Here is a 53768-nt window from a genome sequence, read left to right on the forward strand (position 1 = left end):
CGTATCGCACGCGATCTGGAGGAAGCTAGACCCTGGCGCCAACGGCGGCCAAGTATTCAGGCAGGAGCGGCCTGAAATTGTCGATTGCGGTATCCAGTGTTTCCTGTCGATGCCGCGTCGGCATGCGACTTGCCGTTCATCCACGCCGGCGAGATGGGCTTGTGCTCGGTAACTGTCTTGCCGGCCGATCGCTCAGATCCTATCGAACCTGAGGCATCCTCCTCATTGACACTTATCAGATCAATGCGACAGTGGAAGCGCCCGCCCGGCTGTCCCCCCGCCGCTCGAAGGCAGCATCGCGAAAAGCAGGTCGTTCTCGACAGGGTGCCGATATCGTGAGGGAAGTAAGGGCCAAATGACCGTCATCACCATCCAGTCATCGCCAAAAGGCTGCCACGTTTAGCGACCGCGCGATTTCGGGGCGTGCCGCCCATCGGGATGGCGAGGAAAGTTGCCGTCGCATGCAAGGGCCGCTGCCGCTCAGCGACAACTATATTGACTGCGATCCCGAGCCGAATTGTAAGCATTCGTGACGGATGCTTACGCTGAATTGCTACTCAACTTATTCCGGCGATGATCGCACTGCGTGACTCTCACTAGGCGTACCGCCGGCCCGAAAGTGGGCGTCCATCTCGCGAACAAGGCTGATGGTCCCATCAACCGTGATGCCTTCGAGACCTATGTCGAAACGTGCTCGTCCCCGAGCTGCCAGAGCACGCCATCGTCATCATGGACAACCTCTCCAGCCACAGAGGCCAAGCATACACGCGAGATGATCGAGGCTCCCGGCGCTACGCTCCTCTATCTCCCGCTCTACAGCCCCGATCTCAACCCGATCGAGAACGCCTTCGCCAAGCTCAAGGCACACTTGCGAAAGGCCGCCGAACGCACCGTCGGCGGCCTTTGGGACGCCATCGTGCGCATCATGGACACCTACACGCCCACGGAATCTAAAACGACTTCGCCGCCGCCGGCTATTTGCAACCTGATCGGCTAACGCTCTAGGCCGAACGGGCGGTTCGAAAACGCCTGGCACGATTGCGATGCCAAAATCCGGTATCAGAACGACTGAAATCAAATTCTATTCAAGCGAAAAGGCCTCCGGCGGGCATGCCGAAGGCCTTCTTGGAGGTAAACTTTGATCTAAGAGCCGCTTCTTGCTTCTCCTTCCGCTATTTTGACAGAATCTTACCAGTTGCGCTGAGCGCGCAGCAGCAACTGGAGGCTATGCTGGTCCTTCAGTTCGTACACGCCGGCCGGCTTGGCGATACCGGATTGCAGCGGCAAGGTCACCGTGCTTCCGCTCGCGTACTTTTGGTCGAGCATCGTGTAAGCAAGCTCGGTCGAGAAGGTCAGGTTCTTGACGGGGTTCCAGCGCGTGGCCACGCCGACGACCGAATAGTTGAAATCGGGGTTGCAACCAGCCACGCCACTTGAGAGTGCAAGGGTTGTCGCGACTGCACCGCAGATGTAGCCCTTTGCCGTGTTGTTGTATCGGACACCACCGAATCCACCGAAGATGGCGGAGTTCCAGTATGGATTCCAGTTGTGGGTGTAGGCGCCATTGAAACCGAACGTCGTTGTCAGCTGCTGGCCAGCGCCTGCAACGAAGACCGAGTCAGAGACACCAGCAAGGCCGACGCTCTGGTAAGCACCCGCAATGCCCGAACCGCTGTAAATCGCATAGCTGAGCGGAGCATACGACTGGAAGTTATAAACGCTCGCACCATTCGTATACACCCCCTGGACGTTGATCGTATCACCGACACCGGTCGGAATATTTTTGATGGACAATGCAAGCTGACCGGCCCAGCCCCACTTGTCGCTTGGATGTCCCGTTGTTTCATCGGCACCATAATAGGCAGCATGGTTGTCATGCGCGGCGACCGATGCCTGGAAAAGACCCCAAGCCTGGTCGACACGCAGCATGGCGACGAAATCGGGAGACCGCGAACCGCCGATGTCGCCGGCGCCGTAGCTACCGGCGGCAAGACCTGCGGCGGTCGCACCGCTCACGTTCCAGATGTTTGTAGTGTTTCGAGCGACTTGATCCTCGGCCGAGAAGCTAGCCGTGATGCCTTGCCCGAAGTCAGCTGTATATGCGAACTGATTAACAGCCTCCCACCCGCCACCGCCGGGCATGCCGTCGAAGGCGTTCCCTGGATAGTTGGTCCAGGGCGAAGAGAACTGCGACTGCGCTCTGCCGAAGGTGAAACCCGCGAATTGCATAAACGCGTAGTAGATGGAGAGCGAGCCACCAGAGATCGAGCCGGATCCGTTCGTCCCCGCGGGAGCCGCGTTGTAAGCAGTTGAGCCGTTGACAGCCGTTGTGCCAGCACCGGCATAACCGCCTCCGGTCCAGGTAAAGGCCAACTCCGCGTAGGTGCGGACGACGCCATACTCGGTCGCGGTACGCGTATCGATGTTGAGGTCGGCACGGGATTGAGCCGTGTAGTAGTTGCTGAGGCGATTATGCGCGGCAGCAACGCCGCCCGTGGCGGCGCCCCAGACGCCATTGGTGCCCAGGACGGTTGTTGCGCGCACATAGCCACCGAGCTTAATGCAGGTGTCAGTGCCCGGGACGTAGTAAAAGCCGGCACCGTACAGCGAGCAGATCTTCACGTACTCGATCGCTTTTGCCTTAACGGGGAGATCGGCTGCCTGCGCCCCAGCCCCAGCAAACATTGCAGCAGAACCGAGGATTAGACTCTTTGTCAGTTTCATGGATGAACCTCCAAGCTGGAAACGTCGTTTCCGTCCTTCTAAAGATCCGCCGCTATCAGCCTCGCTCGATGACGTGTGCTTGACGGAACGACTTCGAGGCGCCCCCTCGCTGTCCATGACGTTGTAATTTCCGTAATCAATTAATACAATCAACTAATCGTTGCAATAGATATTTGATAAGAGATTGTTGCTAAATTGCAACAGGCTCGCTTTGACGCTTCGCGAAATGAAAAGAAAAAGGCCCCCGAGGGCATCTCAGAGGCTTTTTTTGGAGATTTTAACATGACCGCTGGTCAAAAAATCAGACGTCGGTGACCTCAATAACTCAAAATCGATTGTTATTATTAATTGATTTTAGCATAGCCAGCCTGTTCGCGGCCCGCTAAGCCGGAGGTGGCTGAACGCGATTAGTTACGTTGCTGCCGATCAAGCACTGAGATTTGGCGAGAGACCAAGATGGCAGAAAAGCAATATCCTGAAAGAGCGATGCGGGATTTCATCTGGAACATTTTCGAGATCCACGCCCAGCTCGAGGAAATACATAAGAGCTGGGCTCAATTATTAGGAATATCAGAATCCCAATGGTTGATCCTGATGGCGATCGATGAGCTTGATGAAGGCCGAGGCGTTTCGGGGACAGCGGTCGCGAATAAACTGCGAATCCATCCCGCTTTTGTTACCAACCAAACGAAGAAGCTCGAAAAGATGGAGCTCCTAATCCGCGTAATATCGCCAGATGACGCAAGATTCCTGGAGATTTCGCTCACTCAAAAGGCACGGGCTGAGATCGCCAATCTGTCAGATAAAAGACAAGCTCTCAATTCCACGATTTTTGCCGAGCTCGACGAGGAGTCCCTGCGCTACCTGAACACACGGCTGGCCTCGATTGCCAAGAATAGTCGATTGGCGTCTCAAAAATTAACCATCGGCATATTGTAACCAGTGCGTAGTTTGCCGATGCCGTCCTTCCGAACAACGTGCAAGGTACCGTTCGAGCCGCATTTGCAACACGGAAGGCACCATAACTACGATCAAGCGGCGCCCCGCACACGAAAATAGAACTCGAGCATTGTGCCCTCCGGGGTTGCGACGCAGGGAGAGCCCACGCGCGCCAGAGGCGCCGAAGGAATCGCGGCCGATTACCCACCACCCGACGTGCTCTGGGCAGCGCATTCACCGAGATGACAAGGGCGACAACCGTTAAGGCAGGCTAGAATAATCGACGCGTTGCAAGGGCGATTCGCTTGCATGCTTCCTCAAGCTCGCAAGCGGACGTGGCGTACGAGATCCGGAAATACGGGGCGAGCCCGAAAGCCGAACCGGGAACCACGGCAACGCCAACGCTGCGCAGAAGATATTCCGTAAAATCGCTATCGCTGTTGATGCGCTCGCCATCAGGCGTCTCTCTGCCGATCAGTCCCGCGCATCCGGCAAAGGTGTAGAACGCCCCCTCGGGTACTCGACAGGTGATACCTTCGAGCTTGTTCAGGGACGCAACGACGAAGTCACGCCGCGCCTGGAAAGATCGGCACCGCTCGATGAGAAGATCTGTGGGGCCGTTGAGCGCTGCGATGGCAGCAGCTTGGCTGATTGACGAGGGACAGGAGGTTGATTGGCTCTGAACGACAGCTATGGCGCGGATGAGCGGGCTTGGCCCGCCTGCGTAACCAATTCGCCAGCCCGTCATTGCATAGGCCTTGGAAACCCCATTGATCGTAAGAGTCCGGTCGCGTAGCGAGGGCTCAAGCGCAGCTGGCGTCACTAATCGAAAGCCATCGTACACGATGTGCTCGTAGATATCATCTACCATGAGCCATACATGCGGGTGCGCGAGTAACACGTCGAGGATCGGCCGGTAATCTGCCTCCGAATAGGCAGCGCCCGATGGGTTCGACGGCGAGTTCAACATCACCCAGCGCGTACGCGGCGTGATTGCTCGCGCGAGATCCTCCCCGATCAAGCGAAAGCCGTTGGCTTCCGCGCAAGGTACCAGCACCGGCTTGCCGCCCATGATCAGGACGATGTCGGCATATGTTACCCAATGGGGCGTCGGGATGATGACCTCGTCACCGGCCTCGAGCGTGGCCATCATGGCATTGAAGAGAACCTGCTTGGCTCCGGCCGATACCGTGATTTCGTCCTGTGCGAAATCGAGGCCGTTGTCGCGCTTGAACTTCGCCCGGATGGCGGCCTTTAGTTCAGGCATGCCGTCGAGCGCGGTGTATTTTGTCGCACCGTCGTCCATCGCGCGCTTCGCTGCGTCGTTGACGTGCTCCGGCGTGTCGAAATCAGGCTCGCCCGCTCCTAGCAGGATGACATCCCTGCCCTGACGCTTGAGCTCCGTGGCAAGGCCGGTAATCTTAAGAATCTCCGATACGCCAATCGATCCAACGCGGCTCGCGGGCCGGAATAGAGACGATCGTACTTGAACGGAAAAGTTCACGGCTGATCCTCTTCAGATCGCGTCAAACTTGACGCTCTGAGCGAGCGGCAGCGTGCGACCGTAGTTGATGGTGTTGGTGGCACGGCGCATATAAGCTTTCCATGCGTCCGATCCAGATTCGCGCCGCCGCCTGTCTCTTTTTCTCCGCCGAATGCGCCGCCGATTTCCGCGCCCGACGGACCGATATTGACGTTAGCAATGCCGCAATCTGAGCCGCGTGCCGACAGGAAGGTTTCGGCTTCGCGCATGTCATTGGTGAAAGATCGAGGACGAAAGTCCCTGCGCAACGGCGTTGTGCAGCTCGATCGCGGACTCGAAGTCGCCGTACTTCATTACGTAGAGGATCGGCGCGAAGGTCTCGCGCTCGACTGGTCCAGTCTGCACCGTCAACTCGATCACGGCCAGACGCACATAGTAAGCGTCAGATGCTCCCTCGACTGCCACGCGATCGCCACCATATACGGTACCGCCGGCGGCTCTCGCTGCCTCGATCGCGCCGCGCATGCCGCGATAGGCCGCCGCATCGATTAGGGGGCCGATCAACGTTCCGGTATGAAGCGGGTTGCCTATCACAATAGAAGCATATGCGTGCTTCAGGCGCGGCACGAAGGTGTCATACACGCTGTCCTGCACGAACAGACGGCGGAGCGTCGTGCAGCGCTGACCGGCCGTCCCCACGGCCGCAAAGACGACGCCGCGAAGCGTCAAGTCAAGATCGGCGGTAGGCGCGACAATCGCCGCATTGTTGCCGCCAAGCTCGAGAATCGCGCGTGCGAAGCGCTTTGCAAGCCGCGGTCCGACCGCGCGACCCATCGAAATCGAACCGGTGGCTAAGACCAATGGTACCCTGGCGTGGTCGACGAGGAGTTCGCCGATCTCACGACCGCCAAATAGCACAGCGGAGATCCCCGCCGGCACCATCCCGCCATCCCGCTCAAAACGGTTCACGGCGCGCTCGAGCAGCGCCTGTGCTGCCAGCGCAGTCAATGGCGTCTTCTCCGACGGCTTCCAGACGATGATGTTGCCGCACACCAGCGCGAGCGCCGCGTTCCACGCCCACACGCCGACCGGAACGTTGAAAGCCGAAATGATCCCAGTGACACCGAGGGGATGCCAGCTCTCCATCATCCGATGCTCGGCCCGTTCCGTCGCGATGGTAAGGCCATAGAGCTGCCGGGACAGCCCGACGGCGAAATCACAGATGTCGATCATCTCCTGAACTTCGCCAAGGCCCTCAGAAATAATCTTTGCCAACCTCGATAGAGGTCAGCCGGCCTAAAAGCCTCTTTGTTTGCGCGGAGCTCTTGGCCGAGCCGCCGAACAAGCGCGCCGCGCTTCGGCGCCGGCACCAGTCGCCACGCGCGGAAAGCGGCATGAGCTCCTTCGATTGTGGCAGGAGCTTCGCTTGCGCTTGTTTCCTGGACCTGTCCGATGGTTTCGCCGGTGATTGGCGTGCGCACCTTGAGCGCACCATCTTTGTAGCGAGCCCGGCTCACGCCGAATCCAGCGAGCAACTGGTCGACTTCGCTAAGAAGGTCGAGATTAGGAGCTTGCGGTTGCACTTTCATTGCAGCGGACATGGCGGCTTTCCCGGGTCAGATGTTGACTTCAGATCTGCGCAGGCGCCGCAGTCGACCACACGGCAATACTCATAATCACCTCGAGCGCGCATTAATCACTTTCCGGCGCCGGCAAAGGACTCATTAAGGATACCTAAATGGTCTAGCGCGCGTTCCAGCGAGGCACTTTCCGCCCGGGCATAGAGCTCTAATTCATCGCGAACGACGGCACCAAGCGCTGCTTCGAATTCAGCCTGGTTGGATTTTGCCGTGTAGATCTTCTGCTCGTCAGTGCCTAGATTTGACTGAAAAATACCGGCTGCGCTGACGGGTAGAAAATCCTCATACACAATGGGATCAAACCGCAAGAAGCCACCTGCGATCAGCTCATCTACGCTCGAAGGCAGGGCGCTGCGGCTCGAAGCGAGCCCAGCCGCGGTTGCGGAATAGCGGAAGAAAGCAAGCCCTAGGGAGCGAAGTGCAACCCAATCGTCAGGAAATGACCTGAAGCCCTGCGACAGTTCGGTTTCGTAACCCGACGGGTTTGAATCCGTGGCGCCAGTCTGGACAGCCCGACGGACAGAGGTGAGTAGCTCGTCGTAAAGCCTGCGCCCCTTGGCGGTCAGCGCGATGCCGCGTTGCTCGATCTCGCCGAATCGCGCGGTATGCGTGCCGGCCGCAACCTCACTCGCGCTCTGCGTGAACACGATCGGCTCCTCCAACGCCTTGAAACTAGTCTGTCGCAAGAGGATCGGACAATTGCGGCGCGGTGGCCCTTCGATTACCGCTTTGGGTGCGATCCCGCGCGGCAGCATATGAGCCTGGACGACATCGATGTCCAGGGTTCGCGGAGTGAGATGATTAATGTGCGGGCCCTTGAAGCTGACTATGTCCGCGACGAGGCGGTGGGCGCGGTGTAGCTTTCGATAGGTGGCAAGTTCGACCGTCGCCTCACTGTGCCAGCGGAAGGTTTCCAGTGCCTCGCTCACGAACTCGTCCGCTTCCTGGAACGTCAGCGCTCCTTCGGCTTCAAACACTCCGATGATCTCCAGAACGCGCGGCGTGAAAATCCGGCGGGCGGCCAGGATTGCTGTGGCCTCGGCGCGAAGCGCGCGGTCTTCGATCAGATCGAGCCGAAGCAGGGACGTGAAGACCCGAAATGGATTGCGGCGAAGAGCATCCTCAGCGATCGGACGAAAGGCGGTCGAATGAACCGGTACGCCGGCCACGGAAAGATCATAGTAGCCGACGGGGTGCATACCCATCGCCGCGAAGAGACGACGAATGTCGCGAAGCTCCTGCGCCGTACCGAGTCGGATGGCGCCGTGACGTTCGACACCAAGTCTATCGATTTCGCCACTCTCTTCGAGCCTCGCACGCAACTCGGGCTCCGTGCGTAATGTTTCCGAGTTGACGTCGGCCACAAGCTCCATCAGCGTCCCATATTGCGGGACCTCGGTGCGATACATTTCGGACATTGCGCGTGAGAACAGGTCGCGAATGTCATCAGGATGAGCGTGACGCGCCGTCATCAACCAGCTCCTTTCGAACTCTTCGGCGTCCAGAGCTGGCTCGCCGGAAAACATGCGTTCGGTATATCTGATCAGAGATTATCGTTGCGTTTCCATTGCAATCAAACGATCTTTCCTCCAAACCTCATTCTCAATTGGAATGAATATGCACACATCCCGACGATTTCTGCCATCTACCGCGCTGCTAGCAGCTTTTGAGACCGCCGCCAGAACGGGCAGCATCACCTTGGCGGCCCGAGAACTCAGTCTGACCCAGAGCGCAGTCAGCCGACAGATCAAGCTCCTGGAGAAGCTGCTCGAAGTCGAACTCTTTGCACGTGAACGGCAAACCATCCGATTGACCGCAGCCGGCGAAACCTATGCCTGTGAAATTCGTGAGGCCCTGCGGAAGATCAGCACCGCTTCCTTCAACCTCCGCGCAAATCCCAAAGGAGGTACGCTCAATCTCGCAATCCTACCAACCTTTGGCACCCGTTGGCTTGCACCGCGACTTCCCAAGTTCTTTTTGCGGAACCCGGGTATCACCATTAATCTTGCCACCCGCTTGACCTATTTCGATTTCAGGACGGAAGCACTGGATGCGGCCATCCATTTCGGACCGCGAGATTGGCCCGGAGCTGAGATGGCATTGCTGCGCTCCGAAGAGGTGGTCCCCGCCTGCAGCCCCGAACTGAAGAACCGGTATAGATTTCGCGGGGCGGGTGACCTCACGAAGGTGCCGCTGCTCAGCATCTCGACCCGACCCAACGCTTGGGATCAATGGTTCTCGGCCCAGAACATCACGGGCGGAACCAGGCGGACAATGTATTTTGATCAATTCGCGACTGTCGCACAAGCTGCGATGGTCGGAGTCGGCATTGCGTTGCTGCCGACGTTCCTCATTCTGGACGAGTTTGCGAATGGCAAGCTCGTTCGCGCTATCGACCTGCCAATCGAAAGCGCTGAGCGATATTACCTTGTATGGCCACCTCAGCGGTCGGCCTATCCACCCCTTATCGCGTTCCGGGATTGGCTACTCGCGGAAGTCATTGCAAACCAATGACAGAACCCCGCTTCCGCGATGGCTGGCCTATGAGGCAAAGATATAGACCGTTAAAATGAACTCTCACCCTCCGCGCATACTTCGGTCGTTAAGCAGTCGCCTGCTCAATGACCGAATGGCGACTTGCATCAGCGCTGGGCTAACGCTGGCGAGCTTTCAGGCATGAAGGCGATCACTGGCCGCGGTGGGGCTAGGCCCAAGAACGAGCTGAGACTATCTTCCGCGCTCCGCGACACGCGAGCCCACGTTCTCTGGGATTGTTTAGTGGCGGAGCCTCTATGCCTCCACCCACCAAGTCGCACGCCTAGTAACCTCGTCCCAAATCTACCACATTCTCCAGCGCGCCGCCTAACTCGAACCGCGCTATCTGCGCGGCGACATATTTTGATATCTCCTCCGCATCCGTATCGGCAGCATTGTGCGGCGTCAGCACCACCTTCGGATGGCTCCACAAGGGGCTGTCGACCGGCAGCGGCTCCTGCACGAACACGTCGAGTGAGGCGGCGCCAAGCGTGCCGTCGTCGAGGCAGGCAAGAATGTCGGCCTCGTTCTGCAAGCCGCCGCGGCCGGCATTGATCAACACCGGTGCGCCCAGTGGGCTCGTGCGGCTAAGCTTCGCGAAGACATTCCGATTGAGAATGCCACGCGTCTCCGGCGTCAGCGGCAGCAGGCAAACCAGAATGTTGCTCTCGCCCAGGAATGCATTGACCTGTTCCGTGCCATGAAAGCATTCGACGTCGTCGTTCGCTCGCGCGCCGCGACTCCAACCCACGATGCGAAAGCCAAGCCGCCGCAGCACCTTGGCGGCATCGGCGCCGAGCGTGCCAAGGCCCATGATGCCGACCGTGACGGCATGCGCCGACCATTGATATGTTGGCTCCCAGATCTTCTTGCGCTGCGACTGCCGCAAGTAAAGCTCCTGGCGATGATGCATCAGCACGTGCAGCACTACATACTCGGTCATGCGTCCCGTGAGGGCGGGACCGGCGACGCGGACCAGCGGCACGTCGGGCAACGTCTTGTCGACGATTAGCGCATCGACGCCAGCCCCGAGGTTGAAGATCGCGCGCAGGTTTGGGAAGGCGGCGAGCGCTCCTGGAGCCGGCTCCCACACCGCTGCATAGTGGACATCCGCTGGATCGAGACTGCCATTAGGGAGCAGGATAACTTGGCGCTTGCCGCAGACGGCATCAAAGCGCGTCTTCCAACGCTCCGGCGACCAGTTCTGCGAGTTGCTGTTGATCAAGAGCGCCAGCGCACCTTTCATCATTCCAAATTTCCCAGTCTACCGGCGGTATCCATTACGCGACCGCCGCAGATTCTCGTTTGCTCGGCAAGAGATAGTGGCAAAGCGCTGTCTAGGAGAACTTCTGCGGCCAACGGGTAGAAGCGACGATTTCATTTACGGGCCGAAGCTCGACGGACCAACCCCACCTGCTGATCCGAATCTGCTGAAGATAATTCAGCCGACGACGTCCTCAGCTCGCCTGTCCGATGTAAGCCAACCCGGTCCAGTTACCTTCGCCCGGGTGGCGATTGCAGTTCGTCAGATCGCGTGGGCTGCGCTGTCAAATCCATACCCGCCGACATGAAGGTTCCGCTCCGCTGTAGAACCCGAAAATTCCAGCTGTGCCCTCACGGATCATGCGCGATAAAGCGTGCGGGGCGTCCGGCTGAATATCTCCACCCCGCTCTCCGTTACAACAACGTGCTCGCTACACCCGAATATGTAGCCGCTCTCCCCGAAAAGATGGATTGGCATGTGAAAGGTCATCCCGGCTTCAAGGATGTGGGTCGCACCCGGCTCCAAGCTCACGTTACCGCGGTGACCTGACCACTGGGGGCAAGTTGAGTATCCGGTCCGATGGCGAAGAGCCCGCGGACATCCGGCGCGCTCGACAACCCTTCGGGCGGCCGCGTCCACCGAACCTGCAGTGACGCCCGGTTTGATAGCGGCGATTGCAGCCTCAAGGGCCTCTTCCGCCAAGGCATGCAGAGCTTCTGTCTCGGGATGCCGACCAAGTACGGCGCCTCGGCACACGCCTACGGAATAGCCGCTCTTCGCCCCGCCACATTCGATCAATGCAGGTTGATTGTTTCTGATTGGATGCTGGACCGGGACTGGGTGTGGTAGCTTGGCACGCTCGCCGAAAGCGAGAACTGGCATCACAAGTCTGCCGCCAGCCTTGCTGAGGGTTTCACTGATGGTAGCAGCCATTTCGGTTTCAGTTATTCCGTCCCGAAGAGACCGCTGAAATGTCTTTATGGCCAGATCGGTCAGAGACATGGCACTGCGCATGACTTCAAGTTCCAAGTCCCCTTTTACGGCCTTGGCCAAACGGACCACATCGGTTGCGTCTGTGACCTTCATCTCTGGAAGCTGCTCTTGAAGGGCGCTCACGTCTGCTGGCGCGAGCCCCCAGGCGTCAAGCTCGAGGCCTATCTTCTTTGCCTGCAGTCCGTGCTGTCGAAGAACATCGGCCGTTTGCTTCGCAAAGTCCGGCCGATGAATATAAGTAACGATCTCATCGATACAGCTGTTTGCACGTACGGCAGCCTCGTCATAGGAGCGAACAACAAAGATTGGCGCCCGCCCAGGCACGAGAATTAGGGGAAACGGCGCGAAGTAGGCACCCGTCGAAGGGTCATATCCGGTCAAATATTGCAGGTGGGAATGGCCGGTGACCAACAGCGCGTCAAGCTTGGCGTGCGCCACGGCCTCAAGCACCTTCTTTTGCCGGCGCTCATACTCTGATCTCGGGAATGGCACACCGGTTAGAGGAATCGCAGAGAATGTCATGACTAGAAATCGCCTCTATTTGTCCCGATTGTCTAACCTTATCCGGGGCTCGCGCGAAGGCTTCTGGGAGATCGGGAAGTCTTCAAGAACTCAGGCAAGCATAGCGGCATCGGAAGCAGATTTTCGCCAAAACGGGCGCCAGCGCGGCCGAAATCCTGCACCGGGACTTTAAACCCGAATTGCCACGGCGGCGGAACGACATGCCGCCTCGCGCGAGCGCAGGTGAGCGAGCTCCAACGCCCTCGTTCGGTGCACGGGGCGTGCCTTACCGCCGCGAGCCGATATACAAATCCGGTCAGTTCAGGCGAGAAGGTACCCGATGCGTTGCTTGAATGAAGGCACAGGGCGAGCAGGCCTTAGCAAACCGGTGCGACGTTTTTCCAGTGCGGTTGGCCTAGGAAGAAGAAGCGATTGGCTCGCGCGCGCGTTGAGTTCAAGGCTCCTGAAACCCGGTTAAGAAGCCGTGCTGTTCGTGTCGCAGCCGAGAGCTTTCCTGAGACATGAGTTCGGCAGATCTCAGCACCTGCATGGAGGCCCGCGCTGCGGGCTCTCAAGCGAACCAATCACTGATCACTAAGCGCGACCTTGCGAACCGCTTCGGCGCCATATTGGCCGCTTCTTCGACCTGTCGGCCGACATCGGATATTGTTGTCGCCATCTCGCTTGTCGCGGCGGCGACGCGCTGGACGCCTCCTCCGATGAGCAAGCGACTTGGACCGACAGTTGCCGGCTGTAATCGGCCGTACTCGACCTGCTCTAAGTCTGCGACCTGCCGCGCTCGTTCTCGGGATACTTTTGACTAGAGTTTCAGCGAGCTTCGCAGGAAGTCGTCTGCGAGTTGTCTGCCGTTTGAAGCCCTCTGGACCCGGCTCGCATAAGTCAGGCACCGGCACAGATTGCACCTCGTAAAGAGAACCCCGGAAGTCCCGAGCAGCGCCATTTTTTGACTGCGCAATTCAACGCGAAAACCACAGTGGGTGTTTGATCGTCCGCCACAAGTTTAGCAATCTTGCTCATTGTACCCAGAGTTATGTCCCGGCGCCATTCCGATGCGCGAGTGCGAAGGACATTCTTTATCGAGCCGAACGCACGTTGATCCGATCTGTTCAATCCATAACGAGCGGCCAAATAGATTAATTTCGAATTTATGAACTCCGCGTCTATTGCTGAAGCGCGGCGGCTGCTCTTCTTGTGATTATCAGGTTCGCCTGCATCATGCGATAAAGTAATCATTATTGCACAAAAGAAGCGGAGCATCCGCGATCATAGCCGCAATGCTGCAAAAGAACTCGATTATCTACTTGGTTGTGCTGCGGGACCACTAGTGGATCGCGCCACAGCGGCCCTTCGGGGCGTTTCCTCCCTCACTTGGTCGCGCGGCAATCGTCGCGCGGCCTTTTTTTGATGCCGAATCGGGACTCATGCCGACATAGAAAGACATTTAGTGCCTCGGCGCCTCATCGAAAAGGCACATTGTATTCATATGGCCAGGTAGGACAGCATTTTGGACGAGCCTATCCGGCATCCCGTTCTTACAGATGCAACGCTGTAGGTCGCCTCGATTGGTGACATGTCCCGGAACATCGCGGGCGCCGCGTTTTTGATAAGCCGCTCGACGCGTTTTGCGGTATCGCCCGTCGCTGCAGACGGTCAATGTCGACGTCTCATCCACGGGCTGGGGGTCTATAGACTTCAGTGTTGTCGGCGGCCGGACCGCGCAGCCCTTGGCCTTCAGTTGGGGATGTACACGGGAGGCATGCCCACCGGCGCGCGCATCTTTGGGGTGGCGCGCAGCGCCTCAGCATTTCGACGCGACCCAACGCTTGAAGCCTGTGGTTCTCATGGGTGGATCCGGACAGACAATGTATTCTGACCAATTCGCGACCCCGCCCAGGCCGCGATGGTCGGCGTCGCCGTTGCGCGAGTACCGGCTTTCCCCATTCAGGATGATTACCCAATGAAAGTTTGTTCGCGCGCTCGACCCCATTTCCAGGATTTGGAAGTGATCGGCGACGCGCTCGAATTGCTGTCTAGCCATTTCGAACACAGGACCGCATAAATCGTTCTGTTCATAGTTCACTAAGTCCAGCATGTCGCGAGTGGTGAGAGCTTATTGGAGGGCTCAGATATGGAAAAGTGGCCGCCCCTGAGGGCGGCCAGCGACGGTCCGTCGCGGGAGGGGCCATCGGATGAGATCCCATCATAGGAGGCTGCGTTCGTCAGCAATGTCGGGACGGACACTTGGTCTGGAAAACAGCGTACGGGGCCGGGGAGGCACAAAGGCGACGGCACTCGTAAAGCGTTGGCCAGAATTGGCTGCTGCGGCGATCTACGAGTTCAGCAAATCAAGAAGGTATCTGACCGTAAGCTCAGTCGTTGGAATGATGAGGTCATCGGACGCTCCAAACGTGGGGGTGTGCACATGCGAATCGTTGCCGGGCGCGCGGCTTCCAAACCAGAAATAGATCGACGGCACGCATGCCGAGTAGAAGCCGAAGTCGTCACTGCCTGCTATCTCTTTCCTATCATTGAAGGCATCGCGACCGACGCTTTCATAGACGAGTTGCCGGAAGTGCCTGACCATCTCGGAATCATTTATCACGGGCGGCTCGCCCGTGCTGATGACGCATTCGGCTTGGCCGCGGTGCATCGCGGCGACTCCGTCTGCTACTTCGCGCACCCGTTGTGACAGTAGCACACGACGCTCCGGGCTACGGGTCCGTATAGTGCCCTTCATAACAACCGACGGGCAGATGATGTTGGCGGCGCTTCCACCATGGATAGAGCCCACCGTGACGACCGCGCCGTCGTCTGTCGGCATCTCGCGTGAAACCACCTTCTGTACCTCATTGACAAAGGCGGCCGCGATGGTGACCGCGTCGATGCCCTTGTGTGGCGCCGCGCCATGGGCCATTTTGCCTGAGATCGTAATCGTGAACTGGTCGGCGGATTTGGTTACTGCGCCTTCGCGGGCACCGAATTTGCCGGCCGGAATTTCGGGACTGACGTGAAAGCCGACGGCTGCGTCGAAGCCTCCGAGCAGCCTCTCATCTGCCACCGTTTGACCACCGAGCGGCTCCGCCTCCTCGGCCGGCTGGAAGAAGACGCGTACCTTGCCCGCGAAGTTGTCGCGCATCCGCTGGAACGCGAGGGCTGTGCCGAGCGCGATAGAGCCATGCATATCGTGGCCGCAGGCGTGCATGACCCCATCGATCTGGGATTGATAGGGCAGATCGTCTCGCGCCTCTTTGATTGGCAGTGCATCGATGTCGCCGCGCACGGCGATCGACCGCCTTGGACCCGAGGCGAGGCCTTCGATGTCGACATAGAGGCCCGTATTGTGGAAGACCTTGGCGCCGCTGATGCCGAAGCGCTGCAGCAGGCTTAGTATCCTTTCTTGCGTCTTCCATTCCGCGTTGGAAAGCTCAGGTTCGCGATGCATGGCATGACGCAACTCGATCACCGCGGCGCACTCGGCATCGGACAGAAAGCTGTTGCTGCGGTTGTTCATTCGCCTTGCCTCCTCCACGCCCTTCGATCAGGGCTCCTTTTAGACAAACGATACACCTCTCTGATGAAGAAGATCGGCCAACTGTCTGCCAAGGGCGCATTTGTGAGGCTGTTTTCATACTTCCATCGCAGAAATCGGCCGTTACCGGATCAGCTCAACTTCGTCAAACGGGTTTGTATCCGACAGCTCAACGCAACCTTCAGCGAAGCGCGGAACTGCCGTGAGCGCCCCCCTGGAATCCGTCAGCCCGCTGCGCCGTATCACCGAATCCTGTCTGTGGTGCTCACACTTTGCAACAAACGACAGGACGAGCTCCGACTCGAACCGCCGCTGGCTCCTCAACTGCCCAGAATTGGCTTGGCTGAACCGTCCTCACCGAACTTGCCGGTATATGCTAGTACTGAACCGGCGAAGGTCGGTTCGAACTACAAGTCCTTGGCACCACGCATGTTGACCTTGGAGGAACGTGGGCCGCCTCGCTAGATCGGCTTGGGAGCTGCCATGTCGCGTCCGCTCATCAATAATTTCGCATTGGTAACCGCATCGAACACCGGCAACATCGTCTGTTCACGCACCTGCTGAGCCGCAATTGGAAATCCGGCACACTCGAAGAGGATCGCCTCGATGTCATCATATCGTTTACGCATGGTCGCGATGGTGGACAACACATCTTTTGTCAGCTGCTCAATCGTGTAATTGTTTTCAGGCTCCGACATCACCTTCCATGTCTCGGAGTTTTCGATGCCAGCGACGGCTACACGCTCATTCGTCCTGACGCCCGCGAGTTTGAGCAGATCGGACGTTAGTGGCCTCGAGTCGAACGTCAAGATGCCGATACGTCCCTTGATGGTCGCAATAAGATACGGCAGCAGCAATAGGGATGACATTGACACTGGCACCGACAGAGCCTCGGTCATTGCCCTCTGGAATTTGATCGTAAATCCACAATTGCTCGTAATCGCGACTGCACCCCCACGCACCAAATCCCTCGCTGTGCTTATATACGCTGCTTCCAATTTGTCATCTTCACCACCAAAGACGACATTCCTTGTCCAAGCGCCCAGAACAGGCCGCGAAATGGTTGGAAATGGAAAAGTGGCGGGATGGCTGAGCGATCCGTACATGGTCTGCGGAGTATTCTGTAACTGCAATATACCGAGTGCACCGCCGCTCTGGGTCATGTCCGACCTTTCTCCCATGAAAGCCAAGAGTTCATTACCGTTTGGCGGAATGTATCTCGGCACCGCCACCGAACGATGGCTTCCGATGAGATCTCGTCGTTGCGAGATCACGAATGGCCGCCGCCTTTAAATATACGGCACTTCAAGTAGGAATTTAACTGATGTAGGGCTTGCGGAGCAGGAATCCTGCGCTATTTCGGCAGCGAATGACGTTTTCGCGCCGCTGGCATCTAGTCGACGGTCATGCAATGAGAGATGATTGAGATGATGAATCGGAATATGTTCGATGAGTCCGATGAGCCTGCCTTCAGCGGACTGCACAACGCGCGCGGACGATCGAAATGGAGCTCGAGGTGTGTCTCCGGATTGCAATCGGAACGGGGTGTCGACGCGTTCTTCCCAAAAAGAGATGGTTCGGCGCCCCTTGCCAATGCGAATGGGTGCGGCGATCGGTTGGCCACAAAGTGCAGCACTATGTCAGGGCAACAACAACGAGGCAATAATCTCCGTGCACGGTCTTCGCTTGGTCGAAGCGAGATAGCGGGTCTCTCCGGGCGCGCCTGTAGCTCATCGCGCAGCCTCACAGATAAAGACAGCTTAGCCGCCGGACTAGTTGTCCAAGAGACACGCGTGCCTAGATGAGTTCGAAAAGCTTTCGTGCCACACTCGTCAAAACTTCGACGCCGGACTCCGTTACGCGCACGCACTCGCTGATCACGTAGCCGAAGTCCTCCTCGATAGCCCAGTTACCGAGATGCACATGGAAGGTCATGTTCGGTTTCAGAACGGTCTGGTCACCAACCTTGATGCTGGCGGTCTGCTCCTGCCAGTCGATCCCGATAGGGTAACCAAAGCGGGACTCCTTCTTGACGCCGAACTTCTCGACCGCGCGATCGGCTGCCTCTGCGACGTCACCACAGGTGCGTCCCGCGCGGATCGTAGACAGCGCAGCCTCTAGGCCAGCGGCTTGAGCCTCATGTACGCGGCGTAACCGGTCGGAAGGCTGGCCGATGGAGAAGGTCCGGCTGATCGGGGCAGTGTAGCCATGGCGCACGCCGGCGATTTCGAGGTTGATCTGCGAACCTTGGCGAAAGACATCTTCGCTCCAAGTGATATGGCTCGTTCCCGTTCGTGGCGAGGAACACAAGTAGGGAGTTGCAATCCAAGTCCCGGTTTTGCCATTGGCCCCGCGCGCTAGGGTCGAAACAATCTCCGCGATTGCATCCGCTTCACGCACTCCCGCACGAAATATCTCCGCTGCGCGCGCGACACCGGCGTCGGTAATAGCGGCCGCCTCTTTCAGGACGGATATCTCGAGTTCGGATTTAACCATTCGGATCCAGTTTACGGCGCTGGTACAATCCACGAGCTTCGCTTCGAGCAAGCGTGTGTTGAATTTCTCCACCGCAGGCGCGGACAGTACACCCCTCTCGATCCCCACAGCGCGGTTTGCCAGGCCAGCGTCACGCAAGAAATCTATTATCGCGTCGTAGCCGTCCTTGTCCGGGTTGCCCACAAGTCCTTCTGAATAGCCGATGACTTTGTCGTGCTCCAAGAACGTCTGATGCAGCGCGGCCGGTGCGTCCATTTCACGCATCAAGAACGTCGGCTCCTCCTGGTCCATCGAAACAACGAGTGCCTGCGGGACATAGCCCGACCGAGCAGTATAGCCCGTGAGATAGTTTTGATTCGAGCTGTTGCTGATGACGAGCGCCTCGATTTTGCGCCGCGCCATCTCTGATTTCACTACGGCAAGCCGGCGCATGTACTCTGTGCGAGGGAAGGCCTGCGGCGCTTTGCTGATCGTCATTGTCTTAACTCCATTGACATGCGTTGTGTCGAGATTGGCGAGTGCGATTGAAGAGGACATCGACAGCTCTATTGCAGGGTTCTGCTTCGCAAAGGCCAAAGACCAGACCACTTGTCGAGTTAGGGTCGGCTCGGCAGGCGGCGGCACAGTCTCATAGTAACAATGTTATCGCCCCCGAATGCCTAATTTCGGTGATGTAACGGGATTGATGGACGAAACTCTGCGCCCACTTGGGACGAGGCGAACCATTCGTGCAGAATTCCAGTCGAAGAATTTATCAGACGCTTTTGCAGGCTTCAGAAACGAGCGCGCTCGCACGATGTATCGCTCCACCGAGCATTGCGAGCGACGAACGCCAGCTTTTTCGCGGCAGTCAAATCTAACGACGGCCCGCAGTCGCGTTCCCCGAAAGTGACAAAGCAACTGTGCGGCTCTGCCCGTCCCAACGCAAACGTCTGGTGATTGCTGGAATCTCCAGCGCAGCTCACCGAAGTCATAGCTGCCCGCGCTGTCCCCTGGCGGGCCAGGGAACGGAGCGCCGAGCGCGGCCGGAGATCAGGACACTCGGCGTGATAACGTCCTATTGCGGCTGCACCGTCCTGACTCGCTCCAATCATAGAGGCCGGTGTGCCGCTGGAAGAATGACGTAAACCTTCCTAACCGGCTCAGTGATATTCCACTCTCCATTCGTATTCGGAGGAAAATAGATGGAGTCGCCGGCTTCGAGAGAGATTGTCGTGCCATCATCGGGGGTAAACGTGCAACGCCCCGATACAAACGTGGAGAATTCTGCTTCCGCCACCTGACGGCGCCATCTTCCAGGTGAACACTCCCAAACGCCGGCGCTCGTGGCGTCCGTCGAGGACTTGAACGCGACCTTGCTGCGCATGATCGAGATCGGCTCACCGATCGGGCGAGAAACCGGGCTAATGCTATCGAGCTCGTCTTTGGTCAACTTGACGGAAGCTTTGAGGACGACGGGAGTCATGATCTGTTCCTGTTCTGATGTGGAATATCAGTTTCGCTTTGAGGGCACGTAACCGACGGGAGCAAGATTTGCGATCGCAAGCGTAAGGGGGTCAGGGCGCCGCGCTAGGTCTTCCAAACCTTCTTTGCGCCGCAAGGCCTCGCGCACAAGGATTGAGCCGGCATACCGAAACGGTTCGATTGGGAATCTCTCTACATCGTCGCGCACCAGTCCGCACTTGGACCACTGGTTCGTTTCGTCAAGAGCGAGTGAGGCCAGTATCTTTCCTCCCAGAACGGTCGGCCCGACACCTTGACCGGAAAAGCCGATGCCAAACACTATGCCCGGGTGATTGTCCAAACGGCCGAAGAACGGGAGGCCGTCTACAGACCTGTCGATTGGGCCGGTCCAACACGCTTCGACCTCCATGTCACTGAGCGTCGGGTAGAGCTTGCGGAAGCTTTCTTCAACTTCGGCGGCTCTAGGTGATGGCCCTTCGTAGTGATCGGCGACCCGCCCAGCGAACGCGAAATGCCCAAGCGATTTGCCGAAGACGACACGCCCATCCGGCGTATTACGGTAATAATTCAGGAACATTCGGGAATCACAGATCGCGACGCCTTTTTGAAAACCGATCTCGTTCAGCTTTTCTGGTCTGGCCGTCGTTGCGATCATATCGCTGGATACGATGGCGACCTTGCGTCGTAGATAGGGGAACTCGGCTCCCCAAGCGTTCATGGCCAGAACGACAGCCTTGCTCGCGACCGAACCTTTACGCGTTATCACCCTTGGCGTTCTGGTTCGTTCTAAGCGGATCATGGGCGAGCGCTCGAAGATCGTCACACCCAGCTTTTGGGCGTGGTTTCGCAGGCCGAGCGCAAGAATGGCCGGCTGAACCGTGGCAGCGTCCGGTTCGAACACCCCAGCCAGATTGCGATCGGTCCCCCCCAAGCGCGCAACATCCGCACTGTCGAGAACCTGAAAGGGCCGCACATTGTGCTTGGCCAATTCCGCGATGAGGATGTTCCAGCAACCGATTTGCGGCCCGGAGGTCGCAGTCCATAGCCACCCATCCGCTCGAAACTCCGCTTCTATGCTATTCTCCCGGCAAAAAGCGCCGATTTCCAGCACCGCCTCCGCCGACGCTTTCGCTATTCTGGCAGCTTCATCAGTACCGCATATCTTGTGCAACGAGAGATATTTAGCCCAGTAACTCGTGACGAATCCACCGTTACGGCCGCTCGCCCCCGCCCCGCACACATCTCTCTCAACGACGACGACCTTCAGTGAGGGCAAGCTTTCCTTGATACGGATTGCCGTCCATAAGCCCAAATAACCGCCACCAACGATCGTCACGTCGGCCGTGACGTGCGTCGACAATGACTGCACCTTGGGCCTCCCGAGACGATTGAACGCCTGCTTCAACCAAAAATTGTCCATTTCACGCCTGTAGCTTTTATATTGGCAGCAACCTACCGGAAGCCCTCGGCCGAGTTTCTCCGATCCTGCGCCATCCAACGCAGAAATTCCGCGCCCCTTTGGAGAAGTACTAAGATTTTGATTATTAAGCGCGCGAACGGCACCGAGATTCGCTCTGACCGGCGGAGCGATCGCAAAAGCGATATGTCATGCCCCGATGATCGTCGCTGGTGTTGAGGGCGCTTCTGCGCGCGTATCGATCGGTGTACTTTAGGCCCCAGCAACCGGGCAGCATGCCTTGCAGGGCATGCTCAGCGCAATTCGCAGGTATAGAGCGGGGCCAAGCGGCGATGGCGAGCTGCTCTTGAAGTGGATTGCTCGAACCGCAATACCTTGCGCTTAGCAGCAACTGGGACAAAGCGCGCCGGCTTAATACATCGCAGCAAGCTGAAGCTGGTAAGGGCCAGGAAGCGCCTCGATGCGCCCTTAGAGGATGGCCGCCTTCGCTTATAACCGCATCGGTTTGAAAGCATCGCGGCCTGGATCGGCGGCCGTGTTCGCATTCTAGCGAGCTTGCGCAGTTTGCAGTCTACGAGACGCCCACATTGACGAAAACCTGCTTTGGTAGTGTTATAATCATTGCAGGAAAGACGAAGGCCTTCATGTCCACCGAAAGTCATGCATCGCAGATCTCGCGCTCTCTCGGAGTCCTGCTTCTCGAGCGAGGGCTGCCGCCCGGAGCTCCGCTCCCAGTAGCGGTGCCTGGCTCGATGCGAGATTCGGCGATGCTCAACTTTCCTATCATTTCGGAAATCGTCCCGGGAGCTTGGGTAGAGCACGTAGTCCGCGGCGATCCAGCGTTGGAACCGGCTTACATCGCAGCCGCCCGCCGCTTGGTCGAGCGAGGAGCCGTTGCAATTAGCTCAGATTGTGGCTTCTCTATCCGTCATCAGGAGGCCGTCGCGGCATCGGTCAATGTCCCCGTCGCGATGTCGAGCCTGCTCCTATTACCGACCTTGCTCCGTCAGCTGCCAAAGTCTGCCAAGATCGCCGTGTTGACCTACGATTCGACTCATTGCAGTGAAGATCTACTCGGAGTGAATGCCCCGGCTGAGCGTGCGAGAATTGTGATCGGCGGCATTGAAGGCGGCAAGTACTGGCATGACGGGCTTAAGCGTCCATTGCCACCAGCTGACGTCGCTGCTATTGAGACGGATGTAATCGCTTGCGTCGCGCGACTCCGCATGGCGCATCAGGGGATCGCGGCTTTACTGTTCGAGTGCACCGCCTTCCCGGTGGTCGCCCCTGCAATCCGCCGCATGACCAACTTGCCCGTCTACGATATCACGACCCTGTGTCGGATGACGGTAGCGTCTGTCGGCTAACGGCGCGATCATATTTTGCATGAAGGCGTAGGCCACATCTCAGCATCAGGTGCCCGAATGGCTGCTTCGCTCTTGTTTCGATGACTATTTCGGTCGCCCCCGATGTTTGGTTGGTGTGGAGTTTGCGCCAGGAGGCGCGCCTAACTCCTCGAGTGCCACTTAAATCGAGCACCCGGACACTGTGGGCTCAATTTTGTCGTTTCATAACCTGCATGGACGTACTGACCATGCAGTCGGCTTACCCCATCTTCTTGAATCGGTGTTATACCGCCAGTCTCGAGCAGCCCGCCGATCTAGCTTCTCACTATCTTGTTGATTCGCTCGATCCGAGCGCTCCGCGTGTCGGCGAGCTTTTCCCAATCAATCGTCTTCTTCAACTTATTGCGTTCGGCCGAGTTGAACAGAAGGTCCTTGCTAAGATCTTCCGGCAACTTGACGTCAGTCGTTACTCCATACCGAAGAGCCTGAGGTAGTCCGAGCATGCCTTGGTCCGAGAGCAACTGCTCGGCGAACGCATATGCCGCCTCTGAATACTTCATACCCTTGATAATATTGAAATAGCTGGTCGTCGCGTAAACGCCTTTGGGCGGGACCGCGGTCACGATTGGAACACCCTTGGTGCGCAACTCGTGCGCGCGGCCATCCCAGAAAATCCCCGCATACACCTCTTCGCCTTGGAACATCTGGACTTCGGCCACATTCGACTGAGCGAGCGCGATGATGTTCGGCTTCGCAGCCGCAAGTATCTTGAATGCCGGCTCCATGTCCGAGATCGAGCCACCATTTTCTTCGGCTATGCCCAGTATGTAGAGACTGCTGGCGATCGTATCTGTCGTCGGAATGACGGCACGACCGGCTAGATCAGGCCGGGCGATGTCTGAGTACGACGTAAGTGGCCGTTTGATGTATTTTGAATTGTAGACCGGAACGACGGACGCGACGCTATACGGCACACCGGAATCGCCGAATTCGCGGAATCCAGGAAGAATCCGTTTGATGTTTGCGACGTCGGTCGCCTTGATTTCTTCGATGATGTTGGCTCTAAGAAGCTCGATCATATAGGAGCTATCGGCCTGAAACAGGTCGTACGGCGGATTGGTCTTGTTCGCGATCAGCTTCACGAGATCCGACGCTGTCATGCCGGCGTTGAACTGAACTTTTAGGCCGTATTTCTCTTCCAACGGCGCGACTACGTTCTTCTTCAGGGCGTCATCGTAAAGACCGCCATATCCGTTCACACGCAGTGTAATACCAGCGAATTTCTTGGCTTGAGCGTGCACGTACGGTGAGGCCAGAGCACTGACTGCCGTCGCCGTCGCGGCTTTAAAGAATGTCCGCCTGTTCATTTCCGGTCTCCTCTGGCTTATTCCCCTTAGTGGAACATGCTCACTCGCATCTAAATCACGCCGGACGTGAAAAGTAGGGCTCTTCGTCCATCGCAGAGATAGTACGATGGCAGCAGTTGTTCTCACTGCATCGTTTGGCTTACTGCTTGGCAAACAGCTTCCGTTCGAAATTCGTCAGAGTCTCGCAGCCGTTCTTTGTCACTAGAACAGTTTCGCTAAGCCCGTAGTTTGGGTCACCTTTGTTTGTACCGTCTCCGGTCCACATCCCACATAGGAGGTGGAAGCACATACCTTCCTGGAGCTCATCCTCTCGTCCGGACTCCAAGCTCGCGGTATATTCGCGCCAAGTCGGCGTATAATTGAGGCCAAGAGTGTACCCAATTCGAGAGTGCTTCTTAAAACCACTCGGCGACAAAACGGCTTGCCATGCAGCCCAAACGTCGTGGCACGTCACTCCCGGTTTCATTGCCGCCATCGCAGCCGCATGTCCTTCCTGTACCGTGTTTGCCAGCCGGACTAAGCGGTCGCTCGGTTTACCGAGGCTAACGGTACGGGCCAGCGTGGCATTGTACCGGAGGTAACACCCTGACAATTCCAGGACTGTAATGCTGCCGTCTGGAATGACGTCTGTTGTCCATGGGGCATGGCTTATCCCCGCATGCGCTCCGGTCTGAATGAACGGAATCATACACGGGTAACTAGCACCAAATTCCGCGTCGCCTTCGATCTGCGTTTGGACAATCCGCGCCGCATAGTCGTTTTCGCGAATTCCTGGCCGAAGGGAATCGATCGCGACCCCCATGACTTTGTCGACGACCTTGCCCGCCCGGCGCATGAACTCGATCTCGCTCGGCGTCTTGATCGTTCTCAGCCAATTGATCAGAATACCGACGTCTACCCATTCAGCCTCCGGTACCCCCTTCTGGAGAGTGAAAAATCCGCGCAGGCTAAAAAAGAACGCATCACCCTCATACCCTATCCGCCCGGTGTTCCAGCCGCGACGCTTGATCTCGCCCGCGACGGCTTCCATCGCGTGATTCGGACTATTGTCCGCATAGGACTCGGCATAGCCGACAATATTGTCAGCTGACAGCCAACTTGTGTTGTGCGCAGCTGCGACATCGAGACTACGGCCGATCCAGACGGGCTCCAGATCACTACTCGGCACTAGCAGAGCTTGGGTATTTTGATAGCTCCAAGCGTCATAGCCTGCGAGGTAATTGAGATTCGCTGGATTGACGACCACTAGCAGAGAGAGGCCCTTGTCATTCATCTGCTGGCGCAAGCGCGTCAGACGTTGTTCATACTCAACCTTTGGAAATGCGGACGCCATCCTTTCAACCCCTTTCAGCTTGTTTATGTCGAGCCATTCCCCGAACGAAATGCGCTGCGCGAGCTGCGAAGCACGCAAGACCGTTATTTGAGTGCATGGACGTTCGATCGCACCGATCGCAAACCTCGTCCGCGCGCTGGGACCGCCGCACCCGAGTAGGTCGGCCGCGAAGCGCCTCGTGGCGTGTCGCCGCCGTCGTCATAGCCTTTGCCCACATACCGAAGCGAGACAGGAGCAGAGCAGGCTCGATGCTGCCATAGACATTCCGACGACCACGGGGCGCTGACGTACAAGGGAGAGGCGACACGCTCGACAGATGCCGCCTGCACCTCGCTCGCGTAGCGACGCGAGCTGGGCTGTATGCGTTTTCCAACACCAGCCCCTCATTGACTCTGCTCTCGACCAAGGGATCGAATGCGTGTCGACACGAAACTGCGCAGAGCCCGGCTTTGGCAGCATGCCGCAGTAAGCCTCCCGCTCGGCATGGAGATTCCAGCATCGGGCAAGGATGTTGCCTCATCATGGTAAGAATCATAGCTGAGAATGATGCCGCTTTCTCCGCTTTTGACGCCCGGAACGCCGAAAATAAGCGCCAGGTTGAAGATCTCTGGAGATTTTATTTCGAGATGATCCCGCCTCTGTTTTCTATCCTTGGAGACAGCCCGAACGCGCGGCGTCGTTCAAGGCGGGCCGCTCCTCGAAGCCCAACGACAGAATTCAGACCTGAGGCACAGACCGTTTTGGCTCGTGATCGGCATGGATGCCGTTGCCTTATTTTTTCTGGTTTGGCGGAGGCCATTCACGCGCCGAAGAACATCCTCGAATGTCCCAAAACGCTGCCTTCCTGCGAACTTGCCGCTCGGATCGGTGTATTCGCTATATCATAAAGGCTATCATTGTCGGCCACACTTGGTTGATTGACTCAGATCGGAAGCGCCGCCTCATGAATGTGGATACCGTCCAGAGCGAGCGTTCGGAATTGTCCAGAGTGTTTGAGCATATCGAGGCGAACGAAGATCAGTTCGTCAGCCGTTTGCTTGATTATTTGAGGCACCCTAGCATCAGCGCGCATAACATCGGTATGAGCGAGGTCGCTGAACTGCTTGTGAGCATGCTGAGCCGATTGGGGCTGGACGCACAGATGTTCGCAACGTCAGGCTACCCGATGGTGATGGGGCGCTGGGAGCGCGCACCTGGAGCGCCGACGATCCTTCTGTATGGCCATTACGACGTCCAGCCTCCGGATCCTTTGGAGGCATGGATCAGTCCGCCGTTCGAACCAACGGTCCGCGATGGACGCGTGTATGCGCGCGGCGCCGGAGACAACAAGGGCCAACATTTCGCTCAGCTCTTAGCTCTGGAATCCCATCTTGCGGTCCATGGCCGGTTGCCCTGCAACGTCCTGATCCTGTTGGAAGGAGAAGAGGAGACCGGAAGTCCCCACATCGCGGATTTCGTCCGTGCTCACCGCGACCTGCTTAGAGCAGACTTGGTCGTAACAGCCGACGGCCCTTTGCACGAGTCGGGTCGGCCGATCATTACATACGGCGTTCGAGGCATCGCGGCGTTCGAACTGCGTGCTCGTGCCGCGAACTGCGATGTTCACTCAGGCAACTTCGGCGCGGTCGTTCCAAATCCCATCTGGACGCTAGTGCAGTTGCTGGCAACGATGAAGAATGCAGATGGGGAGATTACGATCAACGGGTTTCATGACGACGTCATGGTCTCAACTGACACAGAGCGCGCTGCTGCAGCTCGGTTGCCTCAAGACGCTGAAGAGATTAAGAGGAGCCTCGGACTTGTGAGGCTCGATTGTCCACCAGACAGGCCGCTCCCCGACAGGCTCATGTTCTACCCCACGTTGACTATCAACGGACTCCACGGAGGCTATGGCGGGCCTGGATCGAAAACGATTATTCCGCACGAGGCGTTCGTCAAATGCGATGCCCGCCTTGTCGAGCGACAAGATCCTGATGATATCCTACGGAAGATAGAGGCTCACGTAAGAAGACATGCTCCGGATGTTGAGTTCGTCCGTGTCGAATCGACGCCGCCATCAAGGACGCCGCTTGATGCGCCGTTTTCACAACTTGTTCAGTCGGCAGTCCAAATTGCGCATGGCGTACAGCCTCTCATCTATTCCTCGCTCGGAGCGACCCTGCCGGATTACGTATTCACGAAGATCCTGGGCGCACCATCTTTTGTGGTGCCTTATGCGAATGCCGACGAAGCCAATCATTCGCCGAACGAGAACATTAAGATCAATTGCTTTGTAAAGGGGATACGTACCGGAGCGGCACTCCTCGATGCGCTTGGTGGACTGGTACATTCAAGCTGAAGGCTCACTCCTGAAATCTGCCCAGCCCGCTACTCGCAGCAACCTGGGATCTTTTTCCGTGGAGCGTAGGGCAGCATACTCAGAGCGCATGGCATCTCCCGAGTCTTGGAGGAGATGACGGGTAAACAATATTGAACCATAGAGACTGGGAGCCGCTTCCACAATCATCGTCGCCGCTGTCGAGGGTGACTGTGAAGTGTGCCGGGGGGAGACCGGAAACGTCGAGGTCCGGATGGCGCATCACAGCAACACCTGGCCAGCCGAGCAAAGCCGCCAACCTCGCCCAACGGACGGTCGGCTAGCCCCCCGATCAGCTCCACTGGTCTCCACCGATGCCCTTTGGCGTACAAAACTCCGAGAGGATCGCACCGCCGCCAGATGAGATTCAGCGACGGGTCGAGAGGAGGAGAACAACACATGATTACATGATGCATTAGCGGGCTCGCTAGGGGATCGATGGCATTGACGGAAGCCCGCCGCACTCGTTGCGACAAAGCGTGCTACTTGGACGGAATGACACGAATATCATCAGCGCAGATCACGATCTTGAGAACATCGCCGACCTTCGGTTGCCGTCCGAACGGGAAGCGGTCCTCCATTGTCAATTGCTCACCATTGACGTCCAGCAGGAGTCGCGTCGCACCGCCATAATAGTGTGACTGCAAAACGACGGCTGTCAGCGCTGTCCCTCTTGCTCCGTCGCCGGAAAGCTTGATTTGCTCCGGCCGAATGACTGCCGTGCCGGCGCCGGGGCCCCAGTGGCCTTTCAGGCGAAGCCCCCCGCCGGACGTGAAGACGCCGTGCGCATCCACAACTCCGTTCAGCAATGAGCACCAGCCGATGAATTTTGCGACGAACAACGTCGACGGGGCTTCATAGATTTCGCCGGGCGTACCGACCTGCTCGATCTGGCCGGCATTCATGACTACAATGCGGTCCGACATGGTCAGTGCTTCCTCCTGATCGTGGGTGACGAACAGGGTCGTGACGTCAACGCCGCGAATGACCTCTCGAAGCTCCTCACGCATGCGAACTCGAAGCTGAGCGTCCAGATTTGAGAACGGCTCGTCGAGAAGGAGTACGGCCGGCCGCATAGCTAGAGCGCGCGCAAGTGCAATCCGTTGCTGCTGACCTCCGGAAAGCTGGCTCGGCAGGCGCTGCGCCAGATGCGGCAGTTCAACCAACCGTAGCATTTCGTTGACGCGCTTTTCGCGCTCGCCGCGCGGCCATTTCAGGTTTTCAAGGCCGAATGCGATATTCTCAGCCACCGTCATATGCGGGAAGAGAGCGTAACTCTGGAACACCATTCCAGTATCCCGCCGATAGGGTGGCTGATGGGTCATGTCGATGCCATTGATCGTTACGGTGCCAGATGTCGGCTCTACAAATCCGGCGACCATCCGTAGCGTCGTTGTTTTACCGCATCCTGATGGACCTAGCAGGCAAACCAGTTCACCACGACGCGCACTCAGGGAAGCATTCGCAACAGCAACCGTTTCACCATAGTGTTTTGAAACAGAGCGCAACTCTACGACAAGGTCACCGGCTTCTCGCATCGTGTTTTGCTCCTCTTTCGATAAAGCCAGCATCTCTCATGCTCCTACGCCAGTCGTTCCGCGCCGATTAGGCGCTCGATCCCTAGAATGACGACTAATGTCACCAAGATCATAATGCTCGATACCGCCGCAACCATTGGGTCGTAGCTGGTGTCGACATATGTGAAGATCTGTACGGGCAGGGTTACATTGCCGCCGTAGGTGAGAAACGCTGAAACGGTCACGTTTCCGAATGATGTCACAAAGGCAAAGATCGAAGCGGACAGCAACCCGGGCAAAATGAGTGGTAGCGTAATACGCCGAATGACTTGCAATGGCGTTGCCCGGAGGTTCATCGCCGCATGTTCGAGCTGCTGGTCGTGCAGGGTAAGGCTCGCGAGCATCGTACGAACAACGTACGGAATGGCGAGAACCAGGTGACCTAGGAGCAAAGGGTAGATCGTCTGAGTAAGACGCAACCACGAGAAGAGCTGCAACAATCCGATGCCCAGTACGACGGCAGGGACGATCAATGGCGAAAAGGCCAAACCCTGCAGGAGTGATTTTCCTCGGAACGCAAAGCGGTTGATCGCGAAGGCGGCAGCGAAACCAATTGCTAGCGCCATTATGGCAACGAGCACGGCAACGTACGTGCTCGTCCAAAGCGCCGTCATGAACGGGTCATTTGTCCACACCTTTTGATACCAGCGCAGCGAAAAACCTGTGGGAGGGAATTGCATCGTGTCGCCGTTGGTGAACGACGACGCAATCACCAGAATCGCGGGCAAGGCAAGCATCGTGTATACGAGCGCTCGAATGATGACGCCCGATACGGCCATTACATAGTCGAGGGGATCAGAGCGCATAGCCTCGCCCTTTCATGATAAAACGTGATGCAGCCAGGGCGTTGAACGCCGCCGTGAAACCTAGTCCACTCACGAAGAGGATAAAAGCCATGGCTGCGCCGGATGGCCAGTTCAGCTCCGCCATAATGCGCTCGTAGATCAAGCTTCCGAGCATACTGACGCGACTTCCGCCGATGAGACGGGGCGTGACGAATGCTGAAATAGACAGCACGAAAACAAGATTGAAGCCGACGAGAATGCCAGGAAGCGCGAGCGGAATGATTACCTTTCGGAACGTAACGACGCGATTGGCGCGAAGATTGGCAGCTGCCTGTTCGAGCACTGGATTTATCTGGGTAACAACGCTCATGACAGACAGGATCATGAGGGGAATAAATTGCTGCACCAAAACGATGATCACGGCCGCGCGAGAAAACAGGAAGATTCTCGGCGAAGAAAGAATACCTATGTTCACGAGCAGTGCATTGAGGAGTCCGTTACGGCCAAGAATGATCAGCCATCCGAAGACGACAACGACCAGGCTCAGCGTCAGCGGCATGATAACGATGATCGTTCGCCAGCGCCGCGCCAAAGGCGCCTGGCGAGCGAGCGAATATCCGACTGGGAAGCCAAGCCCCAGGCAGATGAGACTGACGATAAGTCCGTCCACAAACGTTTCCACCAGCACTGACGAGTAATAGGAGTCCGAAAAGAACCGGACATAGTGCGTCAGGCTGAAACCGCCACCATCGAGAAGATGGCTAGTGGGCAGAAAACTTGACCGGAGCAATCCCAGCACCGGAACCACCAGGAAGCCGATGAGAAGCAAGACCATTGGAGCCAGCAAAAGGGCTGCGGTTGTCATACGACTGCTAAGGAGAGGCTCCTTCACGATGCACCTTTCTTAGTTGATATGGCGCCTGTTGGCTGGGCAAGTGAGTCACGTAGGCCAGAAGCCCTGCGTAACACCAAGGGAGCCTAAGCAGTTACAGACCTAGGTTCGAACGATTCGATTTACCCGCTCGATCATGGCGCTCCGGTTTGCCCACAACGTGTCCCAATCGATTTTCTTCTTCAGGGCGCTGCGCTCAGGTGAATTGAACAGGAGCTCTTTGCTGAGCTCGTCGGGCAATTTCACATCAGTTGTTGGGCTATACCGAAATGCCTGCGGCGTTGCGAGAATACCTTGATCGGAGAGTAACTGCTCGGCATACGCGTGTGCAGCTTCCGGATACTTCATGCCCTTGACGATGTTGATGTAGTCAGTCGTCGAGTAAATCCCCTTAAGCGGCACAACGGTCACAATGGGAGCGCCCTTGGTGCGCAATTCATGGGCGCGGCCATCCCAACAAATACCGGCATAGACTTCTTCGTTTTGGTACATCTGCACGAGCGCGACCGTTTGTTGCGCGAACGCGGCGATATTCGGCTTAGCGGCTTCCAGCACCTTGAACGCCGGCTCCATGTTTGAAACCGAGCCACCGTTTTCCTCGGCAATGGCAAGAAGATGCAAGTTGCTCGCGATTTGTCCCGGTGCCGCAATGACTACGCGACCGGCCAGATCGGACCGGGCAATGTCGGAGTAAGAAGTTAGGGGCTGCTTGATGTATTTTGAATTGTAGACCGGGACAATGGACGCGATGTCGAAAGGCACCCCGTAATCACCGAATTCGCGGAAGCCGGGCAAAATCCGCTTGAGATTTGAAACGTCCGAAAGCTTGACTTCGTCCACGACACCGGCCCTAACGAGCTCAACCATAAAGGAGCTATCAGCCATGAACATGTCGTACGGAGGGTTGTCCCTGCTTGCGATCAATTTGACGAGGTCCGTACCCGTACTGCCGGCGACAAATTGGACCTTCAGTCCGTACTTCTCCTCGAGCGGAGCCACTACGCTCTTCCTAAGAGCCTCATCGTAAAGGCCGCCGTATCCATTTACGCGCAACGTAATGCCAGCAAATTTTCTGGATTGAGCGTGGACATAGGGTGCAGCCAGAGCGCTCGCTGCCGCCATCGTCGCGAACTTCAAGAATGCGCGTCGTTTCATTTTACGATTCCCTCTTGCATCTTTAGTGAATTGGAACGAGCAGTGGCCGTCCGCGCAAGCAAGGCCCACCCACTGAATCTGCCAGCTACCCACCCTGACGGTTTGAAGGCTCCGAAGCGACACACCGAACGCATCACCGCTCAGTTGACCAGCCAGCGCTCGAGTCGGTAAAATGGTATGGCGTACATACTTACAATCGAAAGACGCCCTCATCAGGCGACGCCATGCCTGAGGCAAAAATCGGTTGTACCGGCCACAACTTCCATCCCTCACGCCTTATTATCTGTCCCTCGGAATTGATTTCCACTAATATCGGACGTGACGCAGCAGAAATACTGCATTTTGTCTGTGAAGCGCGACGGTTTTGTGTGCCAACTGCAACGAAGCTGCAGGCGCTGGCTCGGCGGTACTTCGCCTGAATGATGCAGGCCGAGATCGATTGCTCCTGCATGGCAATCGTGCGCGATCCCACGCCTGCCTTACCTAGAATCGTCAATCCGCTCGTAGAAAATTGCCTGCGCCTTCGGGATATGTCGTGGTAAACGGATTTCCCCCGGACTTTCCTGCCGTTCATGATTTTCTGCATCAGACCGGCATTTTTTGGCGCATTTACTCAAGGTTGAGCCGAAATATGCAGTACGATCGAACAGACGCCCATATCCTTGAGATAGTGCAAAAAAACAACCGTTTAACTTCCGAGGTGATCGGCGAGCTGGCCGGTCTTTCTGCTACCGCGTGTCAGCGGCGACTGAAGAGGCTCCGTTCGGAAGGAATCATCGAGGCCGACGTCTCCATCCTTGCGCCGAAAGCGGTCGGAAATCCTATTCAAATGCTCGTCCTGGTCACTCTAGAGCGGGAGCGTTCGGACATCATCGACAGGTTCAAGAAGGCCATCAAATCGTCGGCTGAAGTCGTCAATGGATTTTACGTCACCGGCGATGCGGACTTTGTCCTTTATATTACCGCGCGTACGATGGAACATTACGAACAATTCACCCGTCGATTCTTCTATGAGAGTCCGGACATAAGAGCTGTCAAAACAATGGTCATAATGGACCGCGTAAAGTCCGGCTTTGCTATTCCAATTGAGATGCCGCCCGAGGAGTAATGCTTGGGGCTTAGTTCCGGCCCTTGGCGTTTGGGTCATCAGGCTCTTGTCAGCGCGGGAATAAGGCGCACTGCCGCACCTAGTCTAGTGCTGCACCTGAGTTGAGACTCCCGTAATCCGAAGAAGACCAGGCCGACCAATGTATCGTGCCTCATTCGGATTCGCGGGCCTCAGCCTGCCGACACGTGTAGTTCTAAGCACAAGAGGTCGCCGTTGAAGCGGCTGAGATAAGTGGGGCTGATGAAGAGCGAACTCGCCTGGGGGCGGACACGAGCTTAAGGCTGCTCTTATCGGAGAGCAGCAATTTCAAGCAGGACGGCGACCAGGGTATCTCGTAAGCGACCATGGCGAACTCTGCCGCCGGCGGCAGATCGGTATGCATCCGTGAGGCTCCAAAATTCTGGCCATCTCCTGAACCGCTTGCAACCTTCATGGTTTTGCGGCGCCGTACAAGCTGTTGATCTCCGGACGAGCGACTTGGTCGCAAAGCAGTGGTTTGCGATCTAGTTAGAGCCTTCGGCCGCGCGACACTGACTGAAGAGTGCCAAGAGGGCAAGGTCGTGCGCTCTTATCTCTCTCAGCACCAGAATAGCTGCTGTCTATTCTTCGCCGCGGCACCGCGTTCCGAATGGGCCTAAGGGCAGATCAGCCGGTGAAGACGACAGTCTTCTTGCCATTCAGCATAACGCGGTCCTCAAGGTGGTGACGCACGGCGCGAGCGAGTACACGTCGTTCGATGTCGCGGCCTTTGCGGACGAGATCGTTTGGCCTATCGCGGTGAGAGATTTGCTCAACATCCTGCTCAATGATCGGTCCCTCGTCGAGATCGGAGGTCACATAATGCCCGGTCGCGCCGATCAGCTTTACCCCTCGCTCGTGGGCTTGGTGATAAGGCTTGGCGCCCTTAAAGCCTGGCAAAAACGAGTGATGAATGTTGATGCAGCGTCCCGCCAACTTCGCCGAGAACGCATCTGACAGAATTTGCATGTAGCGCGCGAGAACTACGAGCTCCGTATTGGTCTCCTGAACGAGCTCCCAAATTTTCGCTTCCTGCTCCATCTTCGTCTGCTTAGTGACCGGCAAATGGTGGAACGGCAGCTCGGCCAGGTCGGTGGAGGCCAAATGCTCGCGGCCGTGGTTCGAAACAATCGCCGTCACCTCCATCGGCAGTTCACCGATACGCCATCGATAAAGCAAATCGGCCAGACAATGGTCGAGCTTTGAAACCAGAAGCATCACGCGTTTTTTTACGGAACTTTGCCGCAACGCGAACGTCATGGCGAAACGCTTGGCGAGATCCTCGATCGAGGCGGCAATATCTGTTTCTGATTTGGCTTCCTCGAGACGGTCGAACACAACGCGCATAAAAAAGTGTCCGGAACAAGCATCCTCGAACTGCTGAGCATCGAGAATGTTGCAGCCAGACTCAAACAGAAGGCTCGAGACCGCGGATACGATGCCTGGACGATCTGGGCAGGACAAAGTGAGGATCATGGAACGGTCGAACATAGCAGCCATCGTCCTGCGGGGGCCTTTCGTAAACCGCGCTGTGGAAAGCAGAAGGTGAGCCTCATCGGTTAGAGCGTGCTCTGAGGAGCTCTGGGGCGATGAGGTCGTCGAGCTTCCGACATTCGCCCTTCACTCGCGTGCGATTCGAATCGTAGAAGGCGCGAAGGGACGCGATCGCCGCATGCCGTTCACCGGCGATTTCGATTTCAAAATTTGCTTGCGAGAGCCATTCGGCATTCACTCCGCTCTCAGAGTGAAGATATCCCATGCCGACGCCGCATCCCAGGGTATGGCCGAAGCCGGCGGAGCGCAGGTATCCCACGATCGAACCATTGCGCCAAACAGGCTCTGTTCCGAACATCAGCGACACCGCGCTGGGCGCGGCCAGCTGCACGAGGCGTCGGCGTGGAGTCCGCCCGCGCTGTGTTTCGAGAATCGCTCGCCCAATGAACTCTTCCTTCTTGTTCCAGCCGATTGTGAATCCCAATCCAGCTTCAAGCGGGGAGTCCTCGTCACTTACGTCTGCGCCCCAGTCGCGGTAGCCAGCTTCAAGACGCAAGGTGTTGAGCGCGACGTAGCCTGCGTGGCGCAGATCAAGATCGCGTCCTGCGGCAATCAGCGCATCGTAGATACCGAGCGCCTGGTCGGTCGGAATGTGCAGCTCCCATCCGAGTTCTCCGACGAAGGTCATGCGAAAAGCGAGGGCCAATCCATAGCCGATCTCGATCTCTCGGGTCGTCGCGAACGGAAAGGCAGCTTCCGAAAAATCCGACGGGCTCACGCGCGTGAGGAGCTCGCGCGAATGTGGGCCCATGACTGAGAGGCAGGTATAGCCCGACGACACGTCCGTGACGAACACGTGGCCGGCGCCTTTGGCATGCTTTCGTAGCCAGGCGAGATCCCGGATGCGCTGCACAGCCGCTGTGATGACGAGGAATTCCTCATCTCCCGTTCGAGCGATTGTGACATCGGACTCCATGCCACCGCGCTCATTGAGCCACGGAGTGTACACGATGCGGCCCACTGCCACGTCAACGTCGTTAGTCGAGAGACGCTGCAGAAAAGGAAGCGCATCACGGCCCTGCACTAGCAGATGCGCGAAGGAGGTTTGATCGAAAAGTGTGACTCCGGACCGAGTCGCGTCGTGTTCGGCACCACTCGACTTGAACCAGTCGTCGCGAGCAAATGTGGCATGGGCGTACGTCGACCCTTCGGGAATACCGAACCATTGCGCCCGCTCCCAGCCGGCAGCCTCGCCGAACCTCGCGCCTGCTGCCGCTAGGCGATCGTGCAACGGTGAGACGCGGACGTTGCGAGCCGTCTCAGGTGACTTATGAGGCCAATGTAGAGCGTAAAGGAGTCCGACCGCTTCGGCGGTTCGGTCGCGCAAATATCGCCGATTGCGCTGAAATGGCATGGCTCGTCGGACATCCATTTCCCAATAGTCACTACAGGGCATGCCGGTGGACATCCACTCGGCCATTACTTTGCCGGCGCCGCCGGAAGACTCGATACCGCATGAATTGAATCCTGAGGCCACGTAGAGCCCAGCGATATCGGGTGCAGGGCCCAACAAGAACCGATTGTCAGGTGTGAAGCTTTCCGGGCCATTGAAACTGAGTTGCAGCCCGACATTTTCCAGGGCTGGCATGCGCCGCATGGCGTTGGCCAGGTGAGGCTCGATATGTTCGAAGTCGTCGGGCAGCGCATCGAAACTGAACTCACGCGGGATCCCCGCCATGCCCCAGGGCTTGCCCTTCGGCTCAAAGAAGCCGACGAGCAATTTACCGGCATCTTCTTTTGCGTAGAAGCACGCATCAAGGTCTCGCACTGTGGGAGTATCGGGCGACAAGCCTCCCATCGCCTCTGTCACGACGTAAAAGTGCTCCGCCGCGTGCAGCGGCACTGTCCAATTGGCGTCGGCAGCTAAGGTGCGGCTCCACATCCCGGCACAGATGACAACCTTTTCGGTGCGAACGATCCCTTCTGCCGTTTCAACACCAACGATCCGGTCTTTTTCGACCACAATGCGCGTGACTGGCGTGTGTTCCAGTATCTTCGCGCCACCCTGCCGCGCGCCAGTCGCGAACGCGCGCGCCGTGTCCACCGGATTGGTCTTACCATCGGACGCGATCCATGCAGCCCCGAGTACGTCGGCTACATCGAGCAACGGTACTCGGCGCTTGGCTTCAGCGGCGTCGACGATCTCGACATCGAGGCCAAAGGAGCGGCCCATCGAGGCACCTCGCCTCAACTCCTCAAGCCGAGCGGGTGTCGCTGCAACGGTGATCGACCCACATTGCCGAAAGCCAGTATACTGACCAGTCAGCTCTTCGAGCTCACGGAACAACCCGGCGGAGTACTGGGCCAGCTTCGCCATGTTCTCGTTGGCTCGAAGCTGGGTGACGAGCCCCGCGGCATGCCAAGTCGTTCCGCAGGTCAGTTGATCGCGCTCGAGCAGCAGGACATCGCGATGCCCAAGCCGCGTGAGGTGATAGGCAATGGACAGACCAATAATGCCACCGCCGACGATGACAAACTCTGCTTGGGTGGGCCGCTTGCTTTGCATTCCGGGACTCAAAAAATGGTTTCAAGCAGATCTGCGCGATGCCGAGGATGAATAGGCGGACAGCACCTTAAGGGTGGCAGCGTGGCGGGTCGGCGGTTCGGTTGTCGATGCTACCGTGGAGCTCATGAGCCATGGGGCCGTCGTAGAACACCTTGTCACAACCCGTGCGCCTAGTGTTGATGCGGTTTACACACAAGTCGTGCCAAATCGAGCCCAAATGCTGCGCGGAACTATGCAAAGTCTGATCTCCCTCCGCGCGCATTGATGGCGGACTTATCAGCTGGAAGCGTCGTCTCGTGAAAATAGTATCGGGCCACGGATCTGAATTTCGCGAATGTAGGCCTCTGCGGAGAAGAGATTCTGCGCCTGACGCGCAAAAGCGGAGGTTTTCATCCTTAGCCTGCGGTTAACGCGCAAGCCGCAAGCCGCTCGTCGGCGAGCAATGCGGAAAATTGTTATGTCCATAGGATCAAGACAATGAAAAAACGCAGGCAGCAAGCCCGATATCATAGGCGGCAGATGCCGAGCCGAATGCAATCTCGCCCATTTTGCTCGATGCCCTCGAAGGGGGCTCGTTGATCGAGTGGCTGTATACGGCCTAAATTGCCCGCTGCAGATCGATCTGCCCGAGCATGGTCCCCGTGGACGATGGTGAAATTTGGCGTGCCTCTGGATTGAGCACCAACTCTCGCCGGGAAACTGCCGCATTAACGGTGTTCGCGAGCAGGTAAGCGACAGTCATAGGCCCGACACCGCCAGGCACCGGGGTTATGTAGCTCGCACGCCTGCTCGCTTCGGCAAAAGCAACATCTCCGACAAGCTTGACAGTGCCAGTCGTGTCGATCGCCCGATTTATGCCGACATCAACGACAATCGCTCCTGGCTTAAGCCAATCGCCCCGAACCAGTCCTGCGCAACCGGCGGCAGCGATGACAATGTCCGCCTTCCTACAGAGGTCGGGTAGATTTCGGGTCTGCAGCTGCGCCCCTGTCACGGTACATCCGGCATCGCCCAGCAGTACTGCCAAAGGTTTTCCAACGATATTCGAGCGACCAATGACGACAACATCAAGTCCATCCAAGTCGCTTACGACCGTCTTAATCAGATGGACAACCCCAAGCGGAGTGCAAGGAGCGAGAGCTGGTCGACCCGCGGCCAATCGTCCAACGTTGTAGGGATGGAAGCCATCTACGTCCTTGGCAGGATCGATGGCCTCCTGCACCCAACAACGATCGATGTGCCCGGGCAGGGGAAGCTGAACGAGGATGCCATCAATGGAATCGTCAGCGTTGAGCTGGCCAATCAAGTCCAGCAACACGGCTGCATCGACATTGCTCGGCAGCAGGAATTGTTGCGACTTGATGCCTACGGTTTGGGCCTGCTGGGCTTTTGTCCTCACGTAAACCGAACTGGCCGGGTCCTTGCCAACCAGCACCACAGCCAAGCCCGGTGTGACATTGTATTCGGCTTGGAGCAGCGCTACCTCTCGCGCAATGCGCGCGCGAAGGAGCTCGGCGATGGCCTTTCCGTCGATTCGGATAGCATTCATGGTTATGTCTAAGGATGTGATACGCTGGAGCCTGAAGCTCCAACCACACCAATGGAGCGCGAGCTGTAGCCGTCCGATCGGTCCCCGCGCGAAACATCAGCAGGGGAAGGGCGTCTATACCCTACTTGTTTGGCGGCGGCTGCACCAAACTCGTCTCCGCACTCAAGCGATTGCTGTCTCTTTTGCAAGCTCGTCCATGACTTGCTTGGTTGCTTGATAGGCCAGATCAACAATCTCGTCTATCTCAGACTCGGTTACAACAAGAGGCGGAGCAAATCCCAGAATGTCTCCATGCGGCATTGCTCGTACAATGAGCCCACGATCACGGGCAGCCTTCGAAATGCGAGCCCCCACTTTGAGCGAAGAGTCAAAGCGTCGCTTTGTCTGGCGATCCGCAACGAACTCTACGGCGCCGAGTAAGCCGACACCGCGAACCTCGCCAACGATCTCCATCTGAGAAAAACGCTCCTTGAGTAGACGATGGAAGTGCGATCCGACGATCCTGGCGCGGTCGGTCAACCGGTCTTTCTTGAAAATGTCGAGAACTGCGTTAGCAGCGGCGGCAGCTATCGGATGGCCGGAATAGGTATATCCGTGTGAAAACGCACCGACACGATCCGCAGCCTCCTCCATAACCGCGTAGATTTTTTCAGCGACGATAGCTCCCGAGAGCGGAACGTAGCCGGATGTCAGACCCTTGGCGACTGTCACCAAGTCCGGTTCAATCCCGTAAAGCATACTACCGAAGTCTGCCCCGGTTCTGCCAAAGCCACAGATCACTTCGTCGGCGATCATAAGGACGTCATAGCGCCTGAGTACCGCTTGAATTTCACGCCAATAGCCGGTCGGAGGCGGTGTAATCCCGCCGGTACCCAGCACCGGCTCGGCAATGAAAGCACCGACCGTTTCCGGCCCCTCTCGCACGATCAATTGTTCAAGCTCGGCGGCACGCCTGCGAGAAAAGGATTCCTCCGTCTCGCCGGGCTCGGCATCCCAATAGTGGTGCGGCGTCCCGGTATGCAAAATGCCCGGAAAGGGAAGATCCATGTGGTCATGGTAAAACGACATGCCGGTCATTGAGCCCGAAATGACTGAACAGCCATGGTATCCCCGCTCGCGAGAGATAATCTTCTTCTTCTTCGGCTGCCCGCGTAGATTGTTGTAATACCAGACGAGCTTCGCCTGCGTTTCGTTGGCATCCGATCCGGACAGCCCGAAGAACACCTTGCTCGGCTTGCCTGGTGCCATTTCTATGAGACGAGCCGAGAGGATCGCCAGCTCTTCGCTCGTGTGGGCCGCATACGTATGGTAGTATGCGAGCTTATAAGCCTGCCGCGCGATCGCCTCCGCCACCTCGGTGCGGCCGTAGCCAATATTCACACAATAGAGTCCGGCAAAGCCATCGATGTAACTACGTCCCTGGGCGTCTTGAATGCGAATCCCTTGGCCGCCTGTAACGATCGTAGGATCACCGAGCTTTCCTTTTGCAAAGTCCTTGAGCTGTGTGAAAGGATGCAGAACACTGGAGCGATCGAGCTCAGCGATTGTCCTGATATCAATCATGTCGTTTCTCCCTAAGCCGCCAAATCGCCGAAACAAACGTATTTCAGCTCCGTGTATTCCGCCAAGCCGTACCGCGATCCTTCCCGACCGAGCCCAGATTGCTTCCAACCGCCGAAGGGAATAGGTGGGCCTGTGAATGAAGCCGTATTGACGCCGATCATGCCGCACTCGAGTTGCTCAGAAAGTCGGAGCCCTCGACGTAGGCTGTCCGTGTAGACATATCCCGCTAGCCCCATTTCGTTAGCGTTGGCGCGGGAGATAACCTCTTCTTCGGAATCGAACGGAAGTACAGCAGCAACCGGCCCAAATGTTTCCTCTTGCGCAATGAGCATCTCTTCCGTGACGTCGGTTAGCAAGGTCGGAGGTACAAAGTTGGGCCCCGGCGCCGCGCCTTGATGAGTGAAGAGAACCTGCGCCCCCTTCTTGACGGCATCATCGATTTGGATCCTGCACTTGTTTGCGACCGCCAACTTCGTCATTGGGCCTATCTCCGTTGCAGGGTCTAGACCATGGCCGACCTTGAGCTGGGCGATTGCGGCGGCAAACGCCTCGACAAAAGCAGTGTAGATGCCTCTTTGGACGTAGATGCGATTGGCGGCCAAGCAATCCTGGCCCGAGGTCGCAAATTTCGCGGCCACCGCGCCCCTGACAACCTTCTCAAGGTCGACATCATCAAAAATGAGGAAGGGGGCGTTCCCCCCCAGTTCCAGTGACACCTTTTTGACTGTGTCGGCCGCTCCCTCAAGCAGTAGACGCCCCACCTCCGTAGAACCTGTAAACGAGAGAGCCCGGATTCTTTTGTCACGCAACAATGGCGTCGAGAGTTCGATTGGATTGCCCGTAAGCACTTGAAGAACGCCAGCCGGAACCCCAGCCTGCTCGGCCAACCGAACCACGGCGAGAGCGGAGAGCGGCGTCTCGGGAGCAGGCTTCACGATCATCGGACATCCGGCCGCAAGAGCAGCTCCAGCCTTTCGCGTGATCATAGCGACAGGAAAATTCCACGGAGTAATGGCCGCGGCTACACCTATCGGCTGCATTCGGACTTGAAGCAGGCTTTCAGGCTTATGGCTGGGGATAGTCTCTCCGTAGGCGCGTTCACCCTCTGCAGCGAACCACTCGAGAAATGCTGCACCGTACGCAATTTCATGGCGCGCTTCGGCGAGTGGCTTGCCCTGCTCGCTCGTCACCAAGACAGCCAGCTCTTCCGAATGCTGGAGCATCAACGACGACCAAGACCTCAGGATCGCTCCGCGCCTTGCGGGCAAGAGCTCTCGCCACGCGGGAAACGATCCTTCAGCTGCCGCGATCGCCTGGTTCATATCCGCGGCAGAGCAATGAGCAACATCCGCGATCTCTTCCCCCGTCGCCGGATCGACCACAACATCTCGTTGCTCGCCTGAAATCCATCGGCCACCGACCAGCGCTGCCCCCGTCACGAAATCGCGGCGGTGCAGACGTTGCAGGTGCTTGCTAGCAAGACCGGCCAAATGCGAACTTTGGTGCCGAACGGTTTGATGGGCCATTGGAGTGTCCAAGCGCGTCATTTGTTGAAATTGCCTTGGCAATCAGGATACTGATGTCGCGAACTGATTTGCATCGCATTTTCCTGTCGTCGGGAGGATTTCCTGCATGGCACAGGCATTTTGCGGCGAAGCACACCTGAAGGCTGGAGAGAGAGAGAGATCATGAGCTACGATCGAATAGATGCCCGGATCTTGGAGATCGTGCAAAAGAACAATCGCTTAACTTCCGAGGTTATCGGCGAACTGGCCGGGCTTTCTGCGACGGCATGTCAACGACGGCTGAAGAGGCTCCGCTCGGAAGGCATCATCGAGGCCGATGTCTCAATTGTTTCGCCGAAGGCTGTCGGAAGACCCATTCAAATGCTTGTGCTGGTGAGCCTGGAACGCGAGCGCTCAGATATAATCGACAGGTTCAAAAAGGCGATCAAATCGTCAGTCGAGGTCGTCAATGGATTTTACGTGACCGGCGACTCCGATTTTGTCCTCTACGTTACCGCGCACAGCATGGAAGACTATGAACAGTTCACGCGGCGCTTCTTTTATGAGAACGCGGACATCAAGGGCGTCAAGACAATGGTCATAATGGACCGCGTGAAGTCGGGTTTTGCGGTTCCGATTGAGGCCCCAGCCGAGGAGTGAGTGCGGCTGTGCGGCGCTGAGCGAGCGAATCCAGCGCTCGCGCAGTTTTTCATCACTCATTCGCATATTACGCGGAGAACCTGCGTTCTTTCCCTCTAATCTATCCGGCTGCTGGCACTTGAGTTGAGCAAGGTGTCTGTCGGATCCATTTTCGAAAGAACATCAGTTCCACGAATATCGAGTCTCGTTCGGTTTCGCGATTCATGTGCTCCCACAAGACCATCAAAAGTGCACGAACTCGGGTCGTCCAAGACATTCATCTGACGGAAGCGACCTAGCCTCACCAGGCCGAAATATCAATGCCGTGTCCATATGCTACGCGAGCGGCTTCAATTGTGAAGTTAACATCAAGCAGGTTAGGAGCCGCGGCGACGAGTGGCTACCGCTCAGCCTTCCAGGCGGAAAAACGGTAGCTCGCGCACGAGATGTGCATTGCCGCTCGCCAGGGATCTCTCGAGAAAACTGCCGGTGTCGCAAAGATTTGAGACCCATACTGTGCATAGAAAGCGGGGTTGAGACTGCGCCTAAGCCCGCGAACTCTCACCGACCATGGCTGATCTGGTTCAAAATCGATCGATCGGAAATCAAACTGGAGCCGAGATGACGGATCCATCCAAGCCTCAGACGGCCGGCGCCGATCGAATCACCGCTCCGTTACGATTACCAACCTTCCGCCGCATCTGGTTTGCGAGCTTGCTCTCCAACGTTGGTATTCTGATTCAGGGGATAGGCGCAGCCTGGGCGATGACACAGATGACATCATCGGCCGACAAGGTCGCGCTGGTGCAGACCGCACTGATGCTGCCGGTCATGTTGATTTCGATGCCGGCCGGTGCGGTGGCGGACATGCATGATCGGCGGATAGTGGTGCTCGTGTCGCTGGGCATCACGCTCGCCGGCGCGACAGCGCTGACGACGCTCGCCTGGCTGGACTTGGTCACTCCGAATGTCTTGCTTGCACTCTGCTTTGCCGTCGGTAGTGGCTGGGCGCTGATGGGACCAGCTTGGCAAGCTTCGGTGAGCGAGCAGGTGCCTTCGGAAGCATTGCCAGCTGCAGTCGCGCTTAACGGCATTAGCTACAATATCGCACGGAGCATCGGCCCCGCAATCGGCGGCATAGTCGTTGCGAGCGTCGGCGTAGTGGCTGCGTTCGTGCTTAACGCGCTGTGCTATTTACCGCTGATAGTTGCGTTGTTTCTGTGGAAGCGCATCACTGAACCGTCGCGTCTTCCACCTGAAAAACTCAACCGCGCAATCGTTTCCGGGGTGCGCTACATCATCAACTCGCCATCAATTAAGATTGTGCTGACCCGCTCAATAGTCACTGGTATGATTGGCGGCGCGATCCTTGCCTTGATGCCACTAGTCACCCGCGATCTGCTGCACGGAGGAGCAGAAACGTACGGTATGATGGCCAGCGCCTTTGGCCTCGGCGCGGTGATTGGCGCGCTAAACATCACCGAGGTCCGCAAGCGAATGAGCGGCGAGGCAGCGATCCGTGCCTGCGCTGTATCGATGGGCGGCGCGCTTGTCGCAGTGGCCCTTAGCCACGAGCCGGTTCTCACGGCCATCGCGTTGGTCTTGTCGGGCGCCGTGTGGATGCTGACCTGGGTGCTGTTTAATATTGCTGTGCAGCTGTCGGCGCCACGCTGGGTGGCTGGACGATCGCTTGCGGCCTATCAGGCGGCTAGTTCCGGCGGGATTGCCGTCGGTAGCTGGGCTTGGGGCCATGTGACAGATGCCGCTGGGGTCGACGTTGCGCTCTTGGTATCGGCAGGCTTGCTGCTTGCCTCCCCTCTCCTCGGGCTTTGGCTGCCCATGCCGCGCATCAGCGCGCGGGGAGAAGAGCCTGAGATGCTCGAAGATCCAAAGGTTCGGCTGGCACTGACTGCACGCAGCGGACCGCTTGTGGTGGAGGTTGAATATCGCGTGGCGCAGGAGAATGCGCGTCCCTTCCATAATGCGATGCAGGAGGTCCAACGATTTCGACAGCGCAACGGAGCTTATGGCTGGTCCATTGCCCGCGACATTGCGGATCCCGAACTGTGGACAGAGCGCTATCACTGCCCGACATGGCTCGATTATTTACGCCAGCGCAACCGTGCGACCCAGTCTGAGCGCGCACTGGACCGGAAGGCCGCCGCTTTCCATATGGGTCCCGATCCCGTGCGTGTCAGACGTACGCTGGAGCGCCCTTTCGGGTCGGTGCGCTGGAAGGACGAATCCCCGGGCCGAGCAGCGAACGAGGTCTTGCCCACCGATTGCGAGGAAGGTGACACGAAGCAGCAGCCGTCAAGAAAGGAGCCAAAACGTCTCTGAGGGCAATGTAGTTTGCGCATGCATTCGCGGCGCCCCGGCCAGCACATGAAGCTCAAACCAGCGCTTGATGTTCGCCAGAACCGACAGGATCTTTCGCAGGAACTAAGGCGGGATGGGGTTAAGTTGAATCGATTTGGGATTCCCAAATCAGCGTGTTTCTGGTTCACCACCATGCTGGCTGGATTGGAGGCCAGCATGGATGGGCAAGCCTTATTCGCTGGATCTCCGTAAGCGTGTCGCGTCCGCGATCGAAGGCGGGATGTCGCGCAATCGGGCCGCCAAGCAGTTTGGGTGGCGATCAGTACTGCCATCGGCTGGATGCAGCGGGTCAAGGAGGCCGGCATCGTTGAGCCCGGTCAGATGGGCGGTCACAAGCTGAAGGCGGTTTCGGGAGACCACGCAGTCTAGCTGTCGCAGCGGATCAGGGGATGCGATTTCACCATACGAAGTCTCGCTGCCGGTTACGGCCTGAAGGTCGACTAACACTCGGTGTGGGACTTCGTGCAAGCCGAGAAGCTCAGCTTCAAAAAAAGCGCGCCGACTGGCGAACGCGATCGTCCCGAGGTATCTCGCCGGCCCAGTGAGCAAAGTATCAAGGTCGCGTCGAAGCCGAGCGGTTGGTCTTCATCGACGAGAGTGTGCTGCAGACAGCGGAAGGAGTTCAACATGAACTAAGACCGATGGTGAAGCTGCGGGAAAGATGGGGGCGGGCCCCGGAGATCAGCTTTCAGGGGCGGGTCTCAAACCAATCCGAACTGCTGCGGTAAAGAGCTGTGTGGTGAGCGTCGGATCAGAAGTTCGAAATATACCGAGCAGGTGAGTGTCCGAAAGACGAACGAAAGTGCCCCCCCGAAAACGCGTCGTTATGAATTCAAGTGTCGTCAAAACCAGGACCGTCTCGTCATCCTGGGACAAGTCCGGCAGATGCCTGAGGACTGGGCGGGCGGCGACCGGCGTAGAGGGGGTGAGTCGGACACAGGCTTTCGCGTGGAACTGCAGGAACCAGGCTCTTGATGCCAAGAGAGAAGCGCAAGCGGTGCCAGCCGCGAGGCGAGAGTACCGATGCAAGAGACTGGGGCGGACCGATCCGTAGGAGCGTTGAGGGCCCTGTAATGGGGACGGAGCAAAGGGATCGGGTAGTCGTACTCTTGGACCAACTGGAAACAGGATGACTTCGAACAGTGCGATAAACAAGCCGTTCTCGATTGAGAAGCGGCGAGTGTACGAAGCGTACAAGGCGGTCAAATCCAATCGCGGAGCGGCTGGAGTGGACGGACAGACCTTCGAGATGTTCGAGAAAGACCTTGCAGGGAATCTCTACAAGATCTGGAATCGGATGTCGTCGGGGGCGTACTTTCCACCTCCGGTGCTCGCCGTCTCCATTCCAAAGAAGACGGGCGGCGAAAGGACTTTAGGTGTGCCCACTATCAGCGATCGGATCGCGCAGATGGTGGTCAAACAGATGATTGAGCCGGAACTGGAATCCATTTTCCTGCCGGACTCTTACGATTACAGGCCAGGAAAATCGGCTCTGGACGCCGTGGGCGTCACGCGTCAGCGGTGCTGGAAATATGATTGGGTCCTGGAGTTCGACATCAAAGGACTGTTGGATGTTGCGTCATACTACACCTTCAGTTTTTTTGAGAGAGTCGAAGAGGTCCGGAGCAACTGCAGGTACTTGAATTCGTATGCCTTTTGCCCGTCCGCGATAGACGTGAACGGCCTTAAGCTCGCCGCGCTTTACACGTTGCAAGATGGTTTGCCGCGAGACGCCGAGTAGATTCATGGCCCTGAACATCTTCACGTAACCTTCGGGCGCGCTCTCCACAAAGCGCGACCGCAACTTGTCATTGATACGGATGCGCCACGGCGCGCCAGGTGTGATCTGCTCTCCGGCAATGAAGCCATCGTTGAGGCAGCGATGCAAAGTAGAGGGTGCGATCCCAAGAGCGCGGGCTGCTTTCTCGATCGTCATGCACTCGCCGTCCTGCACTTGCTGTTTCGGCTCGAAGCACGGGATGTCCCAGTGCGTCCGCAGGCTCGACACACGATTTGCCGTAAACGACAGTCCTGTGGCCGTTGTACGGCCTTGGCGATTGAGGATGCCGGCGATCTTGGTGTCGGGATAATGTGCAGCCAGTCGCCGCAGCAGATCGATCGTATCGTCGGCGGTGCGGATCGGCGATGGATGCGAGTGCGGCAATGGGACATTAACTTCACTGAAGAGACCGCCGCGCCAACGCAGCGTCAGGTGAGCGTTGTATTTATCGCGCTCGACTCTCAAGGTGACATCGTCGAGCAGCGTGCGGAGCAACTCCTTGCGATCCCGATCGCTCGTCGTGGGAGCGAACCAGATACGCTTGAGGTCTTTACCGAGTGCAAGGATCGCGTCGCGTTCTTCGTGCGTAAGCGAGCGCGGTCGGGCATGTTCGCGGTCCGAGAGTTCGGATTCGGCAGTCTTCAGTTCCAGCAGAGCGCTTTCCCATTCTGCTTCGAGTCCACGCGCGACGAGTCTATTCTCCGGGTCCACGGCGCGATAGCGTCGCTCGGCGCGCTGCGCGTTGTAGCGCGCACGCTCGACGTCGCGACGGAACTGCGCGAGAGTCGTCTCGTGATCGGCGTCGAATTGCTCGATCGCCTGGAGCGAGGCTTCCAGGCCTGCGGGCGCGAGAGCCGCAAGGAACGCTTCGGCGACAGCCGCATCAATCTGCACACCGCCGATGTTGAGGCAGTACTCGCCCCGGCCGTTGACGATGTTCTTGCCGGCGCAGTGATATCCGGGCGCCGAGAACCGGCCGCTGTAGTGTACGGCCAGGCGCCGACCGCAGTGTCCGCATACGGCGAGGCCTTGCAGGAGTGCTGCGCCTTCTCTCACGGCACCCCCGCTCTGGTGCGGTCGAGGACGGATGTTCTGCGCCAGGCGCTTCTGGTTCGCCTCGAAGGTATTCCAATCGACGTATCCGGCATGATGGTCACGAATGAACACCGGCCACTGCTCGCGGTCGCGTTGTCTGATGCGCTTTCGGATTCGACCGCCCGCATCGAGATAGCATGTCTGCTGGGTGCGGCCATACACATAAACGCCGGCATAGAACGGGTTGGTGAGGACCTGGTGGATCTTTGTGTAAGTGGGGGCGACCCAGCGGAGATCGACAAGGCTGTTGGAGTGCAGCGGAAAGCGCAGGCCTTGCGAGCGGAACCACAACCACACGCGTCGTGCCGAGCCGAATTCGGCAAAGCGGTCGAAGACAGCATGGATCGCGGCTTGCACCGACTCGTCAGGATGCAACAGCACCTCCCCGTCGGCGTCGCCCCGTACCAGACCCACCGGCAGCCCGCGGTGCAGTTCTCCGCGTGCGGCCTTGTTGCGGATGCCACCGAGCAGCCGCGCACGCAGCACATGCAGCTCTGCCTCTGACATCGTACCTTTGAGCCCGAGCACCAGGCGGTCATTGAACAAGCCCGGATGATAAATCCCATCTCCATCACCGATGAGCGTGTGGGTCAGGCCACATAGATCGAGCAGACGGTACCAATCAGCATTATTGCGCGCTAGTCGCGAGACTTCCAAGCCGAGCACGATGCCCACCTGGCCGAGGCCGACCTCCGCGGTCATACGCGCGAAGCCGGTGCGCTCGGAAAGGCCGGAACCGGAAATACCGAGGTCCTCATCGATGACCGTCACCTGATCGCGTCGCCAACCAAGCCGCGCGGCGCGTTCGGCTAACTCGTACTGACGGGCAGTGGACTCGCGATTATGCTCGACCTGCGTCGTACTGGACTGACGCACGTAGACGATTGCGCATCGGCGTAGGTGCTCAGCGGTGATCTTGCTCAGTTCGTTCATCGTTGTGATCTCCGGCAGTGGCGATTGCTCGGGCGATTAGTCGGGCGAGTCGCAGCACGAGATGTGCGCGCTGCTCTTTATCGAGGGCCTCCCATACGGGTACGGTCCCGCGCTGAGGTGGTGGGTCGAGAAAGCTTAGCTGCTGCATGGCTGTCCTCCGATTCCGGTGGCAGGACAGTATGCGCGGCATCCAATTGCCGCAGCAAAGCGTCGACGATCGTCCGGGCGTGCAGCAGCTCGGTGTGGGAAGCCAGGAATGCCGCTCGAGCGCATTGCGGGCTTGCACGCGGTAAATGTTGTGCGATAGGCAGATCTGTCCACGCGGCCGGTACAAGGGCACGGGTACCATCGGGCAGTACAAGCGTCAGATGAAGTTCGCCGCGTCGATGACACCAGCCAAGCACATTAAGCGCAGATCCCTCAAAGGGATGGCGCGACCGAACGATGGTTACCTGATCGGGATAGTCGTCGAGATGATGAGCACGGTGGTGGGTAGTCTGTCGAGTAGTCTTTTGACAATCTCCCGCATGATCTCCTGCCGAAGGCGGTCCGGAGACACGTGAAATGCAAATGGGCGCTGCCCTACATCGAAAGATGGCTGACGGCATCAATGGAAAAGGACGGGAAGCTCGGTGAGCGGATCCGCGGAACCCCGCAAGTCAGTCCAATACTGGCCAATCTGTTCCTGCATTATACGTTTGATCTCTGGATGGCGCGGACACATCCCGACCTTCCTTGGTGTCGGTATGCCGACGACGGACTGGTGCACTGCCGGACCGAGCAAGAAGCAGAAGCCATCAAGGCGGAGCTTCAAGCGAGGCTGGAAGTGTGCGGACTTCAGATGCATCCGACGAAGACGCAGATCGTTTACTGCAAGGACAACAGGCGTCGGCGAAGGTATCCGAGGATCAAGTTTGACTTCCTCGGATATCAGCTCGGGCCGCGACAGGTGGCAACGTCACAGCGGAAGGAGTTCTTCTGTGGGTACACCCCGGCGGTCAGTCCGACAGCTTTGAAGGCCATGCGAGCGACGATCCGAAGCTTGCACATTCCTCGGCAAACGTCGGGGACGCTAGCTGAGGTCGCCCAACAGATCAATCCGCTCCTCCGGAGGTGGATAGGTTATTACGGCCGGTTCAGTCGTTCGGCGCTGTTCTCTCTGGTCGACTACGTCAATCAGAAGCTGAGGGCGTGGATCATGCGAAAGTACAAGCGCTTCCGGCTCCACAAAACCGGTGCTTCGCTGTTCTTGCAAAGCTGGCTCGGAATAATGCGGAGCTGTTCGTACACTGGCAGTTGTTCGGAACGACCACGTTCACCTGATGGGAGCGGTGTGAACCGAGAGGCTCACGCACCGTTCTGCGAGAGGCCGGGGGTGAAAATCCCCCGGCCTACTCACCCCTGGACCAGGACCGATATGGCTCCTTTGGCGCGGACACAGACTTCCTGCCAAGGTTCCCCACGGCCGCTGGAAGACCATGACCTTCCTGGCAGCCCTACGCCATGACCGGATCGATGCGCCATGGTTTATCGAGGGGCCAACCGATGGTGTGAGCTTCCGCACCTATATCGAGGAGGTTCTTCTGCCCGTCCTTCGACCCGGCGATGTCGCCTCCACTTACCGAGCAAATAATCCGGGCTTCCAGCAATCAACCTGTCTTGATGGGATCTTCGGCTCCCAAAGGGTGGGCCACTCCAGAAGGAGTGGCCCGCCAAGTCAGGGAGGAAACGTCCCACGCGGGACCTCGGTGATCAGGCCGCGGCCTGCTCGATCGGTGAGAATGGCAGGCCGAGACTGTCGGCCACCGCCTTATAAGTGAGCCGGCCTCGGTAGACATTCAAGCCTGCGCGCAGATGTGGATTTTCGAGCACCGCCGCAAATCCCTTATTGGCGAGAGCCAAGCCAAACGGCAGTGTCGCGTTGTTCAACGCTTGGCTTGACGTCAGCGGAACAGCTCCCGGCATATTGGCCACACAGTAATGAATGACGCCGTCAACCTCATAGGTTGGATCAGCGTGCGTGGTTGCACGCGATGTTTCGAAGCATCCACCCTGATCGATAGCGACGTCGACGATCACCGTGCCCTTGCGCATCGAGCTCAACATGTCACGGCTGACGAGTTTCGGCGCGCTCGCGCCGGGCACAAGCACAGCGCCAATGACAACGTCGCTCGCAAAGACCTCCTCCTCGACGGAGTCGATCGTCGAAAACCTAGTTCGGACGCGCCCCTCGAATAGCTCATCCAGTTCGCGTAGCCGGGGAATCGAGCGGTCGAGGATTGTGACCTCGGCACCCAGGCCTACCGCCATCCGGGCCGCGTGCGTACCAACAACGCCGCCTCCGATCACCACAATCCGGGCCGGCTGGACACCAGGCACTCCACCGATCAGGAGGCCTCGCCCGCCTGCATAACGCTTCAAGGCCGCGCCTGCTGCCTCGATCGCAAGCCTTCCGGCGACCTCGCTCATCGGGGCAAGCAGCGGAAGCCCGCCATGCGCATCAGTTACGGTTTCGTAGGCGATGGCCGCGCAACCCGAACTTATGAGGCCTATAGCCTGCTCCGGGTCAGGAGCAAGATGGAGGTAGGTGAAAAGTATCTGGTTGTCTCGCAGCTGAACCCACTCGGAAGGCTGGGGTTCCTTGACCTTTACGATCATCTCGCTTGAGGCATATACTTCGCGCCCCGAGCCAACAATGGTTGCGCCAGCGTTGTGGTAAACGCCATCTGTCGCGCCGATGCCAGCGCCGGCGTTGGTTTCAACCAATACGCTGTGGCCGGACGCGACATATTCCCGGACGGCACCAGGGGTTAGGCCCACGCGATATTCGTGCGCCTTGATTTCCTTGGGAACACCCACTTTCATTGCAGTCTCCTAGCTGGCGGATCCTCTTAGTGCGAAACGCGTTGCGAACGTACGCGCAAGCGCCAAAAGCGTGCACAAATCCAGCGATTTCAGTGGCATCAGCGCAGGATTCCGAATGGTTTCCCAGAGACGATCGATGCGATAAGTCTCGCCGAGCTCATGTCGTGGTCAGGCCGAACTCTGCTTCCTGCTTTCGCCGCATTCACCCGCAAAGTCTCGCAAGGTGTCCAACATACGGCGATTTGTTCACCGAACATGTATCGCGCCTTTAAACAGTTTGCAGATCGGCTAATCGAAAGCGCAGATCGAGACACTGCTCAGCAGAGCACCGCAGATATCGCCACCGCGCAGAATTTGTCTTGCTAAGCGTCTAGCTGCGCTCGAGCGCTCAATCATCAAGCACGCCCAGAACCTGCGACTAGTCGCAACGGTTTTCCATGCACACGCAACACGCTTTTGGACGTCCGACCGCCTTACGGCGGGGTGACATTGTCTCCTCGGAGCTCGAGTGTCTTGAACTGCCGGGGAGATCGGGATCATTCTTGGCATCTCCGAGTGAACGGTGGCTTTCACCCGGATAATGGCAGAGCGAAGCTCGGCGTTCGCTCGCTTTATCAAGCCGTCGTTCTGCTAGTTGGCTCAAAATCCCGGAAGATAAGCGACGGCTCTGCATGACCCCTGCGCGACTGAACAGGATGTGACTACCGTGATTTCTCTGCTTTATTGCCGAAACAAAGCAGGGAGGCAGGAATGATGCAGCTCATCACGCAGCGTACTACGGCGATCATTGATGATCTCGCCGAAACGCACCGACTGCGCTATCCCGTTTCAAACAGCGATTGAATTGGAACGTCCAGGTCAGTGGGGACATCGAGTCGCGTTCGGCTTCTATCCTCGGTCCAACCATGCTCAGTGACACCTTTCGGACAATTCTAAACGGAGATCCTCCGCCAAACAACGATCATATCTGGGAAAGTAGCCGATTTGCGCTGGACCTTCCTCCAGACACACCGAAAGCAAGCGCCGGACTTGCTAGCGCGACCTACGAGCTCTTTGCAGCGATGATAGAGTTCGGTCTCTCGCTTCAACTGACTGAAATCATCACCGTCACAGATGCCCGTAGGGAGCTGATTTTTCGGCGTGCCGGATGGCCGCTCCGCCCAATTTAAGAATCCCGACCGCTCGGAGATAGGATCGGTCTAGCCGGTTATCTGTGAAGCCCTAGAGCGCATCCGCAAGGCCTGGCAAGGACAATTCTGGAAGAGTTCGAGGCCCTCATAGCGTCCGCGATGACAGTTCGAAACCGTGAGGCCGGTCGACTATCTATCGGCTTCTGTACCTCACTGTCGATAGGCAAGCTCCAGGCTTCCTTTCTCGAGTTCAAGCAGCGATTGCCACACACTAAACTTGCAACAGCCGAACGATCGCGTACAGGTTGGCAACCGCACTTCGCAGCGGAGTGCTCGATGTCTTGATCGTGACGGGGAACCTGCCGTCACTGGATAAAAATACCATTAGCCAGTACATCCCGGAAAGGAGTTTGAAAATCTCTTGGTTTCCAAGCTCGTCTCGCCGCTGGATCGGGCCGCGATCGAACGCCACGGTGACGGCCGCGGGACTATCGAGTGCATTGGGATGGGAGCAGCCATCAGCCTGGTGCTGGAATCCGACATGGGGCACCCATCATGCGAGTCTTGTCTACCGGGAGCTGCGCGACGGCACAGGCCCAAGCCGGTTTGACTTTTCGGCGTACTGGCGACCGGAGAACGAAAACCCCGCCTTGTAGCCGCTCCAACGTTTTCCTGAGATGTGCGGTGTTATGATTACGTTCAGCATGTTGCAGAGCGGGCTCTCGCGCGCCAGTGGGCTCCCGCTCGAACACGTCCAGCATCGCGCCGGCAATTGTGCCAATCTGTAGAGCCTTTATCAAATTCGGTTTTCACGACGATGTTGCCTTGGGCAATGTTCATCAAGAACGCGCCGGGCTACCTTCGGGCGATTTCGGCTGCCCCGATAAGACCAACAGTGTTCGGCGTCGCTGGCAAAGCCAAGACGACGAAATCACAAAGCGGCAACAGCTCGCATAGCGCATCGGCGGCAAAAAGCCGGTCGACACCTTCGATACGGACTGAAATGTCTCGCTTCGTGCCGATGACGGTCGTGTCTGCGGGCGCGCTTTTACTTGCCGAGTTCGGCCGTGAGCTCAGGAACCGCCTGGTAGAGGTCGGCGACCAGGCCGTAGTCGGCGACCTGGAAGATCGGCGCGTCCTCGTCCTTGTTGATCGCGACGATCACCTTGGAGTCCTTCATGCCGGCCAGATGCTGGATCGCGCCGGAGATGCCGACGGCGACATAGAGTTCGGGGGCCACGACCTTGCCGGTCTGGCCGACCTGCCAGTCGTTCGGCGCATAGCCGGCGTCGACCGCCGCGCGCGAGGCACCGACACCAGCACCGAG

At 57.7% G+C, this 53768-nt stretch carries 33 protein-coding genes and 5 pseudogenes; 12 read left to right on the plus strand and 26 right to left on the minus strand.

Annotation, left to right across the window (positions count from 1 at the left end; translation table 11 throughout):
- Positions 1–646: 646 nt before the first annotated feature.
- Positions 647–1005: pseudogene (locus SO139_RS27630) on the plus strand (transposase); the annotation flags it as partial.
- A 183-nt stretch (positions 1006–1188) separates the two neighbouring features.
- On the opposite strand, the gene SO139_RS27635 reads toward SO139_RS27630, so the two are convergent.
- Entirely contained in the window at positions 1189–2724 is a 1536-nt protein-coding gene (locus SO139_RS27635) for a porin (protein ID WP_498540977.1), read from the minus strand.
- A gap of 456 nt (positions 2725–3180) precedes the next feature.
- Between SO139_RS27635 and SO139_RS27640 the strand changes: the two genes are divergently transcribed.
- Entirely contained in the window at positions 3181–3663 is a 483-nt protein-coding gene (locus SO139_RS27640) for a MarR family winged helix-turn-helix transcriptional regulator (protein ID WP_498540978.1), read from the plus strand.
- A gap of 271 nt (positions 3664–3934) precedes the next feature.
- On the opposite strand, the gene SO139_RS27645 is transcribed toward SO139_RS27640, so the two are convergent.
- From SO139_RS27645 to hglS, 3 genes and pseudogenes are all read right to left on the minus strand, one after another.
- Entirely contained in the window at positions 3935–5167 is a 1233-nt protein-coding gene (locus SO139_RS27645) for a pyridoxal phosphate-dependent aminotransferase (RefSeq protein ID WP_498540979.1), read from the minus strand.
- Positions 5168–5179: 12 nt separating this feature from the next.
- Positions 5180–6747, minus strand: a pseudogene (gene amaB, locus SO139_RS27650) (L-piperidine-6-carboxylate dehydrogenase).
- A 95-nt stretch (positions 6748–6842) separates the two neighbouring features.
- Positions 6843–8258, minus strand: coding sequence for a 2-oxoadipate dioxygenase/decarboxylase HglS (hglS, locus tag SO139_RS27655; RefSeq protein ID WP_498541003.1), 1416 nt, complete (start codon positions 8256–8258; stop codon positions 6843–6845).
- Between the two features lie 139 nt (positions 8259–8397).
- Here hglS and SO139_RS27660 point away from each other — a divergent pair, with 139 nt between their 5' ends.
- Complete coding sequence (locus SO139_RS27660) at positions 8398–9300, plus strand: LysR family transcriptional regulator (RefSeq protein ID WP_498541004.1); 903 nt, start codon at positions 8398–8400, stop codon at positions 9298–9300.
- Positions 9301–9604: 304 nt separating this feature from the next.
- Here SO139_RS27660 and SO139_RS27665 read toward each other — a convergent pair whose 3' ends face one another.
- The 7 genes from SO139_RS27665 to SO139_RS27695 form a co-directional block, all read right to left on the minus strand.
- Positions 9605–10570, minus strand: a complete 966-nt coding sequence (locus tag SO139_RS27665) for a 2-hydroxyacid dehydrogenase (protein ID WP_498540980.1) — start codon at positions 10568–10570, stop codon at positions 9605–9607.
- A gap of 372 nt (positions 10571–10942) precedes the next feature.
- Positions 10943–12100, minus strand: coding sequence for a M24 family metallopeptidase (locus SO139_RS27670; RefSeq protein ID WP_498540981.1), 1158 nt, complete (start codon positions 12098–12100; stop codon positions 10943–10945).
- 2329 nt (positions 12101–14429) lie between these two features.
- Positions 14430–15611 (minus strand): M20 metallopeptidase family protein, encoded by a 1182-nt coding sequence (locus SO139_RS27675; RefSeq protein WP_498540982.1) that lies wholly within the window; start codon positions 15609–15611, stop codon positions 14430–14432.
- Positions 15612–16090: 479 nt separating this feature from the next.
- Positions 16091–16792, minus strand: a complete 702-nt coding sequence (locus tag SO139_RS27680) for an aspartate/glutamate racemase family protein (protein ID WP_498540983.1) — start codon at positions 16790–16792, stop codon at positions 16091–16093.
- A 634-nt stretch (positions 16793–17426) separates the two neighbouring features.
- Positions 17427–18602: a M24 family metallopeptidase gene (locus tag SO139_RS27685; protein WP_498541005.1), complete on the minus strand. Its 1176-nt coding sequence runs from the start codon at positions 18600–18602 to the stop codon at positions 17427–17429.
- A 613-nt stretch (positions 18603–19215) separates the two neighbouring features.
- The gene (locus SO139_RS27690) at positions 19216–19590 is read right to left on the minus strand and encodes a cupin domain-containing protein (RefSeq protein WP_498540984.1); all 375 of its coding nucleotides are present in this window, start codon (positions 19588–19590) and stop codon (positions 19216–19218) included.
- A gap of 27 nt (positions 19591–19617) precedes the next feature.
- A complete protein-coding gene (locus SO139_RS27695; protein ID WP_498540985.1) occupies positions 19618–20994 on the minus strand; it encodes an NAD(P)/FAD-dependent oxidoreductase in 1377 nt (458 codons plus the stop codon).
- A gap of 779 nt (positions 20995–21773) precedes the next feature.
- Here SO139_RS27695 and SO139_RS27700 point away from each other — a divergent pair.
- Complete coding sequence (locus tag SO139_RS27700; protein ID WP_498540986.1) at positions 21774–22373, plus strand: aspartate/glutamate racemase family protein; 600 nt, start codon at positions 21774–21776, stop codon at positions 22371–22373.
- 293 nt (positions 22374–22666) lie between these two features.
- Here SO139_RS27700 and SO139_RS27705 read toward each other — a convergent pair whose 3' ends face one another.
- Positions 22667–23719: an ABC transporter substrate-binding protein gene (locus SO139_RS27705; RefSeq protein ID WP_498540987.1), complete on the minus strand. Its 1053-nt coding sequence runs from the start codon at positions 23717–23719 to the stop codon at positions 22667–22669.
- A 139-nt stretch (positions 23720–23858) separates the two neighbouring features.
- Positions 23859–25130 carry a M24 family metallopeptidase gene (locus tag SO139_RS27710; RefSeq protein WP_498540988.1) on the minus strand — a complete coding sequence of 424 codons (1272 nt, stop codon included), beginning with the start codon at positions 25128–25130 and terminating at the stop codon, positions 23859–23861.
- Positions 25131–25995: 865 nt separating this feature from the next.
- Here SO139_RS27710 and SO139_RS27715 point away from each other — a divergent pair.
- On the plus strand, positions 25996–27390 hold the full coding sequence (locus SO139_RS27715; RefSeq protein WP_498541006.1) for a M20/M25/M40 family metallo-hydrolase: 1395 nt from the start codon (positions 25996–25998) through the stop codon (positions 27388–27390).
- A 500-nt stretch (positions 27391–27890) separates the two neighbouring features.
- Here SO139_RS27715 and SO139_RS27720 read toward each other — a convergent pair whose 3' ends face one another.
- The 4 genes from SO139_RS27720 to SO139_RS27735 all read right to left on the minus strand — a co-directional run bounded on the left by SO139_RS27720 (position 27891) and on the right by SO139_RS27735 (position 31817).
- Positions 27891–28979, minus strand: coding sequence for an ABC transporter ATP-binding protein (locus tag SO139_RS27720; protein ID WP_498540989.1), 1089 nt, complete (start codon positions 28977–28979; stop codon positions 27891–27893).
- 11 nt (positions 28980–28990) lie between these two features.
- Complete coding sequence (locus tag SO139_RS27725) at positions 28991–29791, minus strand: ABC transporter permease (protein WP_498540990.1); 801 nt, start codon at positions 29789–29791, stop codon at positions 28991–28993.
- Positions 29781–30635, minus strand: a complete 855-nt coding sequence (locus SO139_RS27730) for an ABC transporter permease (protein ID WP_498540991.1) — start codon at positions 30633–30635, stop codon at positions 29781–29783. The genes SO139_RS27725 and SO139_RS27730 overlap by 11 nt, the downstream gene beginning before the upstream one ends.
- 129 nt (positions 30636–30764) lie before the next feature.
- The gene (locus SO139_RS27735; protein ID WP_498540992.1) at positions 30765–31817 is read right to left on the minus strand and encodes an extracellular solute-binding protein; all 1053 of its coding nucleotides are present in this window, start codon (positions 31815–31817) and stop codon (positions 30765–30767) included.
- Positions 31818–32448: 631 nt separating this feature from the next.
- Between SO139_RS27735 and SO139_RS27740 the strand changes: the two genes are divergently transcribed.
- Complete coding sequence (locus tag SO139_RS27740) at positions 32449–32925, plus strand: Lrp/AsnC family transcriptional regulator (RefSeq protein WP_498541007.1); 477 nt, start codon at positions 32449–32451, stop codon at positions 32923–32925.
- Between the two features lie 645 nt (positions 32926–33570).
- On the opposite strand, the gene purU is transcribed toward SO139_RS27740, so the two are convergent.
- From purU to SO139_RS27765, 5 genes are all read right to left on the minus strand, one after another.
- Positions 33571–34434: a formyltetrahydrofolate deformylase gene (gene purU, locus SO139_RS27745; protein WP_498540993.1), complete on the minus strand. Its 864-nt coding sequence runs from the start codon at positions 34432–34434 to the stop codon at positions 33571–33573.
- A gap of 61 nt (positions 34435–34495) precedes the next feature.
- Positions 34496–37003 carry a GcvT family protein gene (locus tag SO139_RS27750; RefSeq protein ID WP_498540994.1) on the minus strand — a complete coding sequence of 836 codons (2508 nt, stop codon included), beginning with the start codon at positions 37001–37003 and terminating at the stop codon, positions 34496–34498.
- A gap of 598 nt (positions 37004–37601) precedes the next feature.
- Positions 37602–38552, minus strand: coding sequence for a bifunctional methylenetetrahydrofolate dehydrogenase/methenyltetrahydrofolate cyclohydrolase FolD (gene folD, locus SO139_RS27755; protein WP_498540995.1), 951 nt, complete (start codon positions 38550–38552; stop codon positions 37602–37604).
- A gap of 162 nt (positions 38553–38714) precedes the next feature.
- Positions 38715–40115, minus strand: coding sequence for an aminotransferase (locus tag SO139_RS27760; RefSeq protein ID WP_498540996.1), 1401 nt, complete (start codon positions 40113–40115; stop codon positions 38715–38717).
- Between the two features lie 11 nt (positions 40116–40126).
- Positions 40127–41605: an NAD-dependent succinate-semialdehyde dehydrogenase gene (locus tag SO139_RS27765; RefSeq protein WP_498541008.1), complete on the minus strand. Its 1479-nt coding sequence runs from the start codon at positions 41603–41605 to the stop codon at positions 40127–40129.
- A gap of 198 nt (positions 41606–41803) precedes the next feature.
- On the opposite strand from SO139_RS27765, the gene SO139_RS27770 reads away from it, so the two are divergent.
- The 3 genes and pseudogenes from SO139_RS27770 to SO139_RS27780 form a co-directional block, all read left to right on the plus strand.
- Complete coding sequence (locus SO139_RS27770; protein ID WP_498540997.1) at positions 41804–42280, plus strand: Lrp/AsnC family transcriptional regulator; 477 nt, start codon at positions 41804–41806, stop codon at positions 42278–42280.
- Positions 42281–42880: 600 nt separating this feature from the next.
- A complete protein-coding gene (locus SO139_RS27775) occupies positions 42881–44599 on the plus strand; it encodes an MFS transporter (protein ID WP_498541009.1) in 1719 nt (572 codons plus the stop codon).
- 1168 nt (positions 44600–45767) lie between these two features.
- Positions 45768–46211: pseudogene (locus tag SO139_RS27780) on the plus strand (reverse transcriptase domain-containing protein); the annotation flags it as partial.
- A 6-nt stretch (positions 46212–46217) separates the two neighbouring features.
- Here SO139_RS27780 and SO139_RS27785 read toward each other — a convergent pair.
- Entirely contained in the window at positions 46218–48446 is a 2229-nt protein-coding gene (locus tag SO139_RS27785; RefSeq protein WP_498540998.1) for a recombinase family protein, read from the minus strand.
- A 559-nt stretch (positions 48447–49005) separates the two neighbouring features.
- Here SO139_RS27785 and SO139_RS27790 point away from each other — a divergent pair.
- Positions 49006–49614: pseudogene (locus SO139_RS27790) on the plus strand (reverse transcriptase domain-containing protein); the annotation flags it as partial.
- 234 nt (positions 49615–49848) lie between these two features.
- Positions 49849–50056, plus strand: a pseudogene (locus SO139_RS27795) (IS630 family transposase); the annotation flags it as partial.
- Positions 50057–50198: 142 nt separating this feature from the next.
- Here SO139_RS27795 and ald read toward each other — a convergent pair.
- Positions 50199–51311, minus strand: coding sequence for an alanine dehydrogenase (gene ald / locus SO139_RS27800; RefSeq protein WP_498540999.1), 1113 nt, complete (start codon positions 51309–51311; stop codon positions 50199–50201).
- Positions 51312–52216: 905 nt separating this feature from the next.
- On the opposite strand from ald, the gene SO139_RS27805 reads away from it, so the two are divergent.
- Entirely contained in the window at positions 52217–52480 is a 264-nt protein-coding gene (locus SO139_RS27805) for an acyl-homoserine-lactone synthase (RefSeq protein ID WP_498541000.1), read from the plus strand.
- Positions 52481–52959: 479 nt separating this feature from the next.
- On the opposite strand, the gene SO139_RS27810 is transcribed toward SO139_RS27805, so the two are convergent.
- Entirely contained in the window at positions 52960–53202 is a 243-nt protein-coding gene (locus tag SO139_RS27810; RefSeq protein ID WP_498541001.1) for a hypothetical protein, read from the minus strand.
- A 287-nt stretch (positions 53203–53489) separates the two neighbouring features.
- A partial coding sequence (locus SO139_RS27815) for an electron transfer flavoprotein subunit alpha/FixB family protein (protein WP_498541002.1) occupies positions 53490–53768 on the minus strand: 279 nt, incomplete at its 5' end.

The sequence above is a fragment of the Bradyrhizobium sp. UFLA05-89 genome (genome assembly GCF_059803475.1).

Bases quoted from the DNA above. Each gene is read 5' to 3' on its own strand.
- SO139_RS27635 (WP_498540977.1), bottom strand. From the start codon at position 2,724: ATGAAACTGACAAAGAGTCTAATCCTCGGTTCTGCTGCAATGTTTGCT.
- SO139_RS27640 (WP_498540978.1), top strand. From the start codon at position 3,181: ATGGCAGAAAAGCAATATCCTGAAAGAGCGATGCGGGATTTCATCTGG.
- hglS (WP_498541003.1), bottom strand. From the start codon at position 8,258: ATGACGGCGCGTCACGCTCATCCTGATGACATTCGCGACCTGTTCTCA.
- SO139_RS27660 (WP_498541004.1), top strand. From the start codon at position 8,398: ATGAATATGCACACATCCCGACGATTTCTGCCATCTACCGCGCTGCTA.
- SO139_RS27665 (WP_498540980.1), bottom strand. From the start codon at position 10,570: ATGATGAAAGGTGCGCTGGCGCTCTTGATCAACAGCAACTCGCAGAAC.
- SO139_RS27670 (WP_498540981.1), bottom strand. From the start codon at position 12,100: ATGACATTCTCTGCGATTCCTCTAACCGGTGTGCCATTCCCGAGATCA.
- SO139_RS27675 (WP_498540982.1), bottom strand. From the start codon at position 15,611: ATGAACAACCGCAGCAACAGCTTTCTGTCCGATGCCGAGTGCGCCGCG.
- SO139_RS27680 (WP_498540983.1), bottom strand. From the start codon at position 16,792: ATGACCCAGAGCGGCGGTGCACTCGGTATATTGCAGTTACAGAATACT.
- SO139_RS27685 (WP_498541005.1), bottom strand. From the start codon at position 18,602: ATGACGATCAGCAAAGCGCCGCAGGCCTTCCCTCGCACAGAGTACATG.
- SO139_RS27690 (WP_498540984.1), bottom strand. From the start codon at position 19,590: ATGACTCCCGTCGTCCTCAAAGCTTCCGTCAAGTTGACCAAAGACGAG.
- SO139_RS27700 (WP_498540986.1), top strand. From the start codon at position 21,774: ATGCTCAACTTTCCTATCATTTCGGAAATCGTCCCGGGAGCTTGGGTA.
- SO139_RS27705 (WP_498540987.1), bottom strand. From the start codon at position 23,719: ATGAACAGGCGGACATTCTTTAAAGCCGCGACGGCGACGGCAGTCAGT.
- SO139_RS27715 (WP_498541006.1), top strand. From the start codon at position 25,996: ATGAATGTGGATACCGTCCAGAGCGAGCGTTCGGAATTGTCCAGAGTG.
- SO139_RS27720 (WP_498540989.1), bottom strand. From the start codon at position 28,979: ATGCTGGCTTTATCGAAAGAGGAGCAAAACACGATGCGAGAAGCCGGT.
- SO139_RS27725 (WP_498540990.1), bottom strand. From the start codon at position 29,791: ATGCGCTCTGATCCCCTCGACTATGTAATGGCCGTATCGGGCGTCATC.
- SO139_RS27730 (WP_498540991.1), bottom strand. From the start codon at position 30,635: ATGACAACCGCAGCCCTTTTGCTGGCTCCAATGGTCTTGCTTCTCATC.
- SO139_RS27735 (WP_498540992.1), bottom strand. From the start codon at position 31,817: ATGAAACGACGCGCATTCTTGAAGTTCGCGACGATGGCGGCAGCGAGC.
- SO139_RS27740 (WP_498541007.1), top strand. From the start codon at position 32,449: ATGCAGTACGATCGAACAGACGCCCATATCCTTGAGATAGTGCAAAAA.
- purU (WP_498540993.1), bottom strand. From the start codon at position 34,434: ATGTTCGACCGTTCCATGATCCTCACTTTGTCCTGCCCAGATCGTCCA.
- SO139_RS27750 (WP_498540994.1), bottom strand. From the start codon at position 37,003: ATGCAAAGCAAGCGGCCCACCCAAGCAGAGTTTGTCATCGTCGGCGGT.
- folD (WP_498540995.1), bottom strand. From the start codon at position 38,552: ATGAATGCTATCCGAATCGACGGAAAGGCCATCGCCGAGCTCCTTCGC.
- SO139_RS27760 (WP_498540996.1), bottom strand. From the start codon at position 40,115: ATGATTGATATCAGGACAATCGCTGAGCTCGATCGCTCCAGTGTTCTG.
- SO139_RS27770 (WP_498540997.1), top strand. From the start codon at position 41,804: ATGAGCTACGATCGAATAGATGCCCGGATCTTGGAGATCGTGCAAAAG.
- SO139_RS27775 (WP_498541009.1), top strand. From the start codon at position 42,881: ATGACGGATCCATCCAAGCCTCAGACGGCCGGCGCCGATCGAATCACC.
- SO139_RS27785 (WP_498540998.1), bottom strand. From the start codon at position 48,446: ATGAACGAACTGAGCAAGATCACCGCTGAGCACCTACGCCGATGCGCA.
- ald (WP_498540999.1), bottom strand. From the start codon at position 51,311: ATGAAAGTGGGTGTTCCCAAGGAAATCAAGGCGCACGAATATCGCGTG.
- SO139_RS27805 (WP_498541000.1), top strand. From the start codon at position 52,217: ATGCTCAGTGACACCTTTCGGACAATTCTAAACGGAGATCCTCCGCCA.
- SO139_RS27810 (WP_498541001.1), bottom strand. From the start codon at position 53,202: ATGCTGGACGTGTTCGAGCGGGAGCCCACTGGCGCGCGAGAGCCCGCT.